The 53,919-nt window shown below is 66.9% G+C and carries 53 protein-coding genes and 2 tRNA genes (2 of these 55 only partly in view); 36 read left to right on the forward strand and 19 right to left on the reverse strand.

Annotated features, from left to right (window positions below; all coding sequences use genetic code 11):
• Positions 1-1,023, forward strand: partial view of a DUF6600 domain-containing protein gene (locus tag AC2EBS_RS01415; protein ID WP_484726600.1) — the 3' portion only. Its footprint begins 882 nt before the window's first position; only the last 1,023 of its 1,905 coding nucleotides appear in the window; the start codon falls outside the window, past its left edge; it ends in the stop codon at positions 1,021-1,023.
• Positions 1,024-1,065: 42 nt separating this feature from the next.
• Here the strand turns inward: AC2EBS_RS01415 and AC2EBS_RS01420 are convergent, their stop codons facing one another.
• Complete coding sequence (locus tag AC2EBS_RS01420; RefSeq protein WP_484727539.1) at positions 1,066-1,683, reverse strand: arylesterase; 618 nt, start codon at positions 1,681-1,683, stop codon at positions 1,066-1,068.
• A 58-nt stretch (positions 1,684-1,741) separates the two neighbouring features.
• Here AC2EBS_RS01420 and AC2EBS_RS01425 point away from each other — a divergent pair, with 58 nt between their 5' ends.
• Positions 1,742-2,449, forward strand: coding sequence for an ABC transporter ATP-binding protein (locus AC2EBS_RS01425; RefSeq protein WP_484726601.1), 708 nt, complete (start codon positions 1,742-1,744; stop codon positions 2,447-2,449).
• Here AC2EBS_RS01425 and AC2EBS_RS01430 read toward each other — a convergent pair.
• The 6 genes from AC2EBS_RS01430 to AC2EBS_RS01455 all read right to left on the reverse strand — a co-directional run bounded on the left by AC2EBS_RS01430 (position 2,429) and on the right by AC2EBS_RS01455 (position 6,810).
• Positions 2,429-2,983, reverse strand: a complete 555-nt coding sequence (locus AC2EBS_RS01430) for a DUF2062 domain-containing protein (RefSeq protein WP_484726602.1) — start codon at positions 2,981-2,983, stop codon at positions 2,429-2,431. The genes AC2EBS_RS01425 and AC2EBS_RS01430 overlap by 21 nt on opposite strands.
• A gap of 92 nt (positions 2,984-3,075) precedes the next feature.
• Entirely contained in the window at positions 3,076-3,876 is an 801-nt protein-coding gene (locus AC2EBS_RS01435) for a peptidylprolyl isomerase (protein ID WP_484726603.1), read from the reverse strand.
• A gap of 60 nt (positions 3,877-3,936) precedes the next feature.
• A complete protein-coding gene (locus AC2EBS_RS01440) occupies positions 3,937-4,209 on the reverse strand; it encodes a BolA family protein (protein WP_484726604.1) in 273 nt (90 codons plus the stop codon).
• Positions 4,206-4,871, reverse strand: a complete 666-nt coding sequence (locus AC2EBS_RS01445; RefSeq protein ID WP_484726605.1) for a septation protein A — start codon at positions 4,869-4,871, stop codon at positions 4,206-4,208. The genes AC2EBS_RS01440 and AC2EBS_RS01445 overlap by 4 nt, the downstream gene beginning before the upstream one ends.
• Complete coding sequence (gene msrB, locus AC2EBS_RS01450; protein WP_484726606.1) at positions 4,868-5,302, reverse strand: peptide-methionine (R)-S-oxide reductase MsrB; 435 nt, start codon at positions 5,300-5,302, stop codon at positions 4,868-4,870. Before msrB ends, AC2EBS_RS01445 begins: the two co-directional genes overlap by 4 nt.
• Positions 5,299-6,810 carry a protein adenylyltransferase SelO gene (locus AC2EBS_RS01455; RefSeq protein WP_484726607.1) on the reverse strand — a complete coding sequence of 504 codons (1,512 nt, stop codon included), beginning with the start codon at positions 6,808-6,810 and terminating at the stop codon, positions 5,299-5,301. The genes msrB and AC2EBS_RS01455 overlap by 4 nt, the downstream gene beginning before the upstream one ends.
• A 197-nt stretch (positions 6,811-7,007) precedes the next feature.
• Here AC2EBS_RS01455 and AC2EBS_RS01460 point away from each other — a divergent pair, with 197 nt between their 5' ends.
• The 6 genes from AC2EBS_RS01460 to AC2EBS_RS01485 all read left to right on the forward strand — a co-directional run bounded on the left by AC2EBS_RS01460 (position 7,008) and on the right by AC2EBS_RS01485 (position 14,069).
• Positions 7,008-8,654 (forward strand): 3-(methylthio)propionyl-CoA ligase, encoded by a 1,647-nt coding sequence (locus AC2EBS_RS01460; RefSeq protein WP_484726608.1) that lies wholly within the window; start codon positions 7,008-7,010, stop codon positions 8,652-8,654.
• 103 nt (positions 8,655-8,757) lie between these two features.
• Complete coding sequence (locus AC2EBS_RS01465; RefSeq protein ID WP_484726609.1) at positions 8,758-9,993, forward strand: branched-chain amino acid ABC transporter substrate-binding protein; 1,236 nt, start codon at positions 8,758-8,760, stop codon at positions 9,991-9,993.
• A 234-nt stretch (positions 9,994-10,227) separates the two neighbouring features.
• Complete coding sequence (locus AC2EBS_RS01470; RefSeq protein ID WP_484727540.1) at positions 10,228-11,190, forward strand: branched-chain amino acid ABC transporter permease; 963 nt, start codon at positions 10,228-10,230, stop codon at positions 11,188-11,190.
• Between the two features lie 40 nt (positions 11,191-11,230).
• The gene (locus AC2EBS_RS01475) at positions 11,231-12,538 is read left to right on the forward strand and encodes a branched-chain amino acid ABC transporter permease (RefSeq protein ID WP_484726610.1); all 1,308 of its coding nucleotides are present in this window, start codon (positions 11,231-11,233) and stop codon (positions 12,536-12,538) included.
• Entirely contained in the window at positions 12,535-13,344 is an 810-nt protein-coding gene (locus AC2EBS_RS01480) for an ABC transporter ATP-binding protein (protein WP_484726611.1), read from the forward strand. Before AC2EBS_RS01475 ends, AC2EBS_RS01480 begins: the two co-directional genes overlap by 4 nt.
• Positions 13,345-13,373: 29 nt before the next feature.
• Positions 13,374-14,069: an ABC transporter ATP-binding protein gene (locus AC2EBS_RS01485; protein WP_484727541.1), complete on the forward strand. Its 696-nt coding sequence runs from the start codon at positions 13,374-13,376 to the stop codon at positions 14,067-14,069.
• 9 nt (positions 14,070-14,078) lie between these two features.
• Here AC2EBS_RS01485 and AC2EBS_RS01490 read toward each other — a convergent pair whose 3' ends face one another.
• The gene (locus AC2EBS_RS01490) at positions 14,079-16,529 is read right to left on the reverse strand and encodes an ATP-binding protein (protein WP_484726612.1); all 2,451 of its coding nucleotides are present in this window, start codon (positions 16,527-16,529) and stop codon (positions 14,079-14,081) included.
• 141 nt (positions 16,530-16,670) lie between these two features.
• On the opposite strand from AC2EBS_RS01490, the gene AC2EBS_RS01495 reads away from it, so the two are divergent.
• Positions 16,671-17,783 carry an ABC transporter substrate-binding protein gene (locus AC2EBS_RS01495; protein WP_484726613.1) on the forward strand — a complete coding sequence of 371 codons (1,113 nt, stop codon included), beginning with the start codon at positions 16,671-16,673 and terminating at the stop codon, positions 17,781-17,783.
• Positions 17,784-17,802: 19 nt separating this feature from the next.
• Here AC2EBS_RS01495 and AC2EBS_RS01500 read toward each other — a convergent pair.
• Together AC2EBS_RS01500 and AC2EBS_RS01505 are read right to left on the reverse strand one after the other, a co-directional pair.
• Positions 17,803-17,892: transfer RNA gene (locus tag AC2EBS_RS01500), tRNA-Ser, on the reverse strand.
• An 18-nt stretch (positions 17,893-17,910) separates the two neighbouring features.
• Positions 17,911-18,750, reverse strand: coding sequence for a symmetrical bis(5'-nucleosyl)-tetraphosphatase (locus AC2EBS_RS01505; RefSeq protein WP_484726614.1), 840 nt, complete (start codon positions 18,748-18,750; stop codon positions 17,911-17,913).
• 107 nt (positions 18,751-18,857) lie between these two features.
• Here AC2EBS_RS01505 and AC2EBS_RS01510 point away from each other — a divergent pair, with 107 nt between their 5' ends.
• From AC2EBS_RS01510 to AC2EBS_RS01525, 4 genes are all read left to right on the forward strand, one after another.
• Positions 18,858-20,165: a hemolysin family protein gene (locus AC2EBS_RS01510; RefSeq protein ID WP_484726615.1), complete on the forward strand. Its 1,308-nt coding sequence runs from the start codon at positions 18,858-18,860 to the stop codon at positions 20,163-20,165.
• Positions 20,162-20,890, forward strand: a complete 729-nt coding sequence (locus AC2EBS_RS01515; RefSeq protein WP_484726616.1) for a SapC family protein — start codon at positions 20,162-20,164, stop codon at positions 20,888-20,890. The genes AC2EBS_RS01510 and AC2EBS_RS01515 overlap by 4 nt, the downstream gene beginning before the upstream one ends.
• A 199-nt stretch (positions 20,891-21,089) precedes the next feature.
• Positions 21,090-21,836 carry an N-acyl amino acid synthase FeeM domain-containing protein gene (locus AC2EBS_RS01520; RefSeq protein ID WP_484726617.1) on the forward strand — a complete coding sequence of 249 codons (747 nt, stop codon included), beginning with the start codon at positions 21,090-21,092 and terminating at the stop codon, positions 21,834-21,836.
• An 88-nt stretch (positions 21,837-21,924) separates the two neighbouring features.
• Positions 21,925-22,725, forward strand: coding sequence for an EAL domain-containing protein (locus tag AC2EBS_RS01525; protein ID WP_484726618.1), 801 nt, complete (start codon positions 21,925-21,927; stop codon positions 22,723-22,725).
• Here the strand turns inward: AC2EBS_RS01525 and AC2EBS_RS01530 are convergent, their stop codons facing one another.
• Positions 22,726-23,556, reverse strand: coding sequence for an IclR family transcriptional regulator (locus AC2EBS_RS01530; protein WP_484726619.1), 831 nt, complete (start codon positions 23,554-23,556; stop codon positions 22,726-22,728).
• 130 nt (positions 23,557-23,686) lie between these two features.
• Here AC2EBS_RS01530 and AC2EBS_RS01535 point away from each other — a divergent pair, with 130 nt between their 5' ends.
• The 5 genes from AC2EBS_RS01535 (at position 23,687) to fahA (ending at position 28,582) form a co-directional block, all read left to right on the forward strand.
• Positions 23,687-24,661 carry an MBL fold metallo-hydrolase gene (locus AC2EBS_RS01535; protein ID WP_484726620.1) on the forward strand — a complete coding sequence of 325 codons (975 nt, stop codon included), beginning with the start codon at positions 23,687-23,689 and terminating at the stop codon, positions 24,659-24,661.
• Between the two features lie 32 nt (positions 24,662-24,693).
• Positions 24,694-25,233 carry a VOC family protein gene (locus tag AC2EBS_RS01540; RefSeq protein WP_484727542.1) on the forward strand — a complete coding sequence of 180 codons (540 nt, stop codon included), beginning with the start codon at positions 24,694-24,696 and terminating at the stop codon, positions 25,231-25,233.
• A gap of 153 nt (positions 25,234-25,386) precedes the next feature.
• On the forward strand, positions 25,387-27,000 hold the full coding sequence (locus tag AC2EBS_RS01545; protein WP_484726621.1) for an FAD-dependent oxidoreductase: 1,614 nt from the start codon (positions 25,387-25,389) through the stop codon (positions 26,998-27,000).
• Positions 27,001-27,027: 27 nt separating this feature from the next.
• The gene (locus AC2EBS_RS01550; RefSeq protein ID WP_484726622.1) at positions 27,028-27,243 is read left to right on the forward strand and encodes a DUF2783 domain-containing protein; all 216 of its coding nucleotides are present in this window, start codon (positions 27,028-27,030) and stop codon (positions 27,241-27,243) included.
• 19 nt (positions 27,244-27,262) lie between these two features.
• Positions 27,263-28,582 (forward strand): fumarylacetoacetase, encoded by a 1,320-nt coding sequence (gene fahA / locus AC2EBS_RS01555; protein ID WP_484726623.1) that lies wholly within the window; start codon positions 27,263-27,265, stop codon positions 28,580-28,582.
• Between the two features lie 13 nt (positions 28,583-28,595).
• On the opposite strand, the gene AC2EBS_RS01560 is transcribed toward fahA, so the two are convergent.
• Positions 28,596-28,991 carry a VanZ family protein gene (locus AC2EBS_RS01560; RefSeq protein WP_484726624.1) on the reverse strand — a complete coding sequence of 132 codons (396 nt, stop codon included), beginning with the start codon at positions 28,989-28,991 and terminating at the stop codon, positions 28,596-28,598.
• A complete protein-coding gene (locus tag AC2EBS_RS01565) occupies positions 28,991-29,908 on the reverse strand; it encodes a helix-turn-helix domain-containing protein (RefSeq protein ID WP_484726625.1) in 918 nt (305 codons plus the stop codon). Before AC2EBS_RS01565 ends, AC2EBS_RS01560 begins: the two co-directional genes overlap by 1 nt.
• 103 nt (positions 29,909-30,011) lie before the next feature.
• Between AC2EBS_RS01565 and pobA the strand changes: the two genes are divergently transcribed.
• Complete coding sequence (gene pobA, locus AC2EBS_RS01570) at positions 30,012-31,193, forward strand: 4-hydroxybenzoate 3-monooxygenase (RefSeq protein WP_484726626.1); 1,182 nt, start codon at positions 30,012-30,014, stop codon at positions 31,191-31,193.
• Positions 31,194-31,196: 3 nt separating this feature from the next.
• Here the strand turns inward: pobA and AC2EBS_RS01575 are convergent, their stop codons facing one another.
• Positions 31,197-32,096 carry a LysR family transcriptional regulator gene (locus tag AC2EBS_RS01575; protein ID WP_484726627.1) on the reverse strand — a complete coding sequence of 300 codons (900 nt, stop codon included), beginning with the start codon at positions 32,094-32,096 and terminating at the stop codon, positions 31,197-31,199.
• A gap of 110 nt (positions 32,097-32,206) precedes the next feature.
• On the opposite strand from AC2EBS_RS01575, the gene AC2EBS_RS01580 reads away from it, so the two are divergent.
• The 8 genes from AC2EBS_RS01580 to AC2EBS_RS01615 are packed head-to-tail and all read left to right on the forward strand — an operon-like array spanning position 32,207 to position 39,339.
• On the forward strand, positions 32,207-33,346 hold the full coding sequence (locus AC2EBS_RS01580) for a 4-oxalomesaconate tautomerase (RefSeq protein WP_484726628.1): 1,140 nt from the start codon (positions 32,207-32,209) through the stop codon (positions 33,344-33,346).
• Between the two features lie 58 nt (positions 33,347-33,404).
• A complete protein-coding gene (locus tag AC2EBS_RS01585) occupies positions 33,405-34,433 on the forward strand; it encodes an amidohydrolase family protein (RefSeq protein ID WP_484727543.1) in 1,029 nt (342 codons plus the stop codon).
• A 38-nt stretch (positions 34,434-34,471) separates the two neighbouring features.
• The gene (ligK, locus tag AC2EBS_RS01590; protein WP_484726629.1) at positions 34,472-35,155 is read left to right on the forward strand and encodes a 4-carboxy-4-hydroxy-2-oxoadipate aldolase/oxaloacetate decarboxylase; all 684 of its coding nucleotides are present in this window, start codon (positions 34,472-34,474) and stop codon (positions 35,153-35,155) included.
• A 10-nt stretch (positions 35,156-35,165) separates the two neighbouring features.
• On the forward strand, positions 35,166-36,107 hold the full coding sequence (locus AC2EBS_RS01595) for a DUF1932 domain-containing protein (RefSeq protein WP_484726630.1): 942 nt from the start codon (positions 35,166-35,168) through the stop codon (positions 36,105-36,107).
• Positions 36,108-36,111: 4 nt separating this feature from the next.
• On the forward strand, positions 36,112-37,059 hold the full coding sequence (locus tag AC2EBS_RS01600) for an amidohydrolase family protein (protein WP_484726631.1): 948 nt from the start codon (positions 36,112-36,114) through the stop codon (positions 37,057-37,059).
• A 1-nt stretch (position 37,060) separates the two neighbouring features.
• On the forward strand, positions 37,061-37,513 hold the full coding sequence (gene ligA, locus AC2EBS_RS01605; RefSeq protein ID WP_484726632.1) for a protocatechuate 4,5-dioxygenase subunit alpha: 453 nt from the start codon (positions 37,061-37,063) through the stop codon (positions 37,511-37,513).
• Between the two features lie 4 nt (positions 37,514-37,517).
• Positions 37,518-38,372 (forward strand): class III extradiol dioxygenase subunit beta, encoded by an 855-nt coding sequence (locus AC2EBS_RS01610; RefSeq protein ID WP_484726633.1) that lies wholly within the window; start codon positions 37,518-37,520, stop codon positions 38,370-38,372.
• Position 38,373: 1 nt separating this feature from the next.
• Positions 38,374-39,339 (forward strand): Gfo/Idh/MocA family oxidoreductase, encoded by a 966-nt coding sequence (locus AC2EBS_RS01615; RefSeq protein ID WP_484726634.1) that lies wholly within the window; start codon positions 38,374-38,376, stop codon positions 39,337-39,339.
• 98 nt (positions 39,340-39,437) lie between these two features.
• Here the strand turns inward: AC2EBS_RS01615 and AC2EBS_RS01620 are convergent, their stop codons facing one another.
• The gene (locus AC2EBS_RS01620) at positions 39,438-39,917 is read right to left on the reverse strand and encodes a MarR family winged helix-turn-helix transcriptional regulator (RefSeq protein WP_484726635.1); all 480 of its coding nucleotides are present in this window, start codon (positions 39,915-39,917) and stop codon (positions 39,438-39,440) included.
• A 226-nt stretch (positions 39,918-40,143) separates the two neighbouring features.
• Between AC2EBS_RS01620 and AC2EBS_RS01625 the strand changes: the two genes are divergently transcribed.
• From AC2EBS_RS01625 to AC2EBS_RS01640, 4 genes are all read left to right on the forward strand, one after another.
• Entirely contained in the window at positions 40,144-40,680 is a 537-nt protein-coding gene (locus tag AC2EBS_RS01625) for a TRAP transporter small permease (protein ID WP_484726636.1), read from the forward strand.
• The gene (locus AC2EBS_RS01630) at positions 40,677-42,008 is read left to right on the forward strand and encodes a TRAP transporter large permease (RefSeq protein ID WP_484726637.1); all 1,332 of its coding nucleotides are present in this window, start codon (positions 40,677-40,679) and stop codon (positions 42,006-42,008) included. Before AC2EBS_RS01625 ends, AC2EBS_RS01630 begins: the two co-directional genes overlap by 4 nt.
• A 34-nt stretch (positions 42,009-42,042) precedes the next feature.
• Positions 42,043-43,080 carry a TRAP transporter substrate-binding protein gene (locus AC2EBS_RS01635; protein ID WP_484726638.1) on the forward strand — a complete coding sequence of 346 codons (1,038 nt, stop codon included), beginning with the start codon at positions 42,043-42,045 and terminating at the stop codon, positions 43,078-43,080.
• A gap of 79 nt (positions 43,081-43,159) precedes the next feature.
• Positions 43,160-43,708 (forward strand): hemerythrin domain-containing protein, encoded by a 549-nt coding sequence (locus AC2EBS_RS01640; RefSeq protein WP_484726639.1) that lies wholly within the window; start codon positions 43,160-43,162, stop codon positions 43,706-43,708.
• Positions 43,709-43,793: 85 nt separating this feature from the next.
• On the opposite strand, the gene AC2EBS_RS01645 is transcribed toward AC2EBS_RS01640, so the two are convergent.
• From AC2EBS_RS01645 to prfB, 4 genes are all read right to left on the reverse strand, one after another.
• Positions 43,794-43,869: transfer RNA gene (locus AC2EBS_RS01645), tRNA-Thr, on the reverse strand.
• Between the two features lie 25 nt (positions 43,870-43,894).
• Positions 43,895-44,908: a class 1 fructose-bisphosphatase gene (locus tag AC2EBS_RS01650; RefSeq protein ID WP_484726640.1), complete on the reverse strand. Its 1,014-nt coding sequence runs from the start codon at positions 44,906-44,908 to the stop codon at positions 43,895-43,897.
• A 33-nt stretch (positions 44,909-44,941) separates the two neighbouring features.
• The gene (gene pepN / locus AC2EBS_RS01655; RefSeq protein ID WP_484727544.1) at positions 44,942-47,623 is read right to left on the reverse strand and encodes an aminopeptidase N; all 2,682 of its coding nucleotides are present in this window, start codon (positions 47,621-47,623) and stop codon (positions 44,942-44,944) included.
• Between the two features lie 69 nt (positions 47,624-47,692).
• Positions 47,693-48,797, reverse strand: a protein-coding gene (gene prfB / locus AC2EBS_RS01660; protein ID WP_484726641.1) for a peptide chain release factor 2 whose coding sequence is annotated in 2 segments (ribosomal slippage) — positions 47,693-48,715 and positions 48,717-48,797 — 1,104 coding nt in all. Because the reading frame shifts where the segments join, the coding sequence is not laid out codon by codon here.
• A gap of 207 nt (positions 48,798-49,004) precedes the next feature.
• Between prfB and AC2EBS_RS01665 the strand changes: the two genes are divergently transcribed.
• The 5 genes from AC2EBS_RS01665 to AC2EBS_RS01685 form a co-directional block, all read left to right on the forward strand.
• Positions 49,005-49,301: a hypothetical protein gene (locus AC2EBS_RS01665; protein ID WP_484726642.1), complete on the forward strand. Its 297-nt coding sequence runs from the start codon at positions 49,005-49,007 to the stop codon at positions 49,299-49,301.
• Positions 49,301-49,885 (forward strand): tetratricopeptide repeat protein, encoded by a 585-nt coding sequence (locus tag AC2EBS_RS01670; RefSeq protein WP_484726643.1) that lies wholly within the window; start codon positions 49,301-49,303, stop codon positions 49,883-49,885. The genes AC2EBS_RS01665 and AC2EBS_RS01670 overlap by 1 nt, the downstream gene beginning before the upstream one ends.
• Positions 49,886-50,004: 119 nt before the next feature.
• Positions 50,005-50,268: a DUF4212 domain-containing protein gene (locus AC2EBS_RS01675; protein ID WP_484726644.1), complete on the forward strand. Its 264-nt coding sequence runs from the start codon at positions 50,005-50,007 to the stop codon at positions 50,266-50,268.
• Positions 50,269-50,278: 10 nt separating this feature from the next.
• On the forward strand, positions 50,279-52,396 hold the full coding sequence (locus AC2EBS_RS01680; protein WP_484726645.1) for a sodium:solute symporter family protein: 2,118 nt from the start codon (positions 50,279-50,281) through the stop codon (positions 52,394-52,396).
• A gap of 109 nt (positions 52,397-52,505) precedes the next feature.
• On the forward strand, positions 52,506-53,919 hold the 5' portion of the coding sequence (locus AC2EBS_RS01685; RefSeq protein ID WP_484726646.1) for a DUF294 nucleotidyltransferase-like domain-containing protein. The gene runs 521 nt beyond the window's last position; 1,414 of the gene's 1,935 nt are visible here — the first part of the coding sequence; its start codon is at positions 52,506-52,508; its stop codon lies off the right edge, out of view.

Raw genomic sequence — 53,919 nt, forward strand, 5'->3', positions numbered from 1 at the left:
GAGTCGCCCTGGGGCTTCGCGCCCTTCCACTATGGCCGCTGGGTGATCGTCGGCGGACGCTGGTGCTGGGTACCGGGGCGCTACGTGGCGCGGCCGGTCTACTCGCCGGGCCTGGTCAGCTGGAGTGTCCATATCAACCTGGGCAGCGCCGGCCGACGGCCGCCGCCGCCGCGACCCGGCACCTGGGCGCCGCTGCCGCCGCGCGAGGTCTACAAGCCGATCTATCGCCACACGCCCGCACATCGTGAGCGCATCGAGCGCGAACACCTGCCGGCGCCACTGCCGCCAGCGCGCGGCGTGATACCGCCCTCCCGGCCGGGTGAGGGGCGTGGTGACTATCGGCCGGGTGAGCGTTTCCCCGACCGGCCCTATGAACGAGGAGAGCGCGTCGAACGTGGCGAGCGTGGCGGCGAACGCGCGTCGCAGCCGGGCCGCGGCATCCAGTGGCCGGTCACACCGCCGGGCACCTCCACGCCGTCTGTCACGCCGCTGCCGTCACAGCCGCCGCTGTCGCAGCAACCGCAGCCGCCGCGTGTGATGCCCGAGCCGCCGTTCCCGCGCCAGCCCAGGCCGGAGGATGGTCAGGCAGCGGAACGCCCGCGCCAGCGTGTCGAGCCCACGCTTCCTGATGCGCGCAGCGAGCCGCCAGCCATCGGGCCTGTGCCGCGCCGCGTGGACGGCATGCCGACGGACCTGACGCCCGGGCAGTCTCAACCGCAACCGCAACCTCAGCCCTCGAGGCGCTTCTTCGATCGCTCTGCCGAACGTCAGCTGGAGCCGCCGACCGAGCGCCGGATCGAGCGCCCCGCGGAGCCGCGGCAGTTCGAGCGTCCCATCGAGCGGCCGACCGAGCGCCAGATCGAGCGTCCGCCCGAGCAGCGCGCCATGCCCATGCCGGCCCCCATGCCCTCGCGGCCGCAGGCGCCGGCCGTGGAGCGTCCTCGCCCGGCTCCGGCCGAGCGGGGCGGCGATGCCGACAAGGGCAACAGGAACCGCGAGAACCCGCGCGAGCATCTGCGCTGAACTGCCGGTGGGGAGGTGGCCGCTGCCCCTCCCGGTGCCAGCTCAGAGCAGGGGGGCGAGATCGCGCCAGACCTGCTCCAGCATCAGCGGATGGGCCTTGGCCAGCGGGTGGATGCGGTCGGGCTGGAACCAGGACTCGGCGTCCGGTCGGTCGGCCACGCCTGCGAGCAGGAAGGGCGTCAGCGCCGTCTTCTCCTCGCGCGCGATCTCGCCGAACAGCGCGGCGAAGTCGCGGCTGTAGGCCGGGCCGTAGTTGGGCGGCACCTGCATGCCCACCAGCAGCACCTTGGCCTTGGCGGCCTTGCCGGCGCGCACCATCGCGCGCAGGTTGTCGCGCGTCGATGCCAGCGGCAGGCCGCGCAGCGCGTCGTTGCCCCCCAGCTCGATGATCAGGTGCGTCGGGCGCTGTCGTTCCAGCAGCGCCGGCAGGCGTGCGCGACCACCGGCCGTGGTGTCGCCGCTGATGCTGGCATTGACCACCTCGGCGGAGATCTTGCGCTGCTGCAGGCGGCGCTCCAGCAGCGCCACCCAGCCGCTGCCGCGCGCGATGCCGTACTCCGCCGACAGGCTGTCGCCGAGCACGACGATGCGGCGCGCCGGCGTGGCGCCCACAAGACCCGGTAGCACCGTGGACAGCGCCAGCAGGCTACAGTCCCGCATCCACTCACGCCGCTTGCTGCTGCTGTCCTTGCCGAAGAAGTTCAAGCCAGTACTCCCCATGTCGTCACAAAGCTCTCGTCACGCGCCCATTATCGAAGTCGATCAGGTCAGCAAGCAGGTGCAGGACGCCGGCGGCCAGCTCACCATCCTGCACGACATCTCGTTCACGCTGCAGCCGCGCGAGTCGGTGGCGGTGGTGGGCGCCTCGGGCTCGGGCAAGAGCACCTTGCTGGCCATTCTGGCCGGTCTGGATACGCCCAGCAGTGGCAGCGTCAGGCTCTGCGGCCAACAGCTCTTCGAGCTCGACGAGGATCGTCGTGCGGCGCTGCGTGCGCGCCATGTAGGCTTTGTGTTCCAGAGCTTCCAGTTGCTGGCCCATCTGACCGCGCTCGAGAACGTCATGCTGCCGCTGGAGTTGCGCGGCGAACGCGATGCGCGCGCGCAGGCCACGGCGATGCTGCAGCGCGTTGGCCTGGGCGAACGCCTGGGCCACTATCCGCGCGTGCTGTCCGGCGGCGAGCAGCAGCGCGTTGCGCTGGCGCGTGCCTTCGTGCAGAAGCCCGAGCTGCTGCTGGCCGACGAACCGACCGGCAGCCTGGACTTCGCCACCGGCGCGGCGGTGATGGAGCTGATGTTCGAGATGAACCGTGAAGCCGGCACGACGCTGGTGCTGGTGACCCATGATCCGCAGATCGCGGCGCGCTGCGAGCGTCAGCTGCGCATGGAGGCCGGGCGCCTGAGCGAGCTAGCGCGCGCGGCGGCGTAGCCGCCGCCAGCGCTCGCCGCGGATCACGGCCCACCAGCCCAGGTAGACCACCGCATAGGCTGCGGCACCCAGCACCAGCCCCGCAAGCGGCAGCCCCACCAGCAGCGGATGGCCGAGGGCCTGCACCCAGGCCCACAGCGTCGGCCCCCAACTCGCCGGCTCGGTCCAAACGATTTGCAGCATCTCCGGCGTGGCGATCGGGCCCTCGTGCCCCGAGGCCAGGCTGCCCAACCAGATCGCCAGACCCCAGATGGGGACCAGCGTGAAGGGGTTGGTCAGCCAGGTGGCAGCCACGGCGGCGGCCACGTTGCCGCGAAAGACGATGGCCAGCAGCGCCGCCAGAAACATCTGCGTCGGCAGCGGAATCACGCCGATGCCCAGGCCCAGCGCCACGCCCAGCGCGACACGGCGCCGATGCGCCACCCACAGCCAGGGGCGCGTGGACAGGTAGCGGCCCAGCCAGGCCAGGCTGCGCGTCTGCATCAGCACATCGGGATGCGGCAGCAAGCGGCGGGCGATGCGGGTGGCGGGCACGGGCGGGGAACTTCCCTTGTGACGCGGCCCGCGCACGCCGCAAAGCGTGGCGCGGGCCGCTCGGACTAGTCAGGTCTGGGCGCGGATGACGATCAGCGCGAGAACTTGTAGTCGGTCTTGGCCTTGGACTTCAGCGATTGCTGGAAGTCCATCAGCTTCTGCTGCTGCAGGCGCTGCACGATCTGCGCCTTCACGTCGGCAAAGGGCGGGAACTGCGCTTCGCGCGTGTCTTCCAGCTTGATGATGTGGAAGCCGAACTGCGACTTCACCGGCTCCTGCGTCATCTCGCCCTTCTTCAGCGCGGTCATGGCCTTGCTGAACTCGGGCACGAAGCCATTGGGGTTGGCCCAGTCCAGATCGCCGCCATTGGCTGCAGAGCCCGGGTCCTTGGAGTTCTTGGCTGCGACGTCCTCGAACTTGGCGCCGCCGTTGAGCTGCTTGATCAGCGCCTTGGCCTCGTCTTCCTTCTCGACGAGGATGTGGCGGGCGCGGTACTCGGTGCCGCTGTTCTGAGCCTTGAACTTGTCGTACTCGCCCTGGGCCTCGGCGTCGCTGACCGGGTTCTTCTTGGCGTAGTCGGCAAACAGTTCGCGGATCAGGATGGACTGGCGGGCCAGTTCCATCTGTGCCTTGTAGTCAGCGCTCGCGGGGATGCCGCGCTTCTCGGCTTCCTGCATGAAGATCTCGCGCAGCACCACCTCGTCGCGCACCTGGCTCTCGAGCTCGGGCGTGACCTGCTGGCCGCCCTTGGTGACCTGGCTGATCAGCAGATCGGCGCGCGACTTGGGCACGGCCTTGCCGTTGACGATGGCGACGTTCTGCGCGCTGGCCGTCAGGGGCACAAGCGTTGCGGTCATGGCCGCGATGGCCGCGGCGAGCACGAGCTTCTTCATGGATATGTAGCGAGCAAAGAATGAAAAAAATGCGCCGGTAGGCGCGGTGTGCCGCTGGCTTCAGAGCTCATCCGGCGTCCTGGCGTCGATGGCCAGAGCGTGGATGCCGCGCTGCATCAGGTCGGCGAGGGAATCATATACGAGGCGATGGCGTGCCACCCGCGACAGGCCGGCGAAGCGCGCGCTGGCGATGCGCAGCTCGTAGTGGCCGCCTTCGCGCGCACCGGCATGGCCGGCGTGGCGAGCGCTGTCGTCGCGCAGCTCCAGCAGGCTGGGCTCGAGCCGCTCGCGCAGGCGGCGCTCGATCTCGTCCATCGAGGCACGCGGCGTCATGGCTGCGCCTCCTGCTTGGCGTCGGCCGTGCCCGCGTCGGGCTCCGGCGCATCGCTGAGATAGCGGCTCATGTACAGCCCCTGCACCAGCGTGAACGCCAGCATCAGCCCGGTGGTGCCGAAGACCTTGAAGTTGGCCCAGGCCGAGGTGGAGAAGTTGTAGGCCACCCAGAGGTTGAGCACGCCCATCGCGGCAAAGAAGGCGACCCAGGCCAGGTTCAGCCGCTTCCACACGAAAGCCGGCAGCTCCAGCTCCTTGCCCAGCATGGCCTGCAGCAGGTTCTTGCCGAAGAGGAGGGGGCTGAAGAAGAACACCAGCGCCATGGCCCAGTACAGGCCGCTGGGCTTCCACTTGATGAAGGTCTCGTTCTGGAACCATACGGTGGCCGCGCCGAGCACGACCACCAGCGCCAGGCTGATCCACAGCATCAGGTCGATCTTCTGCCGGCGCAGCTTCAGCACCAGGGCCTGGATCAGCGTGGCGGCCATCACCACCAGCGTGGCCAGCAGCACGGGCGCGACGCTGGCGTTCACATGGCCGCTGGCGACGAGGAAGCCGAAGTGCTCGGTGGCGAAGGCGGCAGCAGCATCCTGGTGCGACTCGGCGTACTTGAAGGTGCCGAAGAAGAGGATCAGCGGCAGGAAATCCAGCAGAACTTTCATGGTGCCGGATTGTCGGGCATGAAGTCGATGGCGGCCGAATTGATGCAGTAGCGCTCGCCGGTGGGCTCGGGGCCATCCGGAAACACATGACCCAGGTGCGAGCCGCAGTTGCGGCAGCGCACCTCGATGCGCACCATGCCGTGGCTCTCGTCCACCAGGCGCTCGATCACGTCGGCATTCACCGGGGCCCAGTAGCTGGGCCAGCCGCAGCCGGCGTCGAACTTGGTCTGCGATTCGAACAGCGGCGTGCCGCAGCCGACGCAGTTGTAGCGGCCGTCATGCCAGTGGTCCCAGTACCTGCCGGTGAAGGCGCGCTCGGTGGCGGCGTGGCGCGTCACCTGATACTGCATGGGGTCGAGCTGGGCGCGCCACTCGGCATCGCTCTTGTGCACCGGGTAGTCGGGGGCGTCGTGTGGCTTGGTCTGGCTCATGAGGAACAGGACACTTCGAGATGTTGCGCCCAGTCGGGCGGGAAGTCGGCGTCGGAGGGCTTGGCGGGCTCGTCGAAGGGGCGCTGCAGCACATCGTGCAGGCGCTGCACCTCGCTGAAGTCGCCGGCCTGCGCCAGGCGGATCGCGCCCTCGGCGAGATGGTTGCGCAACACCACGGCCGGATTGACCGCCAGCATGGCCGCCTGCTGCTCGGCGCTCGAGCGGGTTTCCAGGCCGAGGCGGTCCAGGTAGCGCGCATGCCAGGCGTCGAAGCGCTCGCGCTCGAGGAAGAGATCGCGCAGCGCCGTGGGCTCGGTGGCATGGCGGGCGAGGCGACGGTGCGCGATCGTGTAATCCACCTGGGTGCTGGCCAGCAGGCGCAGCCAGTCGTCGACCAGTTCGCGGTCGCCGTCGTGGGCTTGTGCCAAGCCCAGCTTGGCGCGCATGCGCGCCAGCAGCGCGCTGGGGAAGGTTTCGCGGTAGACCTCCAGCGCGCCGAGCAGCAGCTCGGTGGCGCGTTCGCGCTCGGTCTCGTCCGGTCCGCCGACCAGCGGCAGCAGGGCCTGGGCCAGCGCGTGCAGGTTCCAGAACGCGACGTTGGGCTGGCGCGCGTAGGCGTAGCGACCCTGGCTGTCGCTGTGGTTGCAGACATGGCCGGGGTTGAAGCCGTCCAGGAATCCGAAGGGCCCGTAGTCCAGCGTCAGGCCGAGGATGGACATGTTGTCGGTGTTCATCACGCCATGGCAGAAGCCCACCGCCTGCCACTGCGCCAGCAGCTCGGCGGTCTGGCGCGCGACAAGGCGCAGCAGCGCCACCGCGGGCTGCTGCGCGTCGGCGCAGTCGGGCGCGTGAGTGCGGACCACATGGTCGAGCAGGACTCGCAAGTCATCGTGCTGGTCGCTGTGCGCGAAGTGTTCGAAATGGCCGAAACGCACGAAGCTGGGTGCCACGCGTGCGACGACCGCAGCGGTCTCCAGCGTCTCGCGCCGCACCGGCAGGGCCGAACCGACCAGGGCCAGCGCTCGCGTGGTCGGCATGCCCAGCGCGGCCATTGCCTCGGAGCAGAGGAACTCGCGGATCGAGGAGCGCAGCACCGCACGGCCGTCGCCCATGCGCGAGTAGGGCGTCAGCCCGGCGCCCTTGAGCTGCAGCTCCAGCGCGCCGGCGGGCGTTTGCAGCTCGCCGAGCAGATGGGCGCGGCCGTCGCCGAGCTGGCCGGCCCAGACGCCGAACTGGTGGCCGCTGTAGACCGTGGCCACCGGGCTCATGCCGGGCCACAGCGCATTGCCGGCCATCACCGCCAGTGCGCCATCCTGCTGCCACCAGTGGGCGGGCAGGCCGAGCAGGGCGGCGCAGCCCTGGCTGTGCGCCACCCAGTGTGGCTCAGGCAGGCCCTGCGGTGGCAGCGGCGTGTGGAAGCTCGGCCCCAGTGCAGCGAAACGATTGATCCAGTCGTGGGCAGCAAGCGGGCCCTGCGGGCACAGTGGCAGGGCAGTCGGCGCATTCATCGAGTCAGTGTAGCCAGGGCCTGGCGACCCACCTCGGGGCAGGGGCTATGCGGCAGGTGATTACCCTGAGCATTTCTGTAACGAGGGTGACTCAGACTGCGCGGGCTGCGGATTAGACTGGATCGAAATGCTCGGGCCCGAGGGTGCGGCCTGCAGTCAGAACAACAGAATGTTCGCGAGTTTCTAGGAGACAGTAGATGTCCTTGATGGGCCAGATGATGTCCATGCCCCTGATGATCTCGTCGCTGATCAAGCATGCGGCGCGTCATGCAGGTGATGTCGAGATCGTCAGCAAGCGGGTCGAAGGTGACCTGCATCGCTATACCTGGCGTGATGCGGAACTGCGCTCGCGCAAGCTGGCCCAGGCGCTGGCGCGACTGGGCGCCCAGCCGGGCGACCGCATCGCCACGCTGGCCTGGAATGGCTACCGCCATCTGGAGATCTACTACGGCAGCTCGGGCTCGCAGCTGGTCTGCCACACCATCAACCCGCGTCTGTTTCCCGAGCAGATCGCCTGGATTGCCAACGATGCGCAGGACTTGGTGCTGTGCTTCGACCTGACTTTCCTGCCGCTGGTCGAGAAGCTGGTCGCGCACATGCCTTCGATCAAGCACTATGTGCTGATGACGGACCGCGCCCACATGCCGGCGCAGACCGTCATCCCGAACCTGCTGTGCTACGACGAGTTGGTCGAGGCTGAGGACGGCCACTACGTCTGGCCCGAGTTCGACGAGAACACTGCCTCGTGCATCTGCTACACCTCGGGCACGACCGGCAACCCCAAGGGGGCGGTCTACAGCCACCGCTCGACCATCCTGCATGCCTACGGCTCGGCGCTGCCCGATGCGATGGACTGCTCCAGCAAGGACGTCGTGCTGCCGGTGGTGCCGATGTTCCACGTCAACGCCTGGGGCCTGCCGTACAGCACCGCCATCGTCGGCTGCAAGCTGGTCTTTCCCGGCCCGCACCTGGACGGCAAGTCGCTCTATGAGCTGTTCGAGAGCGAAGGCGTCACCTTCAGCGCCGGCGTGCCCACCGTCTGGCTGGGCCTGCTGAACTACGTCGGCCAGAACAAGCTGAAGTTCTCCACCTTCACGCGCACGGTGATCGGCGGTTCGGCCTGCCCGCCGGCGATGTTGAAGACGCTGATGGACGATTACGGCGTCGAGGTGATCCACGCCTGGGGCATGACCGAGCTGTCGCCGCTGGGCACGCTGTCCAAGCTCACCGCCAAGCAGCTCGCGCTGCCGGTGGAGGAGCAGCGCCGCATCCTCGAGAAGCAGGGCAAGGTGATCTACGGCATCGACATGGCCGTGATCGACGACGAGGGCAAGGAGCAGCCCTGGGATGCGAAGAGCTCGGGCAACCTGGTCGTGCGCGGCCCCTGGGTGATCCGGAGCTATTTCGGCCAGGACAAGTCGCCGCTGGTCGAGGTCAAGGGCAGCGGCACCTGGTTCCCTACCGGCGACGTCGCCACCATCGACGCCGACGGCTTCATGCAGATCACTGACCGCAGCAAGGACGTGATCAAGTCCGGCGGCGAGTGGATCAGCTCCATCGACCTCGAGAACATCGCCATGGCACACCCGGCGGTGCACGAGGCCGCCGCGATCGCGGCCTTTCACCCCAAGTGGGACGAGCGTCCGCTGCTGGTGGTGGTGAAGAAGCCCGGTGCCGAGCTCAGCCGCGAGCAGATGCTGGCCTTCTATGAAGGCCGCATCGCCAAGTGGCAGATTCCCGACGATGTGGTCTTCGTCGATGAGATTCCGCACACTGCCACCGGCAAGATGCAGAAGCTCAAGCTGCGCGAGCAGTTCAAGAACCACAAGCTGCCCACTGCTTGAGGCCGCCTGTTGGCGGGGTAGCGGCGCGCCAGACGCCGCACCCCCGATCGCTCTTTTGTTGATGATTCGCTTTTCTCGCCTGCAACAACCCAAGGAGACAACGATGCAAAGCAAGCGCCCGACCCTGATTGCCATCGCCGCGGCCCTGAGCCTGAGCGCCGGTGCCGCCTTCGCCCAGAAAGGCGAGACGGTCAAGATCGCCTGGATCGACCCGCTGTCCGGCCTGATGGGCCCGGTCGGTCAGAACCAGGTGAAGAGCTTCCAGTTCTTCGCCGAGAAGTTCAACGCCAGCAACCCCGCCGGCGTGAAGTTCGAGATCATCCCTATCGACAACAAGCTCAGCCCGGCCGAGTCGCTGAACGCGCTGAAGTCGGCCATCGACCAAGGCGTGCGCTACGTCACCCAGGGCAACGGCTCGGGCGCGGCGCTGGCCATCATCGACGCCGTCAACAAGCACAACGAGCGCAATCCTGGCAAGGAAGTGGTCTACCTGAACCACTCGGCCGTCGACCCCGACCTGACCAACAGCAAGTGCAGCTACTGGCACTTCCGCTTCGACGCTGACACCTCGATGAAGATGGAGGCGATGACCTCCTTCATGAAGGACCAGCCGGACATCAAGAAGGTCTACCTGCTCAACCAGAACTACGCCCACGGCCATCAGGTCGCCAAGTACGCGAAGGAGAACCTCGGCCGTAAGCGCCCGGACATCCAGATCGTCGGCGAGGATCTGCACCCGCTGGCGCAGGTGCGTGATTTCGCGCCCTATGTGGCCAAGATCAAGGCCAGTGGCGCTGACACTGTGATCACCGGCAACTGGGGTTCGGACCTGGCGCTGCTGATCAAGGCCGCCAACGAGGCGGGTCTGAACGCCAAGTTCTTCACCTACTACGCCGGCGTCACCGGAACGCCTACTGCGCTGGGCACCGGCTCGGCCGGTCGCGTCTATCAGGTCGCCTACAACCACTACAACATGGGCGGACAGATGCAGAAGTGGCAGGAGGAGTTCCAGAAGAGGTTTAACGACGACTTCTATACCGGCAGCGTGATTCACATCTACACGACGCTGAGTGAGGCCATGGCTAAGGCCAAGAGCACCGACCCGGTGAAGGTGGCCGCGGCGTTGGAAGGCCTGAAGACCAAGAGCTACAACGGCGAGGTCGAGATGCGCAAGACCGATCACCAGTTGCAGCAGACGCTTTATCTGGGTGTGTGGCAGAAGACGGATGCCAAGCATCCGTACAGCCCGGAAAAGACCGGCATGACCTTCGTGCCGGTGCGGACCTTCGAGCCCTACGTCTCGAGCACGCCGACCTCCTGCCAGATGAAGCGCCCCTAATTTTTCGGGTGTCTGCCGGCTGCGCGGGCCGATCTTGGGCCTGCGGTGCTCGCCGTACTTGAGTACGGCTGTGCGCCGCATGCCCAACCTCGACCCGCTCGCGGCGGCAGCCATCCCGAAAAATTCGCGCTGTTCTCTCATCGCGCTGCGTCCTGCCGCGCCTGAACCCGAATCGCCGTGGACCAACTCCTGATCAATCTGCTGAACGGCCTGGCCTCCGGCCTGCTGCTGTTCATGCTCAGCTCGGGCCTGACGCTGATCTTCAGCATGATGGGCGTGCTGAACTTCGCCCATGCCAGCTTCTACATGGTGGGCGCCTATTTCGCCTACACGCTCACCGGACTGATCGGCTTCTGGCCGGCGCTGCTTGTCGCGCCGCTGCTGGTGGGCCTGCTCGGCGCGGTGTTCGAGCGCGGCGCGCTGCGCAAGGTGCACAAGTTCGGCCATGTGCCCGAGTTGCTGATCACCTTCGGCCTGTCCTATGTGATCCTGGAACTGGTGCAGCTGATCTGGGGCCGCACTGCGGTGCCGTTCACGCCGCCGCAGGCGCTGCAGGGCGCGGCCTTCACCATCGTGCAGCATCCGCTGCAGGGCCTGTCGGTACTGCTCGGCGAAGCGCCGGCCGGCCTGTGCGCGGCCGACGTGCTGTGCTCCAAGTTCCCGTTGACGCGCGCCTTCATGATGGGCGTCGCGCTGCTGATGCTGCTGGCGCTGTGGCTGCTGCTGACGCGCACCCGCATCGGCTTGGTCATCCAGGCGGCGCTGACGCATCCGGAGATGGCCGAGGCCCTGGGCCACAACGTGCCGCGGGTGTTCATGCTGGTGTTCGGCAGCGGTTGCGCGCTGGCCGGTCTGGCCGGCGTGATCGGCGGCATCACCTTCGTCACCGAGCCTTCGATGGCGGTAATCGTCGGCTCGATCATCTTCGTCGTCGTCGTCGTCGGCGGCGTGGGCTCACTGGCCGGTGCCTTTGTCGGCTCCATCCTGATCGGCCTGCTGCAGACCCTGCCGCTGACGGTGGATGCCTCGCTGGCCACGCTGTTCAACAAGTGGGGCGCGCAGATCGGCCCGCAGACCTTCGGCTACCCCTTCCTCAAGCTCACGCTGGCACAGGTGGCGCCCATCCTGCCTTACCTGCTGATGGTGCTGATCCTGATCTTCCGTCCCAAGGGCCTGCTCGGCACCCGGGAAGACTGACACGGCCCACGGACGCCGAAGAACTGCAAGCTACAAAGCCATGTCTCACACCCGCGCGACCCTGTCGCACTACCACTTCAAACCCTGGAACGTCGGCCGATGGCTGGTCTGGGGAATCTATGCGCTGATCCTCGTCGTGGCGCCGCTGCTGTGGACCAGCAGCCTGTCGCACACCATGCTCAGCCAGATCGGCATCGGCATCATCGCCTGCCTGTCCTACAACGTGCTGCTGGGGCAGGGCGGCATGCTGAGCTTTGGCCATGCGGTCTATACCGGTTTGGGCTCCTTCCTGGCCATCCACACGCTGAACCAGGTGGCCGGCGGCCACGTGAACATTCCGGTGAGCCTGGTGCCGCTGGTCGGCGGCCTGGCCGGATTGTTCTTCGCTGTGCTGTTCGGCTGGGTCTCGACCAAGAAGTCCGGTACGCCCTTCGCGATGATCACGCTGGGCATCGGCGAGCTGATCTGGTCGATGTCGCTGATGCTGCCGGAATTCTTCGGCGGGGAAGGCGGCATCTCCACCAACCGCGTGATCGGCAAGCCCTTCATGGGCATCAGCTTCGGCCCGCAGATCCAAGTCTACTACCTGATCGCGCTGTACTGCTTCGCCAGCACCGTGCTGCTGTTTGCGCTGACGCGCACGCCGCTGGGTCGCATGCTCAATGCGGTGCGCGACAACCCCGAGCGCGTCGAGTTCATCGGCTACGACACCCAGTGGGTGCGCTTCCTGGCCTTCATGATCTCGGGTTTCTTCGCCGGCGTCGCAGGCGGCCTGGGTGCGCTGAACTTCGAGATCGTCACCGCCGAGGTGGTCGGCGCGGTGCGTTCGGGCGGCTACCTGTTGTTCACCTTCCTGGGCGGCGCGACATTCTTCTTCGGCCCGATCATTGGTGCGGTGCTGATGGTGCTGGCCAGCGTGCTGCTCTCCGAGCTGACGCAGGCCTGGCTGCTCTATCTGGGCCTGGTCTTCCTGTTCATGGTGATGTACGCGCCGGGCGGCATTGCCAGCCTGATCATGATGAACCTGCGGGTGGCCGCCTTCGGCAAGCTGGGCAGGTTGTGGACGTCCTACCTGGCGCTGGCGGGCACGGGCCTGGCGGTGCTCACCGGCGCGGCCGCGATGATCGAGATGGTCTACCACCGTCAGCTTAACGAGGCCATCGGCCCCGTGCTGCGCTTCGCAGGCGCATCGCTGAACAGCGCTGGCGTCGATGCCTGGCTGGGTGCCGGCCTGCTGCTGGTCGTGGGACTGGGTCTGTTCGAGCTGGCGCGACGCCAGTTCAAGCGCGAGTGGGACCAGACCCAGGAAGAGATCGAGAAAGAAATCAAACGCCGAGAGTCGCTGTGAGCACGACGAATCCTTCCTCCGAATACGCGCTCGAGCTGCTGGATGTGCGCAAGAGCTTCGGCAAGAGCGAGATCATCCGCGGCGCGCAGCTGCAGGTGCGCCCCGGCGAGCGGGTCGCTGTGATCGGCCCCAACGGTGCCGGCAAGAGCACGCTGTTCAATCTGATCAGTGGCCGCTTCGCGCCCAGCAGCGGTCAGATCAAGCTGCACGGCCAGCGCATCGACGGCCAAAAGCCTTACGAGATCAACCGTCGCGGCCTGTCGCGCAGCTTCCAGGTCTCCAACCTGTTCACGCGGCTGTCGGTGTTCGAGAACATCCGCTGTGCGGTGCTCTGGAGCATGGGCTACAAGTACGCCTTCTGGCGCTTCCTGGCCGACCTCGACGACGCGAACGACCGCGCCGAGGAGGTGCTGGAGATGATCAAGCTGGACAAGCGCCGCGACGTGCTGGCGATGAACCTCACCTACGCGGAAGCGCGCGCGCTGGAGATCGGCATCACCATCGCCGGCGGCTCCAGCGTGATCCTGCTCGACGAGCCCACCGCCGGCATGAGCAAGAGCGAGACCAAGCGATTCATCCAACTGATCCGCGAGGTCACCGAGGGCAAGACCTTGCTCACCGTCGAACACGATATGGGCGTGGTCTTCGGCCTGGCCGACAAGATTGCGGTGCTGGTCTATGGCGAGGTGATCGCCTTCGACACGCCCGATGCGGTGCGCGCCAATGCGCGCGTGCAGGAGGCCTATCTGGGCTCGGTGCTGGCTGAACAGCAGGCTGCAGGCGTGGCCGGAGGGGTGGCGGCATGAGCGCTGCAGACAAGGACAAGACAGGCAGGCTGCTGAAGCTGGACAACGTGCACGCCTTCTATGGCAAGAGCCATGTGTTGCACGGCGTGAGCATGGAGGTTCGCCCGGGCGAGATCGTCGCGCTGCTGGGCCGCAACGGCTCGGGCCGCTCGACCACCGTGAAGGCCACCATGGGGCAGGTCGACGGCACCGGCTCGATCCGCTACGGCGACAAGGAACTGCTCGGCCGCAAGGCCTTCGAGATCGCGCATGAGGGCATTGGCTATGTGCCCGAGAACCGCGACATCTTCCCCAAGCTCACCGTGCATCAGAACCTGATGCTCGGGCAGAAGAGCGGCGCCAAGAACCCGCGCTGGGACTTCGACGACATGTACCGGATGTTCCCGCGTCTCAGGGAGCGTCAGCACACCGAGGCCGGCGTGCTCTCCGGCGGCGAGCAGCAGATGCTGACGTTGTGCCGCACGCTGATGGGCGATCCGGACCTGATCATGATCGACGAGCCCACCGAGGGCCTGGCACCGAAGATCGTCGAGCTGGTGGCCGAGTACCTGAAGGAACTCAAGCGGCGCGGCATCGCGGTGCTGCTGGTCGAGCAGAAGCTGGCTATCGCGCTGGAGATCTCCGAGCGCTGCTACGTGATGGGCCACGGGCGCATCGTCTTCGAGGGTACGCCCGACGAGCTGCGCGCGAACAGCTACATCCGCAAGGAGTGGCTGGAGGTCTGAGCGGCTGCCTTAGCGGGCGTCGGCGGCAGGCGGCGCCGTGTCGCCGAGGCCCTCGAGCTCCGGCAGCCACAGCACGAAGGTGCTGCCCCGTCCCGGTTGGCTGCTGATCTCGATGCGGCCGCCGTGCAGCGCGATGATCTCGCTGACGATGGCCATGCCCAGGCCGGTGCCGGGGATGTTGCCCGAGCTGTCCGCGCGGTAGAAGCGTTCGCAGACGCGGGCCTGCTGTTCCTCGTTCATGCCAATGCCGTGGTCGCTGATCGCCAGTCCGACCATCGGGCGTCCATCGTCGCGGCTGCGCCGCAACTGCACGAGCACGCTGCCGCCCTGTGGCGAGTACTTGTAGGCATTGCTGAGCACGTTGAGCAGCGCCTGCACCATGCGCTCCTGGTCGGCATTCACGATCAGCTCCGCAGGGATGTCCTCGAGCTGCGGCGCGTCCCGACCCGGCGTTGGCGCCAGCGCGGCCAGACCCTGCATGACAATGTCGCGCAGCGGAACCGGGCGCATCTCGAAGTCCTGGCCCTGGCGCGCCTCGATGCGGGCGAGATCGAGCAGCTGGTTCAGGATGGCGACCATGCGCGAGGACTGCTGCGTCACGATGGCCAGCAGCTCGTCGCGCCTGTCCTTGCTCATCTCGCGGGTGCGCAGCAGTTCGACAAAGCCGTGGATGCTCGTCATCGGCGTGCGCAGCTCGTGGGCGGCGGTGGCGAGGAACTCGCTCTTGATGCGGTCCACCTCGGTCTCGTGGGTGATGTCGCGCAGGTAGAGCACCTGGGAGACGCTCTCGGCTTCGGACAGGCGCAGGCCCACCTCCAGCACGCGGCGCCGCGGCAGCGCCAGCTCGAAGACCTGTCGCGGGGCTGCCTCGCTGCCTCTTGCGCCGTCCAGCAGCGCGGGCCGGCTGGCGACGAAACGGTCGCGTTCTTCGGCCGCCTGCCGCAGTGCGTCCATGCCCGGGAAGGCGGCACCGGCGACGCTGCGGCCAGCCAGCCGCTCGGCGAGTCCGCGCTCGTCGAGTCCGAGCAGCTCGGCATCGCTCAGGCCGGTCATGCGGATGAAGGCAGCATTCGCGAAGCCGATGCGCTGCTGCCGGTCGAAGGAGACAAAGCCATCTGGACTGAGCTCGAGGATGGTGTTGAGCTGCACGGTGCGCTCGCCGAGCTCGCGCGTGCGCTGCTCGACGCGCTGCTCGAGTTGCTGCCGGTAGTCGGCAATGGTCTCCAGCAGCTCGTCGAAGTGGCGCGCCAGTTGGCCCAGCTCGTCGTCGCGGCCGGTGCTGCCGACGCGCGCTTCGCGGCGGCCCGCGCGCACCGCGTTCATGGTCTGGCGCAGTGACTCCAGCCTCTGCGTCAGCTCGCTGCCGCTGCGCAGCACGACGAGGGACAGCGCGAGCAGGGCCAGCGCGAGCAGGCCTGCCACGCTGCCCAGCGCCAGCCAGATGGCGCGCTTGTAGGGCCAGTCCGGCATGCTGGCGGCCAGCATGCCGATGGGCTGGCCGTCGCCATTGACCAGCGGAGCGAAACCCATGGCATGCGACTGGCCGGCGAGCTCGGCGGCGCCTATCCAGGTCTCGCCCCGCGTCAGGGTGTGCTGCACCGCCGGCTGCGGCGCTGCCAGGCCGACTGCCGCATGCCCCTGCAGGCGCAGGCGGCTGGCCGCGACGCTGGTCGGCCCCAGATAGATGGCGGTCATGCCCTCGATGTCGCCGGGCAGGCTGCCGAGCGGAAAGAGCACCTCGCGCATATGGTCGAGCAGGGCGTGGTTGCGGTTGATGACGATGCCGCCGAACAGCATCGCATCGGGCAGCCGGATCGATAGCGGCAGGTGGGCGGCGGCGTTGATGAGCAGCGCGGCTTCGGTGCGCGCAGTGCCGCCGGCAGGCTGCGGCAGCAGCTGATCCAGCTCGCTGGCCTCCAGCCGCTCGTAGGCCACATTGGCCACGCCGTCGCGGGCCTGGCGGACCACATAGGAGGGCGGCAGCCGACTGCCCGGCACGGCGCCATGGCTGCCGGCAAGCACGGTGCCATCGGTGGTGGCAAGGATCAGGAAATCCAGACCGCTGTCTTGGGCGGCGCGTTGCAGCGCGTGCTCCAGGGCCTGCCGCGGCGGCGGCTGCAGGAGCAGCTGGGCCAGGCGCTCGGATCGCGCCAGCTGCTCCAGGCGCAGCCGGGCGGTGTCGCGCACCTGTTGCAGATAGCTGGCGCCGCCGGCAAGGCTGACGCGCAGATTGGCCGCGACCAGCTCGCGGCCGCTGCTGCCTCCCACCGTCAGCAAGGCGGCGATCACCAGTGGAAAGGCCAGCAGCAGCGGCAGCAGGCCCATGGCCAACAGGCGGAAGCGCAATGAGCGCTGCCACGCCAGGCGCAGGCGCATCCACGGCGTCGGTCCGCGTGCGGTGCCGCCGTCTTGTTCCGGACGGATCGGGCTGTCGCGAGCAGTCCGCGCAATGGGTTTCATATTTGGCAGTTTAGTGAGTAATCTTCTCGGCTGAATGGATCACAAGTATCAGGTCGGTAAGAATGCCCAGGCGTGTTGGCATGTCGTGCGGATTGCGTGTCGAGCCCCGGATGCTGCAGCGCGAGCCAGAGGGGCATTTCGATGAAGCATAGACAGGCTTGGCGAGTACTCGCCGCACTCGGTTTGCTGGCCTTGTTGGCGGCTTGCCAGCCGCCGCCGCCGATCCAGATCGGTTTCGTCGGCGGCTTGTCCGACCGCAATGCCGACAATGGCCAATCCGGACTCAACGGCGTGATCCTGGCGGTCGAGGCCTTCAACCGCGACGGCGGCGTCAATGGCCGTCTGGTCGAGCTGGTGGTGCGCGACGATGCGCAGGATCGCGCCGCCGCGGCGCGCGCCGCGCGCGAACTGGTCGCGGCCCGGGTGGAGGCGGTGATCGGGCCCTTCACCAGTGCGATGGCCAAGGAGATCGTGCCCATCACCGGTGAGGCCGGCATCTTCCAGGTCAGCCCCACCGTTACCTCGATGGATTTCTACGGCAAGGACGACAACCTGTTTCGCATCAACCGAACCACGCGCGACAACGCGCGGGACTACGCGCGGGTGCTGAAGTCCAGGGGGCAGCAGCGCGTCGCGGTGGCCTACGACCTGCGCAACAAGAACTTCACCGAGTCCTGGCTCGGCGAGTTTCGCGCCGTGGTGGAGTCCAGCGGCGGTCGGCTCGCCGCGACGGTGCCCTATACCTCGGACACGGATGCCGACTTCGCCGGCGTGGTCAAGGCCATGCTCGCTGGCAAGCCCGATGGGCTGTTCTTCATCGCTGGCGCGCTGGATGTGGCGCGGCTGGCGCAGCAGGCGCGCAAGCAGGCGCCTCAGCTGCCCATCGGTGCCTCCGAGTGGGCGGCCACCGAGCAGCTCATCGACCTGGGCGGCGAGGTGGTCCAGGGCCTGCTGATCGTGCAGAACTATGACCGCGACGACGAGTCGCCACGCTACAAGGAGTTCAGCGAGGCCTACTTCAAGCGCTTCCAGCGGCGTCCCGGCTACAGCTCGGTGTCAGCCCACGACGCGGCCACGGTGGTGCTGACTGCGCTGAAGAACCGCGCCAAGGGAGAAAGCCTGAAAGCGGCAGCCCAGCGCAGCGGGCCGTATGAGGGCTTGCAGCAGCGCATCGTCTTCGATGCGAACGGCGATACCGAGCGCCGCGTCTTCTTCACCGAGATCCGCGATGGTCGCTATGTACGGGTGAACTGAGCCGCGGCCCGGGCGGGCCTGGCGGAAGCGGTGAGATTCGAACTCACGGAGGGCGCAAACCCTCGCTGGTTTTCAAGACCAGTGCCTTAAACCACTCGGCCACGCTTCCCGGTTGAGGATGGCGATTCTAGTCTGAGCCTGCGCCTTGTCCCGGCACCTGTGCCTGGGCGCATTGCACCTGGATGAGTTCGCGCGTCATGCCGTCGATGCGCATCGCGCTGAGCTGGCCGCCCCAGACGCAGCCGGTGTCCAGCGCGAGCAGGTCTTCGCGGTCCACCAGGCCCAGCGTAGACCAGTGGCCGAAGGCGATCGGCGTGCCGGCGCTGCGCCTGTCGGGCACCTCGAACCAGGGCATGAAACCTGGCGGCGCATTGCCGGCACCTTCCTTGGCCTGGAAGTCCAGGCGCCCCTGGGCATCGCAAAAGCGCAGCCGCGTCAGCACATTGACGATGAAGCGCAGCCGCGCCGTGCCCTGCAGGCCCTCGCTCCAGATGTCGGGCTCGTTGCCGTACATCTGGTGCAGGAACTCTGCCAGTGCAGAGCTGCGCAGCAGGCGCTCGACTTCGGCGGCCAGCGCCAATGTCTGCGCGCAGTCCCATTGCGGCACGACGCCGGCGTGCAGCATCAGCCAGCCATGCTCGAACAGCGCCATGCGCTGCTGACGCAGCCAGTCGATCAGGGCCTCGCGGTCCGGCGCATCGAGAATGTCGTGCAGCGTGTCGCTGCGGCTGGGGCGGCGCGCTCCGGCGGCACTGGCCAGCAGGTGCAGGTCATGGTTGCCGAGCACAGCGATCGCGGCGCCTTCGAGTGCCTGCAGGCGGCGCAGGGTGGCCAGCGAGGCCGGACCACGGTTGACGAGGTCGCCGAGCAGGTAGAGCTGGTCGCGCGACGGCGAGAAGTCGATCTTGTGCAGCAGCTGTTCGAGTGCGTCGCAGCAGCCCTGGAGATCGCCGATCAGGTAGTTCATGCCGGGATTGTGCGGTGCGAAGCGCTCAAATCCTTCTGCTACGCTTGCGGCCTTCGCACACATGGTGCGCTTGGCGGCCAGCCCGGCCTTTGTCGAGCGCGCTTGCAATGGATACCGCTCTAGTCCTGTTCCTCATCCTGCTTAACGGCGCCTTCGCAATGTCAGAGATGGCGCTCACCGCCAGTCGACGGGCACGGTTGCAGGTCATGCTCGAGTCGGGCGAGGCCGGTGCCCAGGCGGCGATGGACCTGCACGAGAACCCGACCAAGTTCCTCTCGGTGGTGCAGATCGGCATCACCTCGATAGGCGTGCTCAACGGCATCGTTGGCGAAGCCGCGTTTGCCGGCCCGCTGGCCCAGTGGCTGCAATCCTTGGGCATCAGCGCGCAGCCTGCGCAGTTGATGGCGACCGGCCTGGTGGTGGTGCTGCTGACCATCGCCACCATCATCTTCGGCGAGCTGGTGCCCAAGCGCCTGGGTCAGATGTATCCGGAGACGGTGGCGCGCCTGGTGGCGCCGCCGATGGAGTTCCTGTCCCTGGTGGCGCGGCCGCTGGTAAAGCTGCTCACGGTGGCCACCGACGCAACGCTCGGGCTGCTGGGCTTGCGTGGCAAGGCGCAACGCGGCGTGACTGAAGAAGAGATCGCCGCCAGCCTGGAGGAGGGCCTGGATGCCGGCGTGATCGAGGAGCAGGAGCACCAGATGGTGCGCAATGTGTTCCGACTCGACGAACGCCAGGTGGGTTCGATGATGATCCCGCGCGGCGAAATCGCCTGGCTGGATGTCGAGGATGGCGCCAGTGCCGTGCTCGAGATGTTGCGGGCGCACGGCTACAGCCGCTATCCGGTCTGTCGCGGAGGGCTGGACGATGTGCTGGGCGTGGCATCGGCGCAGAGCCTGTTGCAGCGCGCGCTGTCCGGCGACCAGCTGGATCTGGCTGCCGACCTCGAGGCGCCGGTCTTCGTGCCCGAGACGCTGTCTGGCATGGAACTGCTGGAACATTTCCGCAGTTCCGATGCGCCGCTGGTTTTCGTCGTCGACGAATACGGTGAGGTGCAGGGTGTGATCACCGTGCGCGATGTGCTCGAGGCCATTGCCGGCGAATTCTCAGCGCCCAGCGACGAGGATGCCTGGGCGGTGAGGCGCGCCGACGGCAGCTGGCTGATGGACGGATTGATCCCGGCGACCGAGTTGAAGGATCGCCTGGAGCTGAAGGAACTGCCCGACGAGGGGCGTGGCCGCTACAACACGCTGGCAGGCATGGTGATGCTGCTGCTCGGACGGCTGCCGCGCACGACGGATGCGGTGGAATGGGGCGCCTGGCGCTTCGAGGTCGTGGACCTCGACGGCAAGCGCGTAGACAAGGTGCTGGTCACGCGATGTGCCGGCGAAGCGGAAACGGAGAAAGGACTATGAGCAATCCCCCCATGTACGGCAATGTGGTGCCGCTGGATCGGACCCAACACAAGAACCTGCGCCTGCAGGCGGAGCTGTCGACGCTGGAGCGGGTCGAAGGCCTGAATTCGCTGTTCCTCACCGCGGTCGAGTTTGCCGATGCCTGCAAGGAGTTCCCGGTCGTGTTCGTGCGTGTCGGCGAGCCGCCTGCCGACGGTTCGGCTCAGGCCGTCGCGCCGCTGGCCGTGCTGGGCCTGAAGCCCGGAGCCAATCTCTTCCTCAAAGACGGTCGCTGGACGGCAGACTACATGCCTGCCTACCTGCGCCGCTATCCGTTTGCGATGGCGCGCATCAGCGCCGACGAGGTCGCAGTCTGCTTCGACGAGCAGTGGCGAGGCTTCTCCACCACCGAGGGCATCCCGCTGTTCGGCGACGATGGCGAGCCGACCGAGTTCATCCTCAACGCCAAGAATTTCCTCGAGAGCTTTGAACGCGAGTCCGATCGTACCCGCATGGTTTGCGAGGAACTGCAGCGTCTGGAACTGCTTCAGGACATGCGCTTCGAGGCAACTTTGCCCAACGGCGAGAAGATCGATGTCGAGGGGTTCCTCGCCGTCAACGAGAAGAAGCTGGCCGAGCTGCCCGACGAGGATGTCGTGCGGTTGCATCGCAACGGCCTGCTGGCCCTCGTCGAGATGCACAGGCTGTCGCTGGGCAATATGGCCCGCCTGGCGCAGCGCCAGTAAAGACCTTGCCTCCAGCGCCGCCGTGTCGCCGCTGCGGGGCCGTCGGCCTGGTATCGATATGTAAATGTCGGGTTCGCCCCTGGCAAATCGTTACAGATCCGCCTCAGCTTTGTCGAAATCAGTGGCTAGACTCTCGGCTGGCAATGTTGGGGTGGAAATGGAGCAAATCCGGGCGATGTCACCAGTGCAGGACCGATCGATGCCGATTGGCGCGGTTCTTGGCTCCGTTGACGACGGCGAAGGCAGTTGCTCCGCCTTCGGTGGGCTGGGCGATGAGACGCTGCAGCAGCGCCACCAGTTCGCTGGCGGCTTCTCCATCCAACTGGCTCGCACCAGTCAGCAGCGGCGCAGCGCGCACTGGCTGGTGACTCAGCGCTACGCCCAGCGCGGCTACCTTCAGGTGCCGTGGGCGGCAGAGGCCGAGGCACAGCTGCTCACGCTCAGCGCTGTGAGCGAGCAGGGCACGCTGGGCACACTGGGTGTGCGGCTGGACTCCGTCCATGGTCTGAAGTGCGAAGAGTCCTTCGGCCCCGAGATCGCCGAGTTGCGCCGCAGCGGCCGCCGGCTGTGCGAGTTCACCCAGCTGGCGCTGGACCATGGCACGACCTCGCTGCCGGTGCTGGCCGCCTTGTTCCAGTCGGCGCATCTGTTTGCCTACCGGCTGCAGGGCGTCGAGCTGCTGGTCATCGAGGTCAACCCGCGCCATGTAGGCTACTACCGCCGCATGCTCGACTTCCAGGTCTGCAGCGACGTGCGCCAGAACCCGCGGGTCAATGCGCCTGCGGTGCTGATGTGCCTGGATCTCGTCTACGGGCAGAGCCGGATCGACGCGCTGGCGGGCACATGCCCGCTGGGTTCGCGCTCGCTGTATCCGCATTTCCAGGCGGACGAGGGTGAGCGGCAACTGCTCGACTCGCTGCGCGCCCAGCTGAATGCCATGGCCTGAGGCCGCCGAAGCGCTTCCCTCTACACTGCCTGCCTGGTCTTGGCGAAGTGAACCCCTGCCGACGGGCCGGGGTGACGAGGAGCGGCAGATGAATCAAAGAACCTTCGCAATGCGTCCGTCCAGTTTCGGTGAGCTGGACATGACGGAGTGCGGCGATTGTGCTTCTGGTTCCAAGCTCGAGTTTGCCTTCAGCTACGCCTACCAGCCGATCGTGGACCTGCGTGACGGCGAGGTGTTCGCCTATGAAGCGCTGGTGCGTGGGCCTGCAGGCGAACCAGCCTCGACCGTGTTGGCGCAGGTTAACCAGCACAACCGCTACCGTTTCGACCAGGCCTGTCGCGTCAAGGCGATCAAGGACGCGGTCGCGCTGGGTCTGCAGACCAAGCTGTCGATCAACTTCCTCCCCAATGCGGTGTACCGGCCGGAGGTTTGCATCCGTGCCACGCTGGCCGCAGCCAAGGCGCACGGATTCCCGATCGAGCAGATCATCTTCGAGACGACCGAGGGCGAGCAGGTCGGCGATGCGGCCTGGTATGCAGAGGTGATGCGCGAGTACCAGCGCATCGGCTTCTCGACAGCCATCGACGACTTCGGCGCTGGCTATGCGGGGCTGTCGCTGTTGGCGGACTTCCAGCCCGATTTGATCAAGCTGGACATGCTGCTGCTCCGAGGTGTCGATGCGCACCGGCCGCGCCAGCGCATCGTGGCACGCACGCTGGAGATTTGCCGCGATCTGGACATCGAGGTCATCGCCGAAGGCATCGAGACATGCGCGGAGCGCGACTGGCTCTGGGATCACGGTGTGCACCTGATGCAGGGCTATCTGTTCGCCAAGCCGGCTTTCCAGCAGTTGCTGACGCCGGGGCAGATCGACAATCTGCGACGCTGATCACGCGCCCGCGGACACGCCCTGCCAGCCCAGTTGCCGTGACAGTTCCATCCCATCGCGCCTGAGCCGCGTGGCGATGCTGCCGTCCAGTGCCAGATCGAAGCTGGCGCTGGGGCCGATCGCGGTGAGGCAGAGCACGATGCGGCCGCGGTCATCGAAGACCGGTGCCGCCAGCGCGCTCACCCCGGGCACCACGCCGCCATCGGTGCTGGCGATGCCTTGCTCACGCGTGAGTTGCAGCAGCGCCAGGAAGTCCTTGTCCAGGCTGGCCTTGCCGCCGTCCAGCGCGGCCTCCGCCTGTAGCGCGGCCAGCACCTCGGCGCGCGGCCGGTAGGCGGCGAACACACGGCCCGAGGCCGTGCCCCTGAGGCTCATCACCACGCCGTGGCGCATGCTGATGTGCACGGCAGTCGGCGCCTCGGCCACACGCACGATGGTCGGGCCGCGATTGCCCCAGACGGCGATGGCCACCGTGTGGCCCAGTTGATGTGCCAACTCTTCGATGCGCGGTGTGGCCAGGCGCACCGGGTCGTACTGCTGCAGGCTGATCAGCCCCAGCTGCAGTGCCAGCGGGCCCAGGCCGTAGCGGCCGCCATCGCTTTCCTGCTCGACCAGGCCCAGCTTGATGAAGCTGACCAGATACGGGTGGGCCTTGGCCGCCGGCATGCCCGCGGCGCGCGCCAAATCCTTCAGCGCCAGCGGCCGGCCCTGCTGCGCCAGGGCAACGAGCAACTGCCCGCCGACTTCCACGCTCTGGATGCCGCGCGGGCTGCGCTCGGTGGCGGCCTCGGCTGAGGCGAGTAGGCTGGTTTCGGTGCTGGCGGGCTTCATGAGGGATTGCGATATGTCGAATTTATTAGACATTAACAAACGAACTGATTAGCATCAAGCCCGAGATTTCATATAGACGAACTTGTTCGTTATTGGTTAAACGCACCATCCCCACGGAGACCGCCGCGCCATGAGCACGACCACCAAGACCTTTGCCTCGCAGGCCGACCTCGAAGAGAAGCAGGTCAGCTTCGACAAGCTGTCGGAGCATGCCTACGCCTACACGGCCGAAGGCGACCCCAACACCGGCATCGTCGTCGGCGACGACGCGGTTATGGTCATCGACACCCAGGCGACGCCGCAGATGGCGCAGGATGTGATCCGCCGCATCCGCCAGGTGACCGACAAGCCGATCAAGTACGTGCTGCTCTCGCACTATCACGCGGTGCGCGTGCTCGGTGCCTCGGCCTACAAGGCCGAGGGCTGCGAGCAGATCATCGCCAGCCAGGACACCTACGACCTGATCGTCGAGCGCGGCGAGCAGGACAAGGCCAGTGAGATCGGCCGCTTCCCGCGCCTGTTCCGCAATGTCGAGACGGTGCCGCCGGGCCTGACCTGGCCCACCATCACCTTCACCGGCAAGATGACGCTGTGGCTGGGCTCGCTGGAGGTGCAGATCCTGCAACTGGGCCGCGGCCACACCAAGGGCGACACGGTCGTCTGGCTGCCCAAGGACCGCGTGCTCTTCTCCGGCGACCTGGTCGAGTTCGACGCCACGCCCTATGCCGGCGACGCCTACTTCAAGGACTGGCCGCAGACGCTGGACAACATCGCCGCGCTCAAGCCCGCCAAGCTGGTGCCGGGCCGCGGCAAGGCGCTGCAGACGCCCGAAGAGGTGGCCGCAGGCTTGGCCGGCACGCGCGCGTTTGTCTCCGAGCTCTATGCCAATGTGAAGGCCGGCGCCGCGAAGGGCGAAGACCTGAAGACGGTCTACAAGAAGACCTTCGCCGAGCTGGAGAAGAAGTACGGCAAGTGGGTCATCTTTGCGCACTGCATGCCCTTCGACGTGACCCGCGCCTATGACGAGGCCACCGAGTTCCCCGATCCGCGCATCTGGACGGCCGAGCGCGACATCGCCATGTGGCGCACGCTGGAAGACGTCTGAACCTCACCGACTGAAGCAGGAGACAAGCCATGATGAAGTTGGACCGCATCCATCACGTCGCCTACCGCTGCAAGGACGCCAAGGAAACCGTCGAGTGGTACGGCAAGCACCTGGGCATGGACTTCGTGCTCGCCATCGCCGAGGACAAGGTGCCTTCGACGCAGGCGCCGGACCCGTACATGCACATCTTCCTCGACGCGGGCCAGGGCAACGTGCTGGCCTTCTTCGAGCTGCCGAACTCGCCCGAGATGGGCCGCGACACCAATACGCCGGCCTGGGTGCAGCACATCGCTTTCAAGGTCGACAGCGTGAAGACGCTGGAAGAGACCAAGGCTCGGCTGCAGGCCGCCGGCATCGAGGTGGTCGGCGTCACGGACCACACCATCTTCAAGAGCATCTACTTCTTCGATCCCAATGGCCACCGCCTCGAACTGGCTGCGGACGTCGGCACGCCCGAGATGATGGCCAAGCTCGATGCCTGCAAGTGGGAGATGCTCGAAGAGTGGAGCCGCACCAAGCGCGCGCCCAAGCATGCTGCGTGGATGCACGAGCGCGAATTCGCCGGAACTTGACCCACCCCCTACGGCCTTCGGCCGCCCCCTCGAGGGGGCAGGTGCGCAGGACCGGCGGAGCCGGATCCTCGCACCTCGCTAGGTCTGGATGGTGCCGTGCGTCGGTCGGCGCGCAGCCCCATCAGGCAACGAGCCTTCGCAGGCATAACGACGATGCTGCATACCTACACCTATCCTGAATACGAGTACCGCCAGAGCGAGGAGCAGGCCAGCGGCAAGCCGCAGCGCCATCCGCTGGTGATCATCGGCGCCGGCCCTGTGGGCCTGACGATGGCGCTGGACTGCGCGGCGCGCGGCATCAAGACCGTGCTGCTGGACGACAACAACAGCGTGTCCATCGGCTCGCGCGCGGTCTGCTACGCCAAGCGCGCGCTGGAAGTCTGGGACCGCCTGGGCGTGGCCGAGCGCATGGTCGAGCAGGGCGTGCGCTGGCAGGTCGGCAAGGTCTTCCACGGCGACAGCCTGGCCTACCAGTTCGACCTGCTGCCCGAGGCGCATCACAAGCTGCCGGCGATGATCAACCTGCAGCAGTACTACCTCGAGGAACAGCTTGTCGAGGCCTGCCAGAAGCAGCCGCTGATCGAGCTGCGCTGGAAGCACAAGCTGCTGGGCCTGGAGCAGGGCGCCAACGGCGTGCAGCTGCAGGTCGAGTCGCCCGACGGCCGCTTCGGCATGCACTGCGACTGGCTGATCGCCTGCGACGGCGCCAGCAGCGACACGCGCAAGATGGTTGGCGCCGAATTCACCGGCCAGGCCTTCCAGGACCGCTTCCTGATTGCCGACGTGGTGATGAAGGCCGACTTCCCGACCGAGCGCTGGTTCTGGTTCGATCCGCCTTTCCATCGCGGCCAGTCGGTGCTGCTGCACAAGCAGTGCGACAACGTCTGGCGCATCGACTTCCAGCTCGGCTGGGACGCCGACCCCGAGGCGGAGAAGAGGCCCGAGAAGGTGATCCCGCGCATCCAGGCGATGCTGGGCAAGGATGTCGAGTTCGAGCTGGAGTGGGTCTCGGTCTACCAGTTCGCCTGCCGCCGCATCGACAAGTTCCGCCACGGCCGCGTGCTCTTCGCCGGCGATGCTGCGCACCAGGTCTCGCCCTTCGGCGCGCGCGGCGCCAACAGCGGCGTGCAGGATGTGGACAACCTCGCCTGGAAGCTTCATGCGGTGCTGGCCGGCCAGGCGCCGGAAAGCCTGCTCGACAGCTACCACGAGGAACGTGCGCTGGCCGCGGACGACAACCTGCGCAACTCGACCCGTTCCACCGACTTCATCACGCCAAAGAGCAAGACCTCGCTGCGCCTGCGCAATGCGGTGCTCGAGCTGGCGCGTAGCGAGGACTTCGCGCGCCCGATGGTCAATAGCGGCCGGCTGTCCACGCCGACGCCCTATCTGGGCTGCTCGCTGAACACGCCAGACGTCGAGGCCTTCAAGGGCAAGATGCTGCCGGGCACGCCCTGCGCCGATGCGCCGGTCCAGATTGGCGGAAAGGGCGGCAAGGACGCCTGGCTGCTCAATCAGCTGGGCCGCGGCTTCACGCTGCTGGCCTTCGGCGACGGCGCCAAGGATGTCAGCGTCGGCGGCATCAAGGCCGAGCTGATGCAGGTCGGCCGCGACATCGCCGATGCGCAGGGCCTGCTGGCCGAGCGTTACGACGGCCAGCCCGGCACGGTCTACCTGATCCGTCCGGACCAGCATGTGGCGGCGCGCTGGCGCCGTTTCGACGAGGCCGCGATCCGGGCTGCGCTGTCGCGCTGCCTGGGCCAATGAAGACAGAGTAGAGGAGCAGCGACAAAGATGCCCCAACTGCAACGCAAACCCAATCTCAGCGATACCGACGGCTTCTACGAGGCCCTGATCGACGCGCAGCGCGGCCTCAGCGAAGAGCAGGCCGAGATGCTGGTCGCCAAGCTGGTGCTGATCCTGGCCAACCATGTGGGCGAGCAGGGCGTGCTCGTCGAGGCGCTGCAACTGGCGCGCGAGAACACGCTGGCGCACACCGCAGCGGCCTGATGCCAAGGACAATGCAGGCATGACCCTCACCGACCACACCCACGATCCCGAAGCCCAGAGCTGGGTGGCCAGCGCCAACGCGGCCGACACCGACTTCCCGCTGCAGAACCTGCCCTACGGCCTGTTCCGCCGTGCCGGCAGCCAGCAGGACTGGCGCGTCGGCGTCGCGATCGGCGACCAGATCCTCGACCTGCGCGCGGCCGCGCAGGCCGGCTGCTGGAGCAGCGAGATCCTCGTGCTGCTGCAGCCGCTAGCCGAAGGCGACCTGAACCGCTTCATGGCGCTGCCGCACGAGCGGCGCCGCGCGCTGCGCCTGGCGCTGTTCGACGCGCTGCATGCCGACTCGGGCCTGGACGCCAAACTGCGCGGCTGCCTGCTGGCGCAGAGCGAGGCCGAGATGGCCGTGCCCTGCCGCATCGCCGACTACACCGACTTCTACACCGGCATCCACCACGCCACCGCGGTGGGCAAGCTGTTCCGTCCTGACAACCCGCTGCTGCCCAACTACAAGTGGGTGCCGATCGGCTACCACGGCCGCAGCTCGTCGATAGTCGTTTCCGGCGGCACGGTGCGCCGGCCGCTGGGCCAGCTCAAAGGCCCGGACGCCGAGGCGCCGGTGTTCGGCCCCTGCAAGCGCCTGGACTACGAGCTGGAACTGGGCCTGTTCGTCGCCGGCGGCAATGCGCTGGGCGAGCCGATCGCGATGGCCGAGGCCGAAGACCATATGTTCGGCCTGACGCTGCTGAACGACTGGTCGGCGCGCGACCTGCAGGCCTGGGAGTACCAGCCGCTGGGCCCCTTCCTGGCAAAGAACTTCGCGTCGACGATCTCGCCGTGGATCGTCACGATGGATGCGCTGGAGCCCTTCCGCCTGCCCTTCGAGCGCGCCGCCAGCGATCCGCAGCCGCTGCCCTATCTGGATTCGCCGGCCAACCGTGCCGGCGGCAACTACGGCATCGAGCTGGAAGTCTGGCTGCAGACCGCGCAGATGCGCGCGGCCGGCCAGGAGCCGGTGCGCCTGATGCGCTCCAACTTCAAGCACGCCTACTGGACGCTGGCGCAGATGCTCACGCATCACGCCAGCAACGGCTGCAATCTGCAGCCCGGCGATCTGCTGGGCACCGGCACGCAGAGCGGCCCCGAGGCCGGCGAGGGCGGCTCGCTGCTCGAGCTGAGCCAGGGCGGCAAGCAGGCAATCGCGCTGCCCAATGGCGAGACGCGCAGCTTCCTGCAGGACGGCGACACGGTGATCCTGCGCGGTTACGCGCAGGCAGCGGGCGCACGCCGCATCGGCTTCGGCGACTGTGCGGCCACCGTGGTCGCGGCGCCGCAGGCCTGAGCCGGCTCGGCGATCAAGCCTGGCGCGTCGTTGTGAAGCGGCGCGCCAGCGCGGCGATGGCCAGCCCCAGCGCGATGCCGATCGCATCGGCCAGCAGGTCGGCCCAATCGCCTTGGCGCGGCGGCAGCTGCGATTGCAGAATCTCGATCAGCGCACCATAGCTCAGCAAGCCGATGGCGCAGCGCAGCGCATGGCTCAGCGTGGCTTGTGTACTGAGGCTCGCCGCCACAGCAAGGGCGACGAAGGCTGCCAGATGGTTGAGCTTGTCCCAGCCGCTGTCCAGCGTTCTGGGCGGCGTCGGCGTTAGCGCGAGCACGCTGATCGCCAGCAGCAGCATCAGCAGCGCCGCGCGCCACAGGCCGCGCCTGTCGAGCAGCGCCGCGAGCGCATTCCGAATCGTTGTCGTCATCAGGGGCGATTGTCGCGTCCCTCGCGCCAGCGGCTGGGCGACAGACCGGTGAGACGCTGAAAGAAACGGGTGAAGTAGGCCGGGTCGGCAAAGCCCAGGCCGTCGGCAATCTGGCGTATCGGCAGCGTCGTATAGCCGAGCTCGCGCTTGGCCTCCAGCAGCAGGCGCTGGTGCAGCAGCGACAGTGCGGTGCAGCCGAGCTCGCGCTGGCACAGGCGGTTGAGCTGGGTGGTGGTGATGCCCAGCGGCTGGGCCAGCCGTGCGACGCTGGGCTGGCTGCGGTAGTGCTGCTCGATCTGCTCGCGGTAGCGCGCCAGATGCTGCAGGCTGCGGCGGCTCTCATGGCTGCTTGCCGAGGGCGCGGCTGCGCCAGCCTCGGCGGGGGGCTGCAGCCTGGCCAGCGCCAGCGCCAGGCTGATGACGGCGCTGTCCAGCGCCAGGCGTCGCCAGGGCGCGGCCTGCACATATTCCTGCGCCAGCGCCTTCGCGGCAGCCAGCAGCGCATAGGTCTGCGGCGCTCGCCGGGGCAGGGCGGTGGCTCGCGGCGCCGCCAGCCGCGGCAGCAGGTCCGGCGCACCCTGCAGCAGGCTGTGCAGGCGCTGCTGCTCCAGGGTCAGCACCAGGCCTGCCGTGTCGGGTGCAAAGCGGAAACCATGGATCACCAGCGGCGGCACCAGCACAAGCGCCGGCGAGCGCAGCGTCAGCTCGTCGGCATCGAGCCGCACCTGTGCGCTGCCGCGCTCGATCAGCAGCAGCTGCAGCAGCGCGGCGTGGCGATGCGGCTGGATTTCCCAATTGTGCAAGCGGCTGCGGTCGGCGATCGACTCGCAGTGCAGCCCGTCCAGGGTGTCGTCCCTTGCCTGCTCGCCGTATAGCTCATACAGCGGCGGGGTCTGGCTTGCGGTCTGGCGCGGCATGGGTTCGAATTGTGCAAGTCCAGGTTTGCTGTGTCCATTGCGCCCGGCTGGGGCCAAGCCCTACGCTTCGAGTCCTTTTGAGCAAGGTCAACCGGAGACAGAGATGAAGACGCTAAGCACCCAGGTCCTGATCGTCGGCGCCGGCCCCTCGGGCCTGCTGCTGGGCCAGCTGCTGCACAAGGCCGGCATTGCCAACCTGATCGTCGAGCGCCAGAGCGGCGAGTACGTGCTGGGCCGCATCCGCGCCGGCGTGCTGGAGCAGACCTCGGTGGAGCTGCTCGACGAAGCCGGCGTCGGTGCGCGCATGCATGCCGAAGGCCTGGTGCACGGCGGCTTCGATCTCTCCATCGACGGCCAGCGCCATCGTATCGACCTGCAGGCGCTGACCGGTGGCAAGGCGGTGATGGTCTATGGCCAGACCGAGGTGACGCGCGACCTGATGGAGGCCCGCGCCGCGGCCGGCCTGCCGACGCTCTACCAGGCCAGCGACGTTTCGCTGCACGGCTTCGACGGCAGCACGCCCAGTGCGCGCTGCGTGGTCGATGGCGAGGAGGTCGAGATCCGCTGCGACTTCATCGCCGGCTGCGACGGCTATCACGGCGTCAGCCGCGCCAGCGTGCCTGCAGGCGCGATCCAGAGCTACGAGAAGGTCTATCCCTTCGGCTGGCTGGGCCTGCTCAGCGACACGCCGCCGGTCTCGCACGAGCTGATCTACGGCCGCCATGAGCGCGGCTTCACGCTGTGCAGCATGCGCTCCAACACGCGCAGCCGCTACTACCTGCAGGTGCCGCTGACCGACAAGGTCGAGGAATGGAGCGACGAGCGCTTCTGGGGCGAGCTGCGCCTGCGCCTGGGCGAAGAGACCGCGGCAGGCCTGGTCACCGGCCCCGCGCTGGAGAAGAGCATCGCGCCGCTGCGCAGCTTCGTCGCCGAGCCGATGCGCTTCGGCCGCCTGTTCCTCGCTGGCGACGCCGCGCACATCGTTCCACCCACCGGCGCCAAGGGCCTGAACCTCGCCGCGTCGGACGTCTACTACCTCTGGCAGGCGCTGTCGGAGCACTACCGCGAGAACAGTCAGGCCGGCATCGAGCACTACTCGGCGCGCTGCCTGTCGCGCATCTGGAAGGCCGAGCGCTTCTCCTGGTGGTTCACCAGCCTGATGCACAACTTCAACAACGAGCCGGCGATCGACGCCAAGCTGCACCGCTCGGAGCTGGAATACCTGATCAGCTCCAAGGCTGCGCAGACGGTGATGGCGGAGAACTACGTGGGCTTGCCCTGGTAAGGCTCAGTCCTCGCCTCTGCACAGCTTCGCAATTGCCTCCGCCGTGCGCAGGTGCAGCGCATTGCGCCGCTTCTGCGCGCTGCTCGCGAGGCACAGCGTGCTGAAGATCTCCGGGGCGGTGATGGTGGCTTGCGCCAGGCCGTCGGTCTGGCCGTCGGCGCTCAGCGCGCTGCCGGTCAGCGCCGCATAGCCATGGCCGCGGCGGACCAGGTCCAGGATGGTCGGCACGCTGGAGACCTCCCAGGCGATCTGCAGCTTCACGCCGGCCAGCGCGGCCTGCGTCTCCATCAGGCGGCGGAAGCTGTGGCCCCATTGCGGCAGCACCAGCGGCAGCCGCGCCAGCTCGGTCAGAGGGATGCTGTGGCGGTTTCCAAGGCGCGCCATCTCGGCGCTAGGCCCTACCAGCATCAGCTTCTCCTGCAGCACCGGCGTGATCTCGATCGCGGGATTGGGCTCGGGGTTGTAGACCAGGCCCAGATCCACGCGGCCGGTGCCCAGCCATTCGCCGATATGGGTGGAGAAGCCTTCCACCACGGCCAGCTTGGCGCGCGGCATCTCGCGGCCAAAGAACTCGATCAACGGCACGGTGATGCGCCGCGCCAGGCTGGGCGGCAGGCCGACGACGATCTGGCCCACCGGCTCGTCGCGGCGCGCGCCGATCTCCTGCTGCGCGGCCAGCGCCAGCTGCAGGATGTCGCGGCCGCGGGCCAGCAGCTGCCGGCCGGGCTCGGTCAGCGTGACGCCGCGGCCGTTGCGCAGGAGCAGTGTCTCGCGCAGCTCGACCTCCAGCGCCCGCACCTGACGGCTCAGCGCGGGCTGGGCCACGCCCAGTTGCGTCGCAGCGCGGCTGAAGCTGCCCAGCTCGGCAACCTGCACGAAGTATTCGAGTTGCTTAAGGTCCATCGCGGTATTCTGCCTCGAGCCATGCCGTGGCGGCATAGCAGCTAGCGCCGGCACGGTCTTGGTGAAGCTTGCACCGTTTTCGAGAATCCACGCCCAGGAGACAAGCAACGATGAAGCAGACTGCCATTCCCTGCCTGCTGATGCGCGGTGGCACGTCCAAGGGGCCTTTCTTCCTGGCCAGCGACCTGCCTGCCGACATTGCCACCCGCGACAAGGTGCTGCTGGCCGCCCTGGGCTCACCGGACAAGCGTCAGATCGATGGCGTCGGCGGTGCGCATCCGCTGACCAGCAAGGTCGGCATCGTGGGGAAAAGCGAGCGCGCCGGCGTGGACCTTGAATTCCTCTTTGCGCAGCTGCAGCCGGACAAGGACACCGTCGACACTACGCCCAACTGCGGCAACATGCTCGCCGGCGTCGTGCCCTTCGCGCTGGAGATGGGCCTGGTGCAGCCGCAGGGCGACACCAGCACCTACCGCGTGCTGACGCTGAACACCGATATGGCGGCCGACATCACTGTGCAGACGCCCATGGGCGCCGACGGCCAGCGCTATGTCGAATACGAAGGCAGCGCGCGCATCGACGGCGCGCCGGGCTCGTCGGCGCCGATCACGATCAACTTCCTCGACACCGCCGGCTCGGTCTGTGCGGGCCTGCTGCCTACCGGCAGTGTGAAGGACAGCATCACCGTCGAAGGCGAGGGCTTCGCCCCCTTCTCGATCGATGTGACCTGCATCGACAACGGCATGCCGCTGGTGATCTTCAAGGCCGAGGACATCGGCCGCACGGGTTATGAAGGTGTGGCCGAGCTGAACGCCGACACCGAGCTGAAGACCAAGATCGAGGCGCTGCGCCTGGCTGTTTCTCGGAAGATGGGCCTGGGCGACGTGAGCAAGAAGAACTATCCGAAGATGACGCTGATCGCCCCGCCGCGCGCGGGCGGCGCGATCGCGACGCGTAGCTTCATTCCCCATGTCTGCCACGACGCCATCGGCGTGCTGGCCGCGGTCACCGTGGGCACGGCCTGCGTGCTGCGCGGCTCGGTCTGCGACGGTGTGGCGCAGATGCCGGTGGCCAGGCCGGGCGAGGCGACCACCGTGTCGGTCGAGCACCCGACCGGCGAGTTCAGCGTCGCGCTGGCCACCGACCCGGCCGATCCGCAGACCGTCACGCAGGCCGCGCTGCTGCGCACCGCGCGCGCGCTGATGCGCGGCGAGGTGCTGGTGCCCGGCTCGGTCTGGGCCGGCCGCTGAACAGCAACGATAGACAAAGAACACTCAGGAGAGAAAACGCATGAGCCGAGCCAAGCCCTTGATCATCGACGTCCACGGCCACTACACCACGGCGCCCGCCGCCTTGGGCGCCTGGCGCGATCTGCAGATCGCCGCGCTGAAGGACCCGAGCAAGAAGCCTAACCCCGCTGACCTGAAGATCAGCGACGACGAGCTGCGCGAGTCTATCGAGACCAACCAGCTCAAGCTGATGAAGCAGCGCGGCAGCGACCTGACCATCTTCAGCCCGCGCGCCAGCTTCATGGCCCACCACATCGGCGACTTCGAGACCTCGTCGACCTGGGCCGCGATCTGCAACGAGCTCTGTTACCGCGTCAGCGAACTCTTCCCCGACAACTTCATCGGCGCGGCCATGCTGCCGCAGTCGCCCGGCGTCGACCCCAAGACCTGCATCCCCGAGCTGGAGAAGTGCGTCAAGGAATACGGCTTCGTCGGCATCAACCTGAACCCCGATCCTTCCGGCGGCCACTGGACCAGCCCGCCGCTGACCGACCGCCACTGGTACCCCATCTACGAAAAGATGGTCGAGTACGACATCCCGGCGATGATCCACGTCAGCACCAGCTGCAACGCCTGTTTCCACACCACCGGCGCGCACTACCTGAACGCCGACACGACGGCCTTCATGCAGTGCATCCAGGGCGATCTGTTCAAGGACTTTCCGACGCTGAAGTTCCTGATCCCGCACGGCGGCGGCGCGGTGCCTTACCACTGGGGTCGTTTCCGCGGCCTGGCGCAGGAGATGAAGAAGCCGCTGCTCGACGAGCATCTGCTGAACAACATCTACTTCGACACCTGCGTCTATCACCAGCCGGGCATCGACCTGCTGACCAAGGTGATCCCGGTGAAGAACGTGCTCTTCGCCAGCGAGATGATCGGCGCGGTGCGCGGCATCGACCCGACCACCGGCCACTACTACGACGACACCAAGCGCTATATCGAGGCCACCGCCAACCTCAACGAGGAAGAGCGCTACCAGATCTACGAAGGCAACGCGCGCCGCGTGTTCAGCCGCCTGGACACCGCGCTGAAGGCCAAGGGCCTGTAATCAAGAACGAACGTCAGCGAGACAAGAAGGAATCCGCCATGTACGAACTCGGAGTCGTCTACCGCAACATCAAGCGCGCCGACCGCGCTGCCGCCGACCAGCTGGCCCAGTACGGCTCGGCCACGGTGCACGAGGCCATGGGCCGTGTCGGTCTGATGAAGCCATATATGCGCCCGATCTATGCCGGCGCCCAGGTCTCGGGCACTGCAGTGACCGTGCTGCTGCACCCGGGCGACAACTGGATGATGCATGTGGTGGCCGAGCAGATCCAGCCCGGTGACATCGTCGTCGCGGCGATCACTGCCGACTGCACCGACGGCTATTTCGGCGACCTGCTGGCCACCTCCTTCCAGGCGCGCGGCGCCCGTGCGCTGGTCATCGATGCCGGCGTGCGCGACGTGAAGGAGCTCACTCGCATGGGCTTCCCGGTGTGGAGCAAGGCCATCAGCAGCAAGGGCACGATCAAGGCGACGCTGGGCTCGGTGAACATCCCGGTGGTCTGCGCCGGCATGTGGGTGACGCCGGGCGACGTGATCGTCGCCGACGACGACGGCGTGGTCTGCGTGCCGGCGGCGCGCGCCGCCGAGGTGGCCGCCGCTGCCGCCGCGCGCGAAGCCAACGAGGGCGACAAGCGCGCCAAGCTGGCGTCGGGCGTGCTGGGCCTGGACATGTACAAGATGCGCGAGCCGCTGGCCGCCGCAGGTCTGAAGTACATCGACTGAAGCTGCAGCCATGGCCATCGTCGATCCGAAAAGCTGGCACGTCGGTCTCGTCGGTTATGGCGAGGTCGGCCGCATCCTCGCCGAGGATCTGCGCGCTCAAGGCGTGACCGTCAGCGCCTACGACCTGAAGCTCGAGCAGCCCGCCAGCGCGGTGAGCCTGCGCCAGCATGCGGGCGAGCGTGGCGTGTGGATCGCGGCCTCGCATGCCGAGCTGGCGATGCGCAGCGACCTGATCGTCAGCGCCGTCACTGCCAGCCAGGCGGTGCCGGTGGCCAAGGCCTGCGCGCTGGCGATCAAGCAGGGTGCCTTCTTCCTCGACTTCAACAGCGCCTCGCCCGGCGCCAAGCAACGCGCGGCGCAAGCCGTGAACGAAGCGGGCGGCCGCTATGTCGAGGGTGCGGTGATGACCAGCGTGCCGCCCTATCGCATCAAGGTGCCGCTGCTGCTGGGCGGCCCCGATGCCGCCGCGCTGACGGCGCCGCTGAACGCATTGGGCTTCGCGTCCAAGGTGGCGAGCGAGAAGCTGGGCGTGGCCTCGGCGACCAAGATGTGCCGCAGCGTGATGATCAAGGGCCTGGAGGCCATGGTGATCGAGAGCTTCACCGCGGCACGCCACTACGGCGTCGAGGATGCGGTGATCGCTTCGCTGCACGAGACCTTCCCCGGCATCGACTGGGAGAAGCAGGCGAGCTACTTCTTCCAGCGCGTCATCGAGCACGGCCGCCGCCGCAGCGAGGAAGTGCGCGAGGTCGCCGAGACCGTGCGCGAGGCCGGACTCACGCCCTGGAGCGCCAGCGGCACGGCCGAGCGCCAGGCCTGGGTGGCCGATCTCGCCGACGCGGGCCTCTTTGGCGCCAAGGGCAGCAAGGGCTTCGCACGCAGCGCCGACTGGCGCGTGGAAGCGGACCGCATGCTGGCCCACGTGAATTCCAAGACATCGAGCAAGGACTGACCCCATGAGCAAACCCACTTCGGGTGACTTCCAGAAGACGGCCGGCTGGCTGGACTGGTACGAGGGCCCGAGCAAGCCGCGCTTCCAGCTGCCCGCGGGCGCTGTCGACGCGCACTGCCATGTCTTCGGCCCCGGTGCCGACTTCCCCTATGCGCCCGAGCGCAAGTACACGCCCTGCGACGCGAGCAAGCAGCAGCTGTTCGCGCTGCGCGACCACCTGGGCTTCGCACGCAATGTGATCGTGCAGGCCACCTGCCACGGCGCCGACAACCGCGCGATGGTCGATGCCTGCCTGGCTTCGGCCGGCAAGGCCCGCGGCGTCGCGACGGTGCGTCGCAGCATCAGCGACGAGGAGCTGCGCCAGCTGCATGCCGCCGGCGTGCGCGGCGTGCGCTTCAACTTCGTCAAGCGCCTGGTCGACTTCACGCCCAAGGACGAGCTGATGGAGATTGCCGCGCGCATCTCCAAGCTGGGCTGGCATGTGGTGATCTACTTCGAGGCGGTGGACCTGCCCGAGCTGTGGGACTTCTTCACCGCGCTGCCTACCACCGTGGTCGTCGACCATATGGGCCGTCCGGACGTCAGCAAGCCCATCGACGGCCCGGAGTTCGCGCTGTTCCTGAAGTTCATGCGCGAGCACCCGAATGTGTGGAGCAAGGTCTCCTGCCCGGAGCGGCTCTCGGTCACCGGACCGAAGGCGCTACCTGGCCAACTGAGTGGCGAACAGGCCGGGTATTACCAGGACGTCGTGCCCTTCGCGCGCCGCGTGGTCGAGGAGTTCCCGGACCGCGTGCTCTGGGGCACCGACTGGCCGCACCCGAATCTGAAGGACCACATGCCCGACGATGGCTTGCTGGTGGACTTCATTCCGCAGATCGCCACCACGGCCGAGCTTCAGCGCAAGCTGCTGGTCGACAATCCCATGCGCCTGTACTGGCCGGAGGAACTCTGAGATGGCTCTCGACAAACCTTATCTGGACGTGCCTGGCACGATCATCTTCGACGCCGAGCAGTCGCGCAAAGGCTACTGGCTCAACCAGTTCTGCACCTCGCTGATGAAGCCCGAGAACCGCGAGCGCTTCAAGGCCGATGAGCGTGCCTATCTGGACGAGTGGCCGATGAGCGAGGAGCAGAAGCAGGCGGTGATGGCCCGCGATCTGAACTGGTGCATGCGCCTGGGCGGCAATATCTATTTCCTCGCCCGCATCGGCGCCACCGACGGCCTGTCCTTCCAGCAGATGGCGGGCTCGATGACCGGCATGAGCGAGGCCGAGTACCGCGACATGATGATCAAGGGCGGCCGCTCGCCGGAGGGCAACCGCTACCTCGGCGAGGACGGCGACGCGCAGCCGCAGCACCAGCCGCAGGGCGCGGCGGGCAAGAACAAGCAGCAGAAGGGGGCCTGAGCAAATGGCCAAGATCACCGCAAGCGTCTACACCTCGCATGTGCCGGCCATCGGCGTGGCCATCGACCTGGGCAAGACGCAGGAGCCGTACTGGCAGCCACTGTTCGCCGGCTATGAGCCGAGCAAGCAGTGGATGAAGGACAACAAGCCCGACGTCGTCTTCCTTGTCTACAACGACCACGCTACCGCCTTCAGTCTGGAGGTGATCCCGACCTTCGCGATCGGCTGTGCGGCCGAATTCCAGCCCGCCGACGAAGGCTGGGGCCCGCGCCCGGTGCCCGTCGTGAAGGGGCATCCGCAGCTGGCCTCGCACATCGCGCAGTCGGTGATCCAGGACGACTTCGACCTCACCATCGTCAACAAGATGCCGGTGGACCACGGCCTGACGGTGCCGCTGTCGCTGATGTGCGGCCAGCCCGAGGCCTGGCCCTGCCCGGTGATCCCTTTCCACGTCAACGTGGTGCAGTACCCGGTGCCTTCGGGCAAGCGCTGCTTCCAGCTCGGCCAGGCGATCCGCAAGGCCATCGAGTCCTATGACGAGCCGCTCAAGGTGCAGATCTGGGGCACCGGCGGCATGAGCCACCAGCTGCAGGGCGCGCGCGCCGGCTTGATCAACAAGGAATGGGACAACGCCTTCCTCGACCGCCTGATCGCGGATCCGGCGGGACAGGCGGAGGTGCCGCATATCGACTATGTGCGCGAGGCCGGCTCCGAAGGCATCGAGCTGGTGATGTGGTTGATCGCGCGCGGCGCGATGTCCGACATCAACGGTGGCCCGGCGCCGACGCTGCGCCATCGCTTCTATCACGTGCCTGCCTCCAACACGGCGGTGGGCCATCTGATTCTGGAGAACAACTGATATGGCTGAGAAAACCATCAAGGTCGCGCTGGCTGGCGCAGGTGCCTTCGGCATCAAGCATCTGGACGGCATCAAGAACATCGCCGGCGTCGAGGTCGTCTCGCTGATCAGCCGCGATCTGGAGAAGACCAAGGAAGTCGCCGCCAAGTACGGCATTGGCCACGTCACCACCGAGCTGGCCGACTCGCTCGCGCTGCCCGAGGTGGATGCGGTGATCCTGTGCACGCCCACGCAGATGCATGCGCAGCAGGCCATCGCCTGCATGAAGGCCGGCAAGCATGTGCAGGTGGAGATTCCGCTGTGCGACCTGCTCAAGGAAGGCGAGGAGGTCGTGCGCCTGCAGGCCGAGACCGGTCTGGTCGCGATGTGCGGCCACACGCGTCGCTTCAACCCCAGCCACCAGTGGGTGCACAAGAAGATCGTCGCCGGCGAGTTCAACATCCAGCAGATGGATGTGCAGACCTATTTCTTCCGGCGCACGAACATGAACGCGCTGGGCCAGCCGCGCAGCTGGACCGACCACCTGCTGTGGCACCACGCTGCGCACACGGTGGACCTGTTCGCCTACCAGTGCGGCTCGCCCATCGTGAAGGCCAACGCGATCCAGGGCCCGATCCATCCTACGCTGGGCATCGCGATGGACATGAGCATCCAGCTCAAGGCCGCCAACGGCGCGATCTGCACGCTGTCGCTCTCGTTCAACAACGACGGCCCGCTGGGCACCTTCTTCCGCTACATCGGCGACACCGGCACCTACATCGCGCGCTACGACGACCTGTTCAACGGCAAGGACGAGAAGATCGACGTCTCCACGGTGGACGTGTCGATGAACGGCATCGAGCTGCAGGACCGCGAGTTCTTCGCCGCGATCCGCGAAGGCCGCGAGCCCAATGGCAGCGTGGCCCAGGTGCTGCCTTGCTACCAGGTGCTGCACGAGCTGGAGCAGCAGCTGGCGCGCGACCAGTAAGCCGCATCGCGTTCAGCCTGCTCAGCCCACCCACGGACATGACCTGCCACAGCCCTCATCGCATTTCCGCCGCCCGGCGTCAGCCGGGATGCGGCGCGTCAGGCTTCGCCGGGGCCGCGGCTGAGCTCGCCGTGGCCGTCGAGCAGCTTGCCGAGCAGGCGCATGAAGTCGGCGCGCCCCTTCTCGCCCAGCGGCGCCAGCATGCGCTGCTGCGCAGCGAGCATCTGCGGAACGACGGCCGCCAGCAGGACCGCGCCTTCGCCTGTAATGGTCAGCAGACGGGCGCGGCGGTCGGTGGGCGAGACCTGGCGTTGCATCAGGCCTCGCGCTTCCAGGCGGTCGATGACGCCGGCGATGGTCGAGGTGTCGAAACCTATCGTCGCGGCCAGTGTGCGCTGGTCTATGCCCGGCGTGTTGCTCACTGCCTGCAGCGCTGCGTACTGCACGGGCGTGATGCCATGCACGGCGGTCTCGTCCAGAAAGATGGCCACCGCGACCTGGTGCAGGCGCCGGATCTGGTGGCCCGGCTGCGCATCAAGGTCGATCGACGGAGCGGACTTCTTTTGCTTTTGCGGCATTGCTTGGCGTGCGCTGGTGGCTTGACCGTGCGGAGCGCGGTGAGTCTATCACCATGCAAATTATGAGCATTCCTATCAATTTCTGAGTTTCTTCGGCTGCGGCAGAACAGCGCCTTTAGGTGCGGCAGCCGGCGCCATTCGAGAGGCGCTTCACCGCTCGCCGGCTGGCGGGCGGTGACCCCCAGGGAGATGGCCAGTTCGATTTTTTGCATCTTCAGGAGACCCCATGCAGGAACCTTTACCCCCCGAGATCGCGGACGCTGCGGCGCCCGTGCAGCACGGCCCCTATGGCCTTGCGCTGCGCGCCGTGGCGCGCTGGCTCGCCTTGGCGGGCGGGCTGGTGTTCGTCGCGCTCGTCATCATGTCCATCGTCTCCATCGTCGGCCGCAAGCTGTGGTCGGCGCCTGTTCCCGGCGACATGGAACTGCTGCAGATGTGCGCAGCCTTTGCCTCGGCCAGCTTCTTCGCCTGGTGTCATCTGACCGGCCATGACGTGAAGGTCGACTTCTTCACGCACAACTGGCCGCAGCGCCGCGTGGAACTGCTCGACGGCATCGGCTCGATCCTGGTCGCGGTGTTCGGCGCGCTGGTCGCCTGGCGCAGCTTCGTCGGCGCGCTGGCGCTGCGTGAGTACCAGGAGACCTCGCCCATCCTGGCCATTCCGGTCTGGATCGCACAGATGCTGATGGTTCCCGGTTTCGTCGTGCTGGCGCTGGCCGGCCTTTACATGGCCTCGCGCCTGCTGCGAGGAGAGAAAGCATGAGTGGCATTGCTTCCGGCGGCCTGATCTTCCTGGGCCTGATGGTGATGCTGGTGTTCCGCGTGCCCATCGGCATCTCGATGTTTATCGCGGGTGGCACTGGTTACCTCGCCCTTAGTGGCTGGGACACGCTGCCGCTGATGGCCTCGCTGAAGAACCTGGCCTATGCGCGCCTGTCCAACTACGACCTGATCGTCATCCCGATGTTCCTGCTGATGGGCCAGTTCGCCACGCACGGCGGACTGTCGCGCAGCCTGTTTCGCTTCGTCAGCGCCTTCCTCGGCCATCGACGCGGCGGTGTGGCGATGGCGTCGATCGGCGCCTGCGCCGGCTTCGGCGCGATCTGCGGCTCTTCGCTGGCCACCGCGGCGACGATGGGTCAGGTGGCGCTGCCCGAGCTGAAACGCAACGGCTATTCCGGCAGCTTGGCCACTGGCACGCTGGCAGCCGGCGGCACGCTCGGCATCATGATCCCGCCCAGCGTGCCGCTGGTGATCTACGCCATCCTCACGCAGGAGTCGATCGGCAAGCTGTTCATGGCTGCGGTGCTGCCCGGCATCATCGCGATGATCGGCTACATGCTGGTGGTGCAGATCGTCGTGCGCATGAACCCCGCTGCCGGTCCGGCCGGCCCCCGCATGCCCTGGCCGGAGCGCATCAAGGCGATGTTCGAGGTGCTGCCGGTGATGCTGGTGTTCGTCGTCGTGATCGTCGGCATCTACGGTGGCTGGGCCAATCCGACCGAGGCGGCTGCCATCGGTGCCGCGGCCTGCGGCGTCCTGGCAGTGGCGCGCGGCGGCATGCGCATGAAGGGCATCATCGACAGCGCGCTGGGCACGGCAAGTGCCACGGCGATGATCTTCCTGGTGCTGCTCGGTGCCGACATGCTCAACACCTCGCTGGCGCTGTCGCAGATGCCGGCCGAGCTGGCTGCCTGGGTGCAGGGCAGCGGACTGCCTCCGATGGTGGTGCTGGTGGCGATCCTGGTCATCTATCTCTTTCTCGGCTGCATCATGGACAGCCTGGCGATGATCCTGCTGACCATTCCGATCTTCTTCCCGATGATCATGGGCCTGGACTTCTACGGCATGGCGCCCAGCGACAAGGCGATCTGGTTCGGCATCCTGGCGCTGATGGTGGTCGAGATCGGCCTGGTCAGTCCGCCGGTGGGCATGAACGTCTACATCATCAACCGGCTGGCCAAGGACGTGCCGCTGACCGAGACCTTCAAGGGGGTGATTCCCTTCCTGACCTCGGACCTGCTGCGCATCGTGCTGCTGCTTGCTTTCCCGTCGATTTCCCTGGTCCTGGTCAAGACTTTCCAAACCTGACCGCCTTACCCTTGCCAACCCATAGGAGACATCCATGAAGCTACTCCGTCGTTCCATGCTCGCCGCTGCCGTGGCGCTCTGTGCAGCGGGTGCCGCCCAGGCCCAGCAGGTCGTGCTCAAGGTCTCGCACCAGATGCCGCCGAACTCGAACGTGAACAAGAATCTGGTCGAGCCCTGGTGCGAGAAGATTGCCAAGGAGTCGGGCGACAGGCTTAAGTGCCAAATCTTTCCGGCGATGACGCTGGGGGGCACGCCGGCGCAGCTGTTCGACCAGGCGCGCGACGGCATCGCCGACATCGTCTGGACGCTGCCCGGCTACTCGGCCGGCCGCTTCGTCAAGAGCGAGGTCTTCGAGCTGCCCTTCTTCACCAAGAGCGCCAAGGGTTCCAGCCAGGCGCTGTGGGCCTTCGTGCAGAAGCATGCGCAGGACGAGTTCCGCGGCGTGAAGCTGCTGTGGCTGCACACCAATGACGGTTCGTCCTTCCACATGGGCGGCGGCAAGCAGGTCGCCAAGCTGGAGGACCTGAAGGGCCTGAAGATCCGTGCCGCCACGCGATTGAACTCGCGCTTCCTCACCGCGCTGGGCGCCACGCCGGTGCAGATGCCCCTGCCTGCCGTACCTGAGGCCTTGAGCAAGGGCGTGGTCGATGGCGCGATGGTGCCCTGGGAAGGCGTGCCGGCCTTCAAGCTGCAGGAAGTTACCAAGAGCCATGTCGAAGTTGCCGCCGGCCATGCGAAGTTCGCCAACTCGATCTTCGCCTTCGTGATGAACCCGGCCAAGTACAACAGCCTGCCGCCGGAGCTGAAGAAGGTCATCGACGACAACAGCGGTCTGGCGACCTCGGCCTGGGCCGGCGAGAAGGGCTTCGACGCGACGGTTGTGCCGCACCAGAAGCTGGCCACCGACCGCGGCAACAGCATCGTCAAGCTCGACGCCAAGGAACTGGAGCGTTGGATCAAGGCCAGCGACGAGGTGGACGATCAGTGGGTCAAGGACGTCAGCGCCAAGGGCTTTGACGGCAAGGCGCTGCTGGAAGACGCTCGCGCGCTGATCAAGCAGTACGACCGCTGAGTCAGCCACGGCGCCTGAAGGCGCCCTCCCGGCGGTGCGCAGCTGCAGTGCCGCCGGGATCCATTCGAGGAGAGACGAGATGAGCACCCCCGGCGGCGACGCACCGATCCAGAGCTTTTCCAACTGCCACGCCGGCATCGTCACGCAGCTGCAGGCGCTGGACCAGTTGCCGGCCCTGCTGGCAGCGGCCGAGCAGGCGCGCAGCACAGCCGAGCGTGCGCTGAAGTTCTTCAGCCACGTGATCCTGCAGCACCATCAGGATGAGGAGCGCGAGCTCTTTCCCGCCGTGCTGGCCAGCGCCGTGGCCGGCGAGGAACGCCAGCGCGTGCAGGCGATGGTGGAGCAGCTGACGCGAGAGCACCGCAGCATCGAGGCGGCATGGTCCACGCTCGAACCCGGGCTCAAGCAGGCGGCCAAGGGGCAGGGCGGTGCCAGGCTGGACGCGGCGGGCGTAAAGGCGCTGGTCGAGACCTATCTGGGCCATGCGCAGTTCGAGGAGAACGAGTTCCTGCCGCTGTCGCAGACCATCTTGGCGCGCAACAGCAATCACATGGCGGCACTGGGCCTGTCCCTGCACACCCGCCATGAACTCAACGATCTCGACAAGGAGATCGGCTTCCACGTCTGAGCCGAGTCGGCCTTGCGCGACTGCGCCTTGGTCGGTACAGCGCAAAGAAGAAGGGGCAGCATCGCAAGATGCTGCCCCTCTCTATTGGTGCCGGTGAAGAGAGTCGAACTCCCGACCTTCGCATTACGAATGCGCTGCTCTACCAACTGAGCTACACCGGCGTAAGCCCGCCATTATAGAGGAAGTTCAAGGCTTGGCGTCAAGGTGATAGGCGGTGACGCGTTCGACTTCGTGCTTGGAGCCCAGCACCACGGCCACACGCTCATGCAGCTTGCTCGGTTGCAGGTCGAGGATGCGTTGGCGCGCGTTGGTCGCTGCGCCGCCGGCCTGCTCGACGAGGAAGGCCATCGGGTTGGCCTCGTACATCAGGCGCAGCTTGCCGGCCTTGCCCGGCTCGCGCTTGTCCCAGGGGTACATGAACACGCCGCCGCGGGTCAGGATGCGGTGCACGTCGGCCACCATCGACGCGATCCAGCGCATATTGAAGTCCTTACCGCGGGGGCCGGTCGTGCCGGCCAGGCACTCTTCGATATAGCGCTTCATCGGCTCGTCCCAGTGGCGCAGGTTCGACATATTGATGGCGAACTCTTTCGTGTCCTCGGGGATGCGCACGTTCTCGGTGGTCAGCACGAAGGAGCCTTGCTCGCGGTCCAGCGTGAACATCGCGACACCGTCGCCCACCGTCAGCACCAGCGTGGTCTGCGGGCCGTAGACGCAGTAGCCGGCCGCGACCTGGGCGCTGCCGGGCTGCAGGAAGTCGTCCTCGCTGACGCCCTTGCTGCCCTCGGGCTTCTTCAGCACCGAGAAGATCGTGCCGATGGAGACGTTGACGTCGATGTTGGACGAACCGTCCAGCGGGTCGAACATCAAGAGGTACTCGCCCTGCGGGAAACGGTTGGGCACCACGTAGATGCCGTCCATTTCTTCCGAGGCCATCGCGGCGAGGTGGCCGCCCCACTCATTGGCTTCGATCAGCACCTCGTTGGCGATGATGTCCAGCTTCTTCTGCACCTCGCCCTGCACGTTCTCGCTGCCGGCGCTGCCCAGCACATCGCCCAGGGCGCCCTTGTTGACGCTGATGGCGATGCGCTTGCAGGCGCGCGCGACGATCTCGATGAGCAGGCGCAGTTCCTGCGGGATGTGGCCGTGCTGGCGCTGCTGCTCGATCAGGTACTGGGTGAGGCTGACGCGACGGGTCATGATGGGGCTCTCAGATGAAGATGTCCGTAGGGATCAGGCCTGGCCGCTGGCCAACGCACGCTCGACGATCTCGCGCACGTCGCTGGACAGGTCCGGCTTGGCGGCCACGCGCGCGATCGCCTCACGCGCCGCGCTGCGGTAGGGCTCGGCCAGCGTGGCCCAGCGGTCCATGCCGCGCGCCAGGCGGCCGGCGATCTGCGGATTGATCGCGTCCAGCGCCAGCACCTGCTCGGCCCAGAACACATAGCCCGCGGCATCGGCGCGATGGAAGGAGGCCGGGTTGAACAGGCACAGCGACGCGATCAGGCTGCGTGCACGGTTCGGGTTCTTCAGCGTGAAGTCGGGATGCTGCAGCAGCTGCTTGACGCGGGCGAAGGTCTTGCCGTCCTTCTCCGGCGCGCGGGCCTGCAGTGCAAACCACTTGTCCACCACCAGCGCGTCGTCCTTGAACAGCGCGTGGAAGCGCTCCAGCGCGGCCGGCGCCAGCTCGGCATGGGCGCTGACCAGCGCGGACAGCGCGCCCAGGCGCACCGTCATGTCGCCGGCATCCTTGAAGCGCTGGTAGGCACGGCCCGGCCACAGCGGCGTGCCGCGCACCGTGGCATCCAGCACCAGCATGGACAGCGCCAGATTGGCCAGCGATCGCTTGCCGGCCGAGACCGGATCGGGCGTGTAGCCGCCCTGGATCTGGTGCGATTCGAAGGCCGCTTCCCAGTCGGCGTGCAGGGCCTGGGCCAGCTGCAGGCGCGCCGCCTCGACGGCCGCGTGGATGGCCTGCGGATCGACGACGTCGAGCTGCTCGGCGATATAGGCCTCGTCGGGCAGCGTCAGCGCCAGCGCCTTGAAGGCCGCATCGAGCTCCGGATGACGCAGCACGCTGCGCATCGCGTCGATGAAGGCCTCGTCAAGCTGCAGGTCCACGCCGGCGCGCACCGCGGCGATGATGCGGTTCAGCGCCAGGCGCTGGCTGGCTTCCCAGCGGTTGAAGGCATCGGCATCGTGCTTGAGCAGCACCAGCAGGTCGGCGTCGGACAGGCCGTCGTCCAGCACCACCGGTGCCGAGAAGCCGCGCAGCAGCGAGGGCACCGGCTCGCTGGTCACGCCGGTGAAGACGAAGTCCTGCTCGGCGGCGTCCAGCACCAGCACGCGCTCGGTGCCGGCCGGCGCGGCTTCGCCCTGCAGTTGCAGCGGCAGGTGCTCGCCGTCGCGCGACAGCAGGCCCATGGCCACCGGGATCACCTGCGGCAGCTTGAGCTCCTGGCCGGGCGAGGGCGGATTGCTCTGCTGCAGGCTCAGCGTGTAGGTCTGTGCCGCGGCGTCGTAGCGGCCGCGCGCCTGCACGCGCGGCGTGCCGGCCTGGCTGTACCAGCGCTTGAAGGCATCCAGGCGCGTACTCAAGGCTGAGCCGGGGTTGGCGTCGGCGATGGCCTGCGCGAAGTCGTCGCAGGTCACGGCCTGGCCGTCATGACGCTCGAAGTAGAGCTTCATGCCCTTGGCGAAGCCGTCGCGGCCGACCAGGGTCTGGTACATGCGCACGACTTCCGAGCCCTTGTCGTAGACCGTGGCGGTGTAGAAGTTGTTGATCTCCACGTAGCTGTCCGGGCGCACCGGATGCGCCATCGCACCGGCGTCCTCGGGGAACTGCATCGAGCGCAGCACGCGCACGTCCTGGATGCGGCAGACCGCGCGGGCGCTGGCGCTGCCCGCCATGTCCATCGAGAACTCCTGGTCGCGGAAGACGGTGAGGCCTTCCTTCAGCGAGAGCTGGAACCAGTCGCGGCAGGTCACGCGGTTGCCGGTCCAGTTGTGGAAGTACTCGTGCGCGACGATGCTCTCGATGCGCGCGAAGTCGGCATCGGTGGCGGTGGCGGGCGAGGCGAGCAGGGCGCTGGTGTTGAAGATGTTCAGGCCCTTGTTCTCCATCGCGCCCATATTGAAGTCGGACACGCCGACCACCATGAAGCGCTCCAGGTCCAGCGGCAGGCCGAAGCGGGCCTCGTCCCAGACCAGCGACGCGATCAGCGAGTTCATCGCATGCTCGGTCTTCTCCAGGTCGCCGCGGCGCACGTAGACCTGCAGCAGATGGTCCTTGCCCGAGCGGCTCTTCACGCGCTGTTCGCGCGTCACCAGATCGGCGGCGACCAGCGCGAACAGATAGCTGGGCTTGGGGAAGGGGTCGTGCCACTTGGCGAAGTGGCGGCCGTTGTCCAGGCTGCCGGTCTCCAGCAGATTGCCGTTGGACAGCAGCACCGGGTACTTCTTCTGGTCGGCGCGCAGCGTCACCGTGTAGACCGCCATCACGTCCGGGCGGTCGAGGAAGTAGGTGATGCGGCGGAAGCCTTCGGCCTCGCACTGCGTGAAGAAGCCGCCGCCCGAGGTGTACAGGCCCGACAGCGCGGTGTTCTTCTCCGGCGCGCAGGTGTTGCGGATCTCCAGCGTGAAGTCCGCATCGGGCGCGCTCTCGATCACCAGTTCGTTGCCCTCCTGGCGGAAGGACACGCTCTCGCCGTTGATCAGCACGCGCAGCAGGTTCAGCTCTTCGCCGTGCAGGCGCAGCGGAGCGTGCGCGACGGCGCTGTTGCGCTCGATCTGCATCTTGCTGGTGACCAGGGTCTTGGCCGGATCGAGATCGAACGTGAGATCGACGGTGCGGATCCAGTAGGCCGGCGCCGTGTAGTCTTCGCGGCGGATCAGGGTGGCAGTGCCTTCACGCATCATGGCGGGCATCCTTGGGTTCGGTACGAAGCAAAGCCCCGGTGGATCACACCGGGGCACGGGGTGGCGTCAGACGCCCTGCTTGAGACTTTCGGTGATGAACTGGTCGAGGTCGCCGTCCAGCACCTTCTGCGTTGCCGAGGTCTCGTAGTTGGTACGCAGATCCTTGATGCGGCTCTGGTCCAGCACGTAGCTGCGGATCTGGTGACCCCAGCCCACGTCGGTCTTGGTGTCCTCCAGCTTCTGCTGCTCTTCCATGCGCTTGCGCATCTCATGGTCGTACAGACGCGAGCGCAGGCGCTTCCAGGCCGTGTCGCGGTTGCTGTGCTGGCTGCGGCCGTCCTGGCACTGCACCACGATGCCGGTCGGGATGTGGGTCAGGCGCACCGCCGAGTCGGTCTTGTTGATGTGCTGGCCGCCGGCGCCCGAGGCGCGGAAGGTGTCGGTGCGCACATCGGCCGGGTTGATCTCGATCTCGATCGAGTCGTCGACTTCCGGATAGACGAACAGCGAGGCGAAGCTGGTGTGGCGTCCTCCCGAGCTGTCGAAGGGGCTCTTGCGCACCAGACGGTGCACGCCGGTCTCGGTGCGCAGATGGCCGAAGGCATAGTCGCCCTCCACCTTGATGGTCGCGCTCTTGATGCCGGCCACGTCGCCGGGCGTTTCTTCCTCGACAGTGGCCTTGAAGCCCTTGCGTTCGCAGTACTTCAGGTACTGGCGCAGCAGCATGCCGGCCCAGTCGCAGGCCTCGGTGCCACCGGCGCCCGCCTGGATGTCGACGAAGCAGTTCAGCGGGTCGGCCGGGTTGTTGAACATGCGGCGGAACTCGAGTTCCTCGACCTTCTCGGTCAGCTTGGCCGCGTCGGCCTCGATCGCCTCGAGTCCGGCGAAGTCGTCCTCCGCCTTGCTCATCTCGAACAGTTCGGTGTTGTCCGATAGATTGCTTTCGAGATGGTTGATGGTCTCGACCACCGTCTCCAGCGAGCGCTTCTCCTTGCCCAGTTCCTGGGCGCGCTTCGGCTCGTTCCAGACGTTCGGGTTCTCGAGGGCAGCGTTGACCTCGTTCAGCCGCAGTGCCTTGCGGTCGTAGTCAAAGATACCCCCTTAGCGCGGCGGTGCGCGCTGTCAGGTCGGCCAGGGTGGTGCCGATGGCGTTGATGCGTTCGATGTCCATGATCTTGTGGGGTGGCGGTGCCCGAACGGCAGCCGCAGGCTAGAGCAAGGGCGCTATTTTTACATGGCCCACTTGCAGGGGCCGGCGGCGGCGCCTGTCATGCCACTCAAGGGTTATCGATAGTGGGGCTGCCCCGAGTGATGAAGGCTTTGTCAGAAATCGGTAAGCCGTTTTCGCACACAGTACGGCACCCAACGGAGGAGATCCATGCTCTTGCTGACATCGGCCTTAAAGTTGATTGCCGAAATCGCCTTGATGGCGATGGCGGGTCAATGGCTGCTGGGCCTGCTCGCAGGGGCGAAGCGCGAGAGCAACTTTTTTTACCAGCTGCTCGGTGTGGTGACCAGGCCGTTCACCAAGCTGGCGCGTCTGATCAGCCCGCGCATCGTGCTTGACCGGCACATCCCGCTGGCCGCCTTCCTGATGCTGGTGTCGCTGTGGGTGGTCGCAACGATCGTCAAGATCAACATCTGCCTGCAGATCGGAGTCCAGCAATGTCAGTGATGCGTGCTCCCCAAGCTGCCCGCGGCTGGGCCTACCGGCTGCTGAAGCTCAAGGCCCTGGCGGCGCTGGTGTTCGGGCAGCGCGGCTTGGCGCGCGAGCTGTTCGATGAGATGCTGCAGCGCTGGCCTGGCGATGCCTACGCGCTGGCCAGCCGTGCGCACCTGCATTCGCAGGACGGCGCGCGCGAGGCGGCCATCGCCGACCTGCAAGCCCTGGTGTCCGCTTGCCCGCAGCGCAGCGCCGGAGACTGGTTCAATCTGGCCTTCCTGCTCGAGGCCGAGGGCCGCCTGGCGGAGGCGGAGTCGGCCTTCCGTCAGGCAGTGGCGCTGGACGCCAAGCTCGACCGTGCCTGGTACGGCCTCGGTTTGTGCCTGATCCGCATGCAACGCTTCGACGAGGCGATCACCGCCCTCAAGCGCAACACCGAACTGCAACCCATGAGCCCCTATGGCTGGTACCAACTGGCCCGGGTGCACATGGACCGTCAGGACCCCGACGAGGCGCGGCGCATCATCGCCCATCTCAAGGGATTCGAGCCCAAAGTCGCTGCGCAACTCGAGCGAGAGACCGGCTTGAGCGCCTGACGGTGCAGTGTGCGCCTTGATCACCTGCATGCGCGCTGTTGGCGCATGGGGCGCACCTTCGGTGCCCGACATTCCGCAGGGGATGAAGGCCTTCTAACGATACGAAGGAGACGACAGCGATGCAATTGACCGAACGACACCGCCAGTACTGGCAGAAGAACCTGCGGATCACCGCGGTTCTGCTGGCCATCTGGTTCGTGGTGACCTTCGTCGTGGGCTATTTTGCCCGCGACCTGAGCTTCACCTTTTTTGGCTGGCCCTTCAGTTTCTGGGTCGGATCCCAGGGCGCACTGATCGTGTACTGCCTGATCATCTGGTTCTATGCGCGGTACATGAACCGCCTGGACCAGGAACACGGCGTTGCCGAAGACGAGGAGGCTTGATATGGCAGGCATGAGTCCAGAAACTGCGGGCGGCACCTTCAGCGCGTCGTCCAATGCAGCCTTCAAGAAGCAGCTCAACAAGGTGTATGGCTGGTACACCGGCGGCTTCTTCGTCTTCATCGTCGCGCTGGCCATCCTCGAGCAGATGGGTCTGTCGCGTCAGTGGATCGGCTTCATCTTCCTCGGTGCCACCGTGCTGCTGTACGCCGGCATCGGCTTCATGAGCCGCACCTCCGACGCCAGCGAGTACTACGTGGCCGGCCGCCGCGTGCCTGCCGTTTACAACGGCATGGCCACCGGCGCCGACTGGATGTCGGCCGCGTCCTTCATCGGCATGGCCGGCACGCTGTACCTGACCGGCTACGGCGGCCTGGCCTTCATCATGGGCTGGACCGGCGGCTACTGCCTGGTGGCGCTGTTCCTGGCACCGTATCTGCGCAAGTTCGGCCAGTTCACCATCCCCGACTTCCTGGGCGCGCGCTATGAGGGCAACCTGCCGCGCATGCTGGGTGTGGCAGCGGCGATCCTGTGCTCCTTCACCTATGTGGTGGCGCAGATCTACGGCGTGGGCCTGATCACCGCGCGTCTGTCGGGCCTGGCCTTCGAGATCGGCGTCTTCGTCGGTCTGGCGGGCATCCTGGTCTGCTCCTTCCTCGGCGGCATGCGCGCCGTCACCTGGACCCAGGTGGCGCAGTACATCATTCTGATCATTGCCTACATGATCCCGGTGGTGTGGCTGTCGGTGAAGCAGACCGGCATCCCTGTGCCGCAAGCCATCTACGGCTACCAGCTGCAGAAGGTGAGCGAGGCCGAGAAGAAGCTCAAGGCCGACCCCAAGGAGCAGGAAGTCATCGCGATCTTCAAGGCCCGCGCGGCCGAGTTCGACGCCAAGCTCAAGGACGTGCCCGCTGCGCTGGCCGCCGACAAGGCCGCCGCGACGCAGAAGATCGCCGACCTGAAGGCTGCCAATGCGCCGGCCGACCAGATCGCTGCTGCGGAGAAGGCCCTGGCTGCATTGCCAGCAGACGAAGCGGCCGCGAAGAAGGCCTGGACGGCTGCCAAGACCGCCAACGAGGCCCGTGCCAAGCCGCTGGCCGGCATGCCGGCTCACGCCGCGCAGTTCGCCGGCGACCCCAATGGCGACGCCAAGGCACAGAAGACCTACGACGAGTCGCGTCGCAACTTCCTGGCCCTGGTGTTCTGCCTGATGGTGGGTACGGCCGCGCTGCCGCACATCCTGATGCGTTACTACACCACGCCATCCGTCAAGGAGGCGCGCGAGTCGGTGACCTGGAGCCTGTTCTTCATCTTCCTGCTCTACTTCTCGGCGCCTGCCCTGGCGGTGCTGGTCAAGTACGAGGTGTTCAACGTTCTGGTGGGCACGCCGTTCGATCAGCTGCCAGCCTGGATCGCGAACTGGAGCAAGGTGGACCCGGCGTTGCTTGCGGTGGCTGACGTCAACAAGGACGGCATCTTCCAGCTTGGCGAGATGCGCATCGGTGGCGACATCATCGTGCTGGCCACGCCGGAAATCGGTGGCCTGCCCTATGTGGTGTCGGGCATGGTCGCCGCCGGCGGTCTGGCTGCGGCGCTGTCCACCGCGGACGGCCTGCTGCTGACCATCGCCAACGCGCTGTCGCACGACGTCTACTACAAGATGATCGACCCGAACGCCTCGACCGCCCGCCGCGTCACCATCTCCAAGATGCTGCTGCTGGTGGTGGCCCTGGCTGCGGCTTACGTCGCGGCGCAGAAGCCGGCCGACATCCTGTTCCTCGTCTCTGCGGCGTTCTCCTTCGCGGCTGCTGCCTTCTTCCCGGCCCTGGTGCTGGGGGTGTTCTGGAAGCGTGCCAACAAGTGGGGTGCCAGCGCCGGCATCATCCTGGGCCTGGGCGTCACCTTCTACTACATGGTGACCACCCAGCCCTGGCTGCGCGGCGTGTTCGGCGTGACCTCGCCGGTGGAGCTGTGGTTCGGCATCCTGCCGATCAGCGCCGGCATCTTCGGCGTGCCGCTGGGCTTCGCGACGATCATCATCGTCAGCCTGCTCACCCCGGCACCCAAGAAGGAAACGCAGGAACTGGTCGAGCATGTCCGCTATCCGGACCTGAAGCTGGGCAAGGCCTGAGCGCCCTGAGGCTTAGCGCCTGAAGCACGAGGGCCCCGCAGTTCGCTGCGGGGCCCTTTTCATTTTCGTCAACCCGAGGCAGCGCAGGCCGCCTCATCATCGACGCATCATGAGCAGCAGCATCAGCCCCAGCAACGCCGGCGCGGCCGGCACGCCCTCGCACAGCCTGATCACGCAGCTGGCGGCCGAGATGCGCCGCCACACGCCATTCGCGCAGATGCAGGCCGAGCATGTCGAGCACTTCGTGCGCCATGCCAGCCAGGCCTACTTCGCACCGGGCGAGCAGATGCTCGCGCCCGAGCAGGGGCCGGTGCAGCATCTGTATTTCGTCCGCCAGGGCGCAGTCAGTGCGCAGCGCGGCATTGCCGAGGCCGCTGGCGGCTTTCACTATGAGCCGGGCGAGTTCTTTCCGGTCGGCGCCGTGTTGGGCGCCCGTGCCGTGACCGCCACCTACACCTCGCAGGCCGACACCTTCTGCCTGCTGCTGCCGGCCGAGCAGGTGCACGCGCTGGCCAAGCTCAGCGGACCGTTTGCCGACTTTCTGAACCGGCGCGTCGCCCAGTTCCTGGCGCTGTCGCGCCGCGCGCTGCAGGTGGCCTATTCCTCGCAGACCCTGTCCGAGCAGTCGATGGAGACGCCGCTGGGCCAGCTGGCGCGCCGCACGCCGGCCAGCGTGATGCCCGACACGCCGCTGCAGCAGGCGCTCGAGATGATGCACCGCAGGCACATCGGCTCGGTGCTGGTGTGCGACGCCGCCGGCGCGGCGCTGGGCATCCTGACGCGTCACGACATCCTCTCGCGCATCACGCTGCCGCAGCTGCCGCTGACGACGCCGATCGCCGCAGTGATGAGTCAGCCGGTGCAGTGCCTCAGCGTGGCCGATACCGCGCAGGACGCGGCGCTGCTGATGTCGCGTCATGGCGTGCGCCATGTGCCGGTCACCGAGGATGGCCGCGTGGTCAGCATCGTTTCCGAGCGCGACCTGTTCGCGATGCAGCGCCTCTCGCTCAAGCAGGTCAGCACGGCGATACGCGCGGCGCCCGACGTGGACACGCTGCGCGTCGTCGCGCAGGACATCCGCCGCTTCGCGCGCAATCTGCTGGCGCAGGGCGTGGCGGCGCGACAGCTCACCGAGCTGATCTCGCACCTCAACGACGTGCTCACCCAGCGTCTGCTGCAGCTCAAAGCCGAGCAGCATGGGCTGGACGAGCGCCAGGCCTGCTGGCTGGCCTTCGGCTCCGAGGGCCGCGGTGAGCAGACCATCGCCACCGACCAGGACAACGGCCTGGCCTTCGTCAGCGACGATCCCGAACGTGACCGGCCGCGCTGGCTGGCCTTCGCACGCGAGGTCAACGAGGCGCTGGACGCCTGCGGCTATCCGCTGTGCAAGGGCGGCGTGATGGCCTCCAACCCCGGCTGCTGCCTGACGGTGCAGGAGTGGATGGAAGCCTTCTCCGACTGGATGGAGCACGGCGCACCCGAAGACCTGCTCAAGGCCAGCATCTATTTCGATTTCCGTCCGA

Source organism: Roseateles sp. T103, assembly GCF_057219915.1.

What these genes read in the sequence shown, in the direction of transcription:
- AC2EBS_RS01420 (WP_484727539.1), bottom strand. Translation starts at nt 1,683, where the DNA reads ATGCGGGACTGTAGCCTGCTGGCGCTGTCCACGGTGCTACCGGGTCTT.
- AC2EBS_RS01425 (WP_484726601.1), top strand. Translation starts at nt 1,742, where the DNA reads ATGTCGTCACAAAGCTCTCGTCACGCGCCCATTATCGAAGTCGATCAG.
- AC2EBS_RS01435 (WP_484726603.1), bottom strand. Translation starts at nt 3,876, where the DNA reads ATGAAGAAGCTCGTGCTCGCCGCGGCCATCGCGGCCATGACCGCAACG.
- AC2EBS_RS01440 (WP_484726604.1), bottom strand. Translation starts at nt 4,209, where the DNA reads ATGACGCCGCGTGCCTCGATGGACGAGATCGAGCGCCGCCTGCGCGAG.
- AC2EBS_RS01445 (WP_484726605.1), bottom strand. Translation starts at nt 4,871, where the DNA reads ATGAAAGTTCTGCTGGATTTCCTGCCGCTGATCCTCTTCTTCGGCACC.
- msrB (WP_484726606.1), bottom strand. Translation starts at nt 5,302, where the DNA reads ATGAGCCAGACCAAGCCACACGACGCCCCCGACTACCCGGTGCACAAG.
- AC2EBS_RS01455 (WP_484726607.1), bottom strand. Translation starts at nt 6,810, where the DNA reads ATGAATGCGCCGACTGCCCTGCCACTGTGCCCGCAGGGCCCGCTTGCT.
- AC2EBS_RS01460 (WP_484726608.1), top strand. Translation starts at nt 7,008, where the DNA reads ATGTCCTTGATGGGCCAGATGATGTCCATGCCCCTGATGATCTCGTCG.
- AC2EBS_RS01465 (WP_484726609.1), top strand. Translation starts at nt 8,758, where the DNA reads ATGCAAAGCAAGCGCCCGACCCTGATTGCCATCGCCGCGGCCCTGAGC.
- AC2EBS_RS01470 (WP_484727540.1), top strand. Translation starts at nt 10,228, where the DNA reads ATGCTCAGCTCGGGCCTGACGCTGATCTTCAGCATGATGGGCGTGCTG.
- AC2EBS_RS01475 (WP_484726610.1), top strand. Translation starts at nt 11,231, where the DNA reads ATGTCTCACACCCGCGCGACCCTGTCGCACTACCACTTCAAACCCTGG.
- AC2EBS_RS01490 (WP_484726612.1), bottom strand. Translation starts at nt 16,529, where the DNA reads ATGAAACCCATTGCGCGGACTGCTCGCGACAGCCCGATCCGTCCGGAA.
- AC2EBS_RS01495 (WP_484726613.1), top strand. Translation starts at nt 16,671, where the DNA reads ATGAAGCATAGACAGGCTTGGCGAGTACTCGCCGCACTCGGTTTGCTG.
- AC2EBS_RS01505 (WP_484726614.1), bottom strand. Translation starts at nt 18,750, where the DNA reads ATGAACTACCTGATCGGCGATCTCCAGGGCTGCTGCGACGCACTCGAA.
- AC2EBS_RS01510 (WP_484726615.1), top strand. Translation starts at nt 18,858, where the DNA reads ATGGATACCGCTCTAGTCCTGTTCCTCATCCTGCTTAACGGCGCCTTC.
- AC2EBS_RS01515 (WP_484726616.1), top strand. Translation starts at nt 20,162, where the DNA reads ATGAGCAATCCCCCCATGTACGGCAATGTGGTGCCGCTGGATCGGACC.
- AC2EBS_RS01520 (WP_484726617.1), top strand. Translation starts at nt 21,090, where the DNA reads ATGCCGATTGGCGCGGTTCTTGGCTCCGTTGACGACGGCGAAGGCAGT.
- AC2EBS_RS01525 (WP_484726618.1), top strand. Translation starts at nt 21,925, where the DNA reads ATGAATCAAAGAACCTTCGCAATGCGTCCGTCCAGTTTCGGTGAGCTG.
- AC2EBS_RS01530 (WP_484726619.1), bottom strand. Translation starts at nt 23,556, where the DNA reads ATGAAGCCCGCCAGCACCGAAACCAGCCTACTCGCCTCAGCCGAGGCC.
- AC2EBS_RS01535 (WP_484726620.1), top strand. Translation starts at nt 23,687, where the DNA reads ATGAGCACGACCACCAAGACCTTTGCCTCGCAGGCCGACCTCGAAGAG.
- AC2EBS_RS01540 (WP_484727542.1), top strand. Translation starts at nt 24,694, where the DNA reads ATGAAGTTGGACCGCATCCATCACGTCGCCTACCGCTGCAAGGACGCC.
- AC2EBS_RS01545 (WP_484726621.1), top strand. Translation starts at nt 25,387, where the DNA reads ATGCTGCATACCTACACCTATCCTGAATACGAGTACCGCCAGAGCGAG.
- AC2EBS_RS01550 (WP_484726622.1), top strand. Translation starts at nt 27,028, where the DNA reads ATGCCCCAACTGCAACGCAAACCCAATCTCAGCGATACCGACGGCTTC.
- fahA (WP_484726623.1), top strand. Translation starts at nt 27,263, where the DNA reads ATGACCCTCACCGACCACACCCACGATCCCGAAGCCCAGAGCTGGGTG.
- AC2EBS_RS01560 (WP_484726624.1), bottom strand. Translation starts at nt 28,991, where the DNA reads ATGACGACAACGATTCGGAATGCGCTCGCGGCGCTGCTCGACAGGCGC.
- AC2EBS_RS01565 (WP_484726625.1), bottom strand. Translation starts at nt 29,908, where the DNA reads ATGCCGCGCCAGACCGCAAGCCAGACCCCGCCGCTGTATGAGCTATAC.
- pobA (WP_484726626.1), top strand. Translation starts at nt 30,012, where the DNA reads ATGAAGACGCTAAGCACCCAGGTCCTGATCGTCGGCGCCGGCCCCTCG.
- AC2EBS_RS01575 (WP_484726627.1), bottom strand. Translation starts at nt 32,096, where the DNA reads ATGGACCTTAAGCAACTCGAATACTTCGTGCAGGTTGCCGAGCTGGGC.
- AC2EBS_RS01580 (WP_484726628.1), top strand. Translation starts at nt 32,207, where the DNA reads ATGAAGCAGACTGCCATTCCCTGCCTGCTGATGCGCGGTGGCACGTCC.
- ligK (WP_484726629.1), top strand. Translation starts at nt 34,472, where the DNA reads ATGTACGAACTCGGAGTCGTCTACCGCAACATCAAGCGCGCCGACCGC.
- AC2EBS_RS01595 (WP_484726630.1), top strand. Translation starts at nt 35,166, where the DNA reads ATGGCCATCGTCGATCCGAAAAGCTGGCACGTCGGTCTCGTCGGTTAT.
- AC2EBS_RS01600 (WP_484726631.1), top strand. Translation starts at nt 36,112, where the DNA reads ATGAGCAAACCCACTTCGGGTGACTTCCAGAAGACGGCCGGCTGGCTG.
- ligA (WP_484726632.1), top strand. Translation starts at nt 37,061, where the DNA reads ATGGCTCTCGACAAACCTTATCTGGACGTGCCTGGCACGATCATCTTC.
- AC2EBS_RS01610 (WP_484726633.1), top strand. Translation starts at nt 37,518, where the DNA reads ATGGCCAAGATCACCGCAAGCGTCTACACCTCGCATGTGCCGGCCATC.
- AC2EBS_RS01615 (WP_484726634.1), top strand. Translation starts at nt 38,374, where the DNA reads ATGGCTGAGAAAACCATCAAGGTCGCGCTGGCTGGCGCAGGTGCCTTC.
- AC2EBS_RS01620 (WP_484726635.1), bottom strand. Translation starts at nt 39,917, where the DNA reads ATGCCGCAAAAGCAAAAGAAGTCCGCTCCGTCGATCGACCTTGATGCG.
- AC2EBS_RS01625 (WP_484726636.1), top strand. Translation starts at nt 40,144, where the DNA reads ATGCAGGAACCTTTACCCCCCGAGATCGCGGACGCTGCGGCGCCCGTG.
- AC2EBS_RS01630 (WP_484726637.1), top strand. Translation starts at nt 40,677, where the DNA reads ATGAGTGGCATTGCTTCCGGCGGCCTGATCTTCCTGGGCCTGATGGTG.
- AC2EBS_RS01635 (WP_484726638.1), top strand. Translation starts at nt 42,043, where the DNA reads ATGAAGCTACTCCGTCGTTCCATGCTCGCCGCTGCCGTGGCGCTCTGT.
- AC2EBS_RS01640 (WP_484726639.1), top strand. Translation starts at nt 43,160, where the DNA reads ATGAGCACCCCCGGCGGCGACGCACCGATCCAGAGCTTTTCCAACTGC.
- AC2EBS_RS01650 (WP_484726640.1), bottom strand. Translation starts at nt 44,908, where the DNA reads ATGACCCGTCGCGTCAGCCTCACCCAGTACCTGATCGAGCAGCAGCGC.
- pepN (WP_484727544.1), bottom strand. Translation starts at nt 47,623, where the DNA reads ATGCGTGAAGGCACTGCCACCCTGATCCGCCGCGAAGACTACACGGCG.
- AC2EBS_RS01665 (WP_484726642.1), top strand. Translation starts at nt 49,005, where the DNA reads ATGCTCTTGCTGACATCGGCCTTAAAGTTGATTGCCGAAATCGCCTTG.
- AC2EBS_RS01670 (WP_484726643.1), top strand. Translation starts at nt 49,301, where the DNA reads ATGCGTGCTCCCCAAGCTGCCCGCGGCTGGGCCTACCGGCTGCTGAAG.
- AC2EBS_RS01675 (WP_484726644.1), top strand. Translation starts at nt 50,005, where the DNA reads ATGCAATTGACCGAACGACACCGCCAGTACTGGCAGAAGAACCTGCGG.
- AC2EBS_RS01680 (WP_484726645.1), top strand. Translation starts at nt 50,279, where the DNA reads ATGAGTCCAGAAACTGCGGGCGGCACCTTCAGCGCGTCGTCCAATGCA.